52 protein-coding genes and 3 pseudogenes (1 of these 55 running past the window's edge) are annotated in these 57,671 nt (G+C 44.3%); 30 read left to right on the top strand and 25 right to left on the bottom strand.

Annotated features, from left to right (window positions below; genetic code table 11):
• The 11 genes from QUB51_RS00265 to QUB51_RS00215 form a co-directional block, all read right to left on the bottom strand.
• Nucleotides 1-625, bottom strand: the 5' portion of a protein-coding gene (locus QUB51_RS00265; protein ID WP_333209882.1) for an amino acid ABC transporter ATP-binding protein. Its footprint begins 125 nt before the window's first position; the window shows 625 of its 750 coding nt (coding positions 1-625); its start codon is at nt 623-625; its stop codon lies beyond the left edge, outside the window.
• Nucleotides 591-2,054 (bottom strand): ABC transporter substrate-binding protein/permease, encoded by a 1,464-nt coding sequence (locus QUB51_RS00260; RefSeq protein ID WP_333261229.1) that lies wholly within the window; start codon nt 2,052-2,054, stop codon nt 591-593. Before QUB51_RS00260 ends, QUB51_RS00265 begins: the two co-directional genes overlap by 35 nt.
• 579 nt (nt 2,055-2,633) lie before the next feature.
• Nucleotides 2,634-4,976: a TIGR03986 family type III CRISPR-associated RAMP protein gene (locus QUB51_RS00255; protein WP_333051699.1), complete on the bottom strand. Its 2,343-nt coding sequence runs from the start codon at nt 4,974-4,976 to the stop codon at nt 2,634-2,636.
• 39 nt (nt 4,977-5,015) lie between these two features.
• Complete coding sequence (locus QUB51_RS00250; protein ID WP_333051701.1) at nt 5,016-5,603, bottom strand: Uma2 family endonuclease; 588 nt, start codon at nt 5,601-5,603, stop codon at nt 5,016-5,018.
• 72 nt (nt 5,604-5,675) lie between these two features.
• A complete protein-coding gene (gene csx19 / locus QUB51_RS00245) occupies nt 5,676-6,293 on the bottom strand; it encodes a type III-D CRISPR-associated protein Csx19 (protein WP_333051703.1) in 618 nt (205 codons plus the stop codon).
• Nucleotides 6,286-7,848 carry an RAMP superfamily CRISPR-associated protein gene (locus QUB51_RS00240; RefSeq protein ID WP_333209872.1) on the bottom strand — a complete coding sequence of 521 codons (1,563 nt, stop codon included), beginning with the start codon at nt 7,846-7,848 and terminating at the stop codon, nt 6,286-6,288. Before QUB51_RS00240 ends, csx19 begins: the two co-directional genes overlap by 8 nt.
• Nucleotides 7,841-9,463 (bottom strand): type III-B CRISPR module-associated Cmr3 family protein, encoded by a 1,623-nt coding sequence (locus QUB51_RS00235; protein ID WP_333209870.1) that lies wholly within the window; start codon nt 9,461-9,463, stop codon nt 7,841-7,843. Before QUB51_RS00235 ends, QUB51_RS00240 begins: the two co-directional genes overlap by 8 nt.
• On the bottom strand, nt 9,460-10,125 hold the full coding sequence (locus tag QUB51_RS00230) for an RAMP superfamily CRISPR-associated protein (protein ID WP_333209869.1): 666 nt from the start codon (nt 10,123-10,125) through the stop codon (nt 9,460-9,462). Before QUB51_RS00230 ends, QUB51_RS00235 begins: the two co-directional genes overlap by 4 nt.
• Before the next feature lie 3 nt (nt 10,126-10,128).
• Nucleotides 10,129-11,733: a Cas10/Cmr2 second palm domain-containing protein gene (locus QUB51_RS00225; protein WP_333209867.1), complete on the bottom strand. Its 1,605-nt coding sequence runs from the start codon at nt 11,731-11,733 to the stop codon at nt 10,129-10,131.
• A gap of 13 nt (nt 11,734-11,746) precedes the next feature.
• Nucleotides 11,747-13,063, bottom strand: a complete 1,317-nt coding sequence (locus QUB51_RS00220; RefSeq protein ID WP_333209866.1) for a Card1-like endonuclease domain-containing protein — start codon at nt 13,061-13,063, stop codon at nt 11,747-11,749.
• A 673-nt stretch (nt 13,064-13,736) separates the two neighbouring features.
• The gene (locus QUB51_RS00215) at nt 13,737-14,657 is read right to left on the bottom strand and encodes a cation diffusion facilitator family transporter (protein WP_333261234.1); all 921 of its coding nucleotides are present in this window, start codon (nt 14,655-14,657) and stop codon (nt 13,737-13,739) included.
• 241 nt (nt 14,658-14,898) lie between these two features.
• Here QUB51_RS00215 and QUB51_RS00210 point away from each other — a divergent pair, with 241 nt between their 5' ends.
• Entirely contained in the window at nt 14,899-15,246 is a 348-nt protein-coding gene (locus QUB51_RS00210) for a hypothetical protein (RefSeq protein WP_015174783.1), read from the top strand.
• Between the two features lie 288 nt (nt 15,247-15,534).
• Here QUB51_RS00210 and QUB51_RS30315 read toward each other — a convergent pair whose 3' ends face one another.
• The 3 genes from QUB51_RS30315 to QUB51_RS30305 all read right to left on the bottom strand — a co-directional run bounded on the left by QUB51_RS30315 (nt 15,535) and on the right by QUB51_RS30305 (nt 16,762).
• Nucleotides 15,535-15,852, bottom strand: coding sequence for a hypothetical protein (locus tag QUB51_RS30315; RefSeq protein WP_445299445.1), 318 nt, complete (start codon nt 15,850-15,852; stop codon nt 15,535-15,537).
• A gap of 263 nt (nt 15,853-16,115) precedes the next feature.
• Nucleotides 16,116-16,340 carry a hypothetical protein gene (locus QUB51_RS30310; RefSeq protein WP_445243038.1) on the bottom strand — a complete coding sequence of 75 codons (225 nt, stop codon included), beginning with the start codon at nt 16,338-16,340 and terminating at the stop codon, nt 16,116-16,118.
• A gap of 104 nt (nt 16,341-16,444) precedes the next feature.
• Nucleotides 16,445-16,762, bottom strand: a complete 318-nt coding sequence (locus QUB51_RS30305) for a hypothetical protein (RefSeq protein WP_445299446.1) — start codon at nt 16,760-16,762, stop codon at nt 16,445-16,447.
• A 230-nt stretch (nt 16,763-16,992) separates the two neighbouring features.
• Between QUB51_RS30305 and QUB51_RS00200 the strand changes: the two genes are divergently transcribed.
• Complete coding sequence (locus QUB51_RS00200; protein WP_333051724.1) at nt 16,993-17,613, top strand: group II intron maturase-specific domain-containing protein; 621 nt, start codon at nt 16,993-16,995, stop codon at nt 17,611-17,613.
• Between the two features lie 426 nt (nt 17,614-18,039).
• Here QUB51_RS00200 and QUB51_RS00195 read toward each other — a convergent pair whose 3' ends face one another.
• The 3 genes from QUB51_RS00195 to QUB51_RS00185 form a co-directional block, all read right to left on the bottom strand.
• Nucleotides 18,040-18,480, bottom strand: a complete 441-nt coding sequence (locus tag QUB51_RS00195) for a translation initiation factor (RefSeq protein WP_333051727.1) — start codon at nt 18,478-18,480, stop codon at nt 18,040-18,042.
• Between the two features lie 109 nt (nt 18,481-18,589).
• Nucleotides 18,590-19,093, bottom strand: a complete 504-nt coding sequence (locus tag QUB51_RS00190; RefSeq protein ID WP_333051730.1) for a hypothetical protein — start codon at nt 19,091-19,093, stop codon at nt 18,590-18,592.
• Between the two features lie 910 nt (nt 19,094-20,003).
• Nucleotides 20,004-20,126 (bottom strand): hypothetical protein, encoded by a 123-nt coding sequence (locus QUB51_RS00185; protein ID WP_006633228.1) that lies wholly within the window; start codon nt 20,124-20,126, stop codon nt 20,004-20,006.
• Nucleotides 20,127-20,146: 20 nt separating this feature from the next.
• Between QUB51_RS00185 and QUB51_RS00180 the strand changes: the two genes are divergently transcribed.
• On the top strand, nt 20,147-20,758 hold the full coding sequence (locus QUB51_RS00180; RefSeq protein WP_333209862.1) for a DNA-3-methyladenine glycosylase: 612 nt from the start codon (nt 20,147-20,149) through the stop codon (nt 20,756-20,758).
• 49 nt (nt 20,759-20,807) lie between these two features.
• On the top strand, nt 20,808-21,107 hold the full coding sequence (locus tag QUB51_RS00175) for a hypothetical protein (protein ID WP_333051735.1): 300 nt from the start codon (nt 20,808-20,810) through the stop codon (nt 21,105-21,107).
• Nucleotides 21,108-21,234: 127 nt separating this feature from the next.
• Here QUB51_RS00175 and QUB51_RS00170 read toward each other — a convergent pair whose 3' ends face one another.
• Nucleotides 21,235-22,731 carry a glycosyl hydrolase family 57 gene (locus QUB51_RS00170; protein WP_333051738.1) on the bottom strand — a complete coding sequence of 499 codons (1,497 nt, stop codon included), beginning with the start codon at nt 22,729-22,731 and terminating at the stop codon, nt 21,235-21,237.
• A gap of 180 nt (nt 22,732-22,911) precedes the next feature.
• Here QUB51_RS00170 and QUB51_RS00165 point away from each other — a divergent pair, with 180 nt between their 5' ends.
• From QUB51_RS00165 to QUB51_RS00140, 6 genes are all read left to right on the top strand, one after another.
• A complete protein-coding gene (locus QUB51_RS00165) occupies nt 22,912-23,223 on the top strand; it encodes a hypothetical protein (RefSeq protein ID WP_333261241.1) in 312 nt (103 codons plus the stop codon).
• A gap of 59 nt (nt 23,224-23,282) precedes the next feature.
• The gene (locus tag QUB51_RS00160; protein WP_333051742.1) at nt 23,283-23,525 is read left to right on the top strand and encodes a hypothetical protein; all 243 of its coding nucleotides are present in this window, start codon (nt 23,283-23,285) and stop codon (nt 23,523-23,525) included.
• 90 nt (nt 23,526-23,615) lie between these two features.
• On the top strand, nt 23,616-23,744 hold the full coding sequence (locus tag QUB51_RS00155; protein WP_333051744.1) for a hypothetical protein: 129 nt from the start codon (nt 23,616-23,618) through the stop codon (nt 23,742-23,744).
• A gap of 56 nt (nt 23,745-23,800) precedes the next feature.
• A complete protein-coding gene (locus tag QUB51_RS00150) occupies nt 23,801-24,100 on the top strand; it encodes a hypothetical protein (RefSeq protein WP_333051746.1) in 300 nt (99 codons plus the stop codon).
• A gap of 197 nt (nt 24,101-24,297) precedes the next feature.
• A complete protein-coding gene (glgA, locus tag QUB51_RS00145) occupies nt 24,298-25,773 on the top strand; it encodes a glycogen synthase GlgA (RefSeq protein WP_333051749.1) in 1,476 nt (491 codons plus the stop codon).
• 662 nt (nt 25,774-26,435) lie between these two features.
• Nucleotides 26,436-27,485: a Fe(3+) ABC transporter substrate-binding protein gene (locus QUB51_RS00140; protein ID WP_333051751.1), complete on the top strand. Its 1,050-nt coding sequence runs from the start codon at nt 26,436-26,438 to the stop codon at nt 27,483-27,485.
• Between the two features lie 65 nt (nt 27,486-27,550).
• On the opposite strand, the gene QUB51_RS00135 is transcribed toward QUB51_RS00140, so the two are convergent.
• Complete coding sequence (locus QUB51_RS00135; protein ID WP_333209856.1) at nt 27,551-28,072, bottom strand: pentapeptide repeat-containing protein; 522 nt, start codon at nt 28,070-28,072, stop codon at nt 27,551-27,553.
• Between the two features lie 268 nt (nt 28,073-28,340).
• Complete coding sequence (locus QUB51_RS00130; RefSeq protein WP_333261244.1) at nt 28,341-30,047, bottom strand: iron ABC transporter permease; 1,707 nt, start codon at nt 30,045-30,047, stop codon at nt 28,341-28,343.
• A 126-nt stretch (nt 30,048-30,173) separates the two neighbouring features.
• Here QUB51_RS00130 and QUB51_RS00125 point away from each other — a divergent pair, with 126 nt between their 5' ends.
• Nucleotides 30,174-31,262, top strand: a complete 1,089-nt coding sequence (locus tag QUB51_RS00125; protein WP_333051761.1) for an ABC transporter ATP-binding protein — start codon at nt 30,174-30,176, stop codon at nt 31,260-31,262.
• 75 nt (nt 31,263-31,337) lie between these two features.
• Here QUB51_RS00125 and QUB51_RS00120 read toward each other — a convergent pair whose 3' ends face one another.
• Together QUB51_RS00120 and QUB51_RS00115 are read right to left on the bottom strand one after the other, a co-directional pair.
• Complete coding sequence (locus QUB51_RS00120) at nt 31,338-31,673, bottom strand: element excision factor XisI family protein (RefSeq protein ID WP_333051764.1); 336 nt, start codon at nt 31,671-31,673, stop codon at nt 31,338-31,340.
• Nucleotides 31,658-32,077 (bottom strand): XisH family protein, encoded by a 420-nt coding sequence (locus QUB51_RS00115; protein WP_333051766.1) that lies wholly within the window; start codon nt 32,075-32,077, stop codon nt 31,658-31,660. Before QUB51_RS00115 ends, QUB51_RS00120 begins: the two co-directional genes overlap by 16 nt.
• Nucleotides 32,078-32,223: 146 nt before the next feature.
• On the opposite strand from QUB51_RS00115, the gene QUB51_RS00110 reads away from it, so the two are divergent.
• Nucleotides 32,224-32,958: a DCL family protein gene (locus QUB51_RS00110; protein ID WP_333051769.1), complete on the top strand. Its 735-nt coding sequence runs from the start codon at nt 32,224-32,226 to the stop codon at nt 32,956-32,958.
• The gene (locus tag QUB51_RS00105; protein WP_333051772.1) at nt 32,951-33,115 is read left to right on the top strand and encodes a hypothetical protein; all 165 of its coding nucleotides are present in this window, start codon (nt 32,951-32,953) and stop codon (nt 33,113-33,115) included. Before QUB51_RS00110 ends, QUB51_RS00105 begins: the two co-directional genes overlap by 8 nt.
• 317 nt (nt 33,116-33,432) lie before the next feature.
• Here QUB51_RS00105 and QUB51_RS00095 read toward each other — a convergent pair whose 3' ends face one another.
• Complete coding sequence (locus QUB51_RS00095; RefSeq protein WP_333051774.1) at nt 33,433-34,203, bottom strand: DUF475 domain-containing protein; 771 nt, start codon at nt 34,201-34,203, stop codon at nt 33,433-33,435.
• A 472-nt stretch (nt 34,204-34,675) separates the two neighbouring features.
• Between QUB51_RS00095 and psaM the strand changes: the two genes are divergently transcribed.
• Both psaM and QUB51_RS00085 read left to right on the top strand, forming a co-directional pair.
• A complete protein-coding gene (psaM, locus tag QUB51_RS00090) occupies nt 34,676-34,771 on the top strand; it encodes a photosystem I reaction center subunit XII (protein WP_015174804.1) in 96 nt (31 codons plus the stop codon).
• 285 nt (nt 34,772-35,056) lie between these two features.
• Nucleotides 35,057-35,470: a slr1601 family putative cell division protein gene (locus QUB51_RS00085; protein ID WP_333051777.1), complete on the top strand. Its 414-nt coding sequence runs from the start codon at nt 35,057-35,059 to the stop codon at nt 35,468-35,470.
• 352 nt (nt 35,471-35,822) lie between these two features.
• Here QUB51_RS00085 and ctpA read toward each other — a convergent pair whose 3' ends face one another.
• Both ctpA and QUB51_RS00075 read right to left on the bottom strand, forming a co-directional pair.
• Nucleotides 35,823-37,061 (bottom strand): carboxyl-terminal processing protease CtpA, encoded by a 1,239-nt coding sequence (gene ctpA / locus QUB51_RS00080; RefSeq protein WP_333209850.1) that lies wholly within the window; start codon nt 37,059-37,061, stop codon nt 35,823-35,825.
• A gap of 105 nt (nt 37,062-37,166) precedes the next feature.
• Nucleotides 37,167-37,625, bottom strand: a pseudogene (locus QUB51_RS00075) (transposase); the annotation flags it as partial.
• Between the two features lie 150 nt (nt 37,626-37,775).
• On the opposite strand from QUB51_RS00075, the gene QUB51_RS00070 reads away from it, so the two are divergent.
• The 15 genes and pseudogenes from QUB51_RS00070 to QUB51_RS30295 all read left to right on the top strand — a co-directional run.
• Nucleotides 37,776-39,191 carry a transposase gene (locus QUB51_RS00070; RefSeq protein WP_333231243.1) on the top strand — a complete coding sequence of 472 codons (1,416 nt, stop codon included), beginning with the start codon at nt 37,776-37,778 and terminating at the stop codon, nt 39,189-39,191.
• Nucleotides 39,192-39,218: 27 nt separating this feature from the next.
• Nucleotides 39,219-39,416 (top strand): hypothetical protein, encoded by a 198-nt coding sequence (locus tag QUB51_RS00065; RefSeq protein ID WP_333261248.1) that lies wholly within the window; start codon nt 39,219-39,221, stop codon nt 39,414-39,416.
• Nucleotides 39,388-40,284 carry an AraC family transcriptional regulator gene (locus QUB51_RS00060; protein ID WP_333261251.1) on the top strand — a complete coding sequence of 299 codons (897 nt, stop codon included), beginning with the start codon at nt 39,388-39,390 and terminating at the stop codon, nt 40,282-40,284. Before QUB51_RS00065 ends, QUB51_RS00060 begins: the two co-directional genes overlap by 29 nt.
• Before the next feature lie 339 nt (nt 40,285-40,623).
• The gene (locus QUB51_RS00055) at nt 40,624-47,832 is read left to right on the top strand and encodes a DUF4347 domain-containing protein (protein ID WP_333261254.1); all 7,209 of its coding nucleotides are present in this window, start codon (nt 40,624-40,626) and stop codon (nt 47,830-47,832) included.
• Nucleotides 47,833-48,181: 349 nt separating this feature from the next.
• Nucleotides 48,182-49,243: a calcium-binding protein gene (locus QUB51_RS00050; RefSeq protein ID WP_333261257.1), complete on the top strand. Its 1,062-nt coding sequence runs from the start codon at nt 48,182-48,184 to the stop codon at nt 49,241-49,243.
• Nucleotides 49,244-49,842: 599 nt separating this feature from the next.
• Nucleotides 49,843-50,511, top strand: coding sequence for a cytochrome b6 (gene petB / locus QUB51_RS00045; protein ID WP_015174799.1), 669 nt, complete (start codon nt 49,843-49,845; stop codon nt 50,509-50,511).
• Nucleotides 50,512-50,694: 183 nt separating this feature from the next.
• Nucleotides 50,695-51,177 carry a cytochrome b6-f complex subunit IV gene (gene petD / locus QUB51_RS00040; RefSeq protein WP_333051797.1) on the top strand — a complete coding sequence of 161 codons (483 nt, stop codon included), beginning with the start codon at nt 50,695-50,697 and terminating at the stop codon, nt 51,175-51,177.
• An 831-nt stretch (nt 51,178-52,008) separates the two neighbouring features.
• The gene (locus tag QUB51_RS00035) at nt 52,009-53,370 is read left to right on the top strand and encodes a cytochrome 450 (protein WP_333051800.1); all 1,362 of its coding nucleotides are present in this window, start codon (nt 52,009-52,011) and stop codon (nt 53,368-53,370) included.
• 260 nt (nt 53,371-53,630) lie between these two features.
• Nucleotides 53,631-53,852, top strand: a complete 222-nt coding sequence (locus QUB51_RS00030) for a hypothetical protein (RefSeq protein ID WP_333051803.1) — start codon at nt 53,631-53,633, stop codon at nt 53,850-53,852.
• 147 nt (nt 53,853-53,999) lie between these two features.
• The gene (locus QUB51_RS00025) at nt 54,000-54,317 is read left to right on the top strand and encodes a hypothetical protein (RefSeq protein WP_333051805.1); all 318 of its coding nucleotides are present in this window, start codon (nt 54,000-54,002) and stop codon (nt 54,315-54,317) included.
• A 116-nt stretch (nt 54,318-54,433) separates the two neighbouring features.
• On the top strand, nt 54,434-55,495 hold the full coding sequence (gene mtnA, locus QUB51_RS00020) for an S-methyl-5-thioribose-1-phosphate isomerase (protein ID WP_333231236.1): 1,062 nt from the start codon (nt 54,434-54,436) through the stop codon (nt 55,493-55,495).
• A 37-nt stretch (nt 55,496-55,532) separates the two neighbouring features.
• Complete coding sequence (locus tag QUB51_RS00015; RefSeq protein ID WP_333051811.1) at nt 55,533-56,021, top strand: type IV pilin-like G/H family protein; 489 nt, start codon at nt 55,533-55,535, stop codon at nt 56,019-56,021.
• Between the two features lie 3 nt (nt 56,022-56,024).
• A complete protein-coding gene (locus tag QUB51_RS00010; RefSeq protein WP_333051814.1) occupies nt 56,025-56,879 on the top strand; it encodes a rhodanese-like domain-containing protein in 855 nt (284 codons plus the stop codon).
• Between the two features lie 297 nt (nt 56,880-57,176).
• Nucleotides 57,177-57,347, top strand: a pseudogene (locus QUB51_RS30300) (transposase family protein); the annotation flags it as partial.
• A gap of 79 nt (nt 57,348-57,426) precedes the next feature.
• A pseudogene (locus tag QUB51_RS30295) lies at nt 57,427-57,555 on the top strand (ISAs1 family transposase); the annotation flags it as partial.
• Nucleotides 57,556-57,671 lie beyond the last annotated feature (116 nt).

Raw genomic sequence — 57,671 nt, 5'->3', positions numbered from 1 at the left:
GCGCAAAACCCATTTCGTGAGTTACAATCGCCATTGTAATTCCAGTTTTTGTCAAAGCTTTCATCACATCTAAGACTTCTTTAACCATTTCAGGATCGAGTGCAGAAGTCGGTTCGTCCATCAACAAAATTTCCGGTTCCATAGCCAAACAGCGGGCGATCGCCACCCGCTGTTTTTGTCCCCCCGAAAGCTTAGAAGGATAAACCTCCGCCTTATCTGACAAACCCACTTTTTCCAGCAATTCTAACCCCTTCAGACGCGCCTCATCCTTAGCCACCTGCTTCACCTTTACAGGCGCATACATCACATTTTGCAGCACAGTCATGTGCGGGAACAAGTGGAAATGCTGAAAAACCATCCCCACTTTCTGGCGGATTTTCAGAATATCTACCTTCGGCAGAGTAATATCCACCCCGTCAATGTATATGTGCCCCGAAGTCGGAATTTCCAGTAAATTCAAACACCGCAAAAAAGTAGACTTGCCGCACCCCGAAGGGCCGATAATGGCAATCACTTCTCCTTGATGAATTTCAGTAGTTATCTCGCGCAAAACCTTCAGATTGCCAAAAGATTTATACAGGCGATCGACCTTAACTGCTAGTTTGGAGTCTGCGTTCGAGTACATTGGCCCCCCAAGTTAAACTAAGCACCATCAAATAATAAATTGCGCCGACAAATATCAAAGGTTCAAAGTAAATATACTTTTCGGCTCCCACAATTGTAGCGCGGCGCAGCAAGTCTTCTACGCCAATTACTGAAACTAAAGCTGAATCCTTCAGCAAAGCAATACTTTCATTCACCAATGCAGGCAAAATATTTTTCAACGCTTGGGGCAAGATAATATCGCCCATCATCAGTTTGTAGGGAACACCAAGGGATTCTGCGGCTTCTTTTTGACCTTTATCTACGGCTTGAATTCCGGCGCGGATTGTTTCGGAAATATAAGCCCCAGAATTCAGGAAAAAAGTAATCACACCAGCTTGCAGCGCCGATATATTATAGCCCGTAAGCTGCGGCGTGGCAAAATAAACTAAAGTCAACTGCAAAATTAGCGGTGTTCCTCGAAAAATAGAAGTATAAGCAGTACCGAACCAAGCCAGCGGTTTAATGCTAGAAATCTTAAACAGAGACAGCACGATTCCCCAGATAAATCCGAGAAATGCCGACAGCAAGGTAAAAGTTAGCGTTACCCAAATCCCGGACAAAATATAAGGCAAACTCGGCAATATTTTGCCAAAATCTAACCCGAACTTGGAGGCTACCGCAGGCTGATTTGCTTGAGCAGATTCTTGCGGAATCGGCCGAGAAAACCACTTAGTAGCTAGTTCCTTAATTTGACCGCTGGCTTTCATTTGCTGGAGAACTCGGTTGAATTCTGGAACTAATCTCGAATTTTTCGGAAAGGCGATCGCCGAACCGCTTTCTTCAGTATTCGGAATTGTGTTAAATTCCAAGTCCGGGTTCGCTGCGGCATAACCCGTAGCGACAGTATCCTCGATCACTCCTGCGGCGATGCGGTTCGATTTAATTTCTTGAATGATATCAGGAATTCTATTGAGAGCAGCCAGTTGCACACCGGGCATTTTTTTCACAGCTTCCTGCTGAATGCTTCCGAGTTGAACGCCTACTTTTTTCCCGGCTAAATCTTCAGCTTTGGTCAAATTGCTGCCTTTATTGGCGACAATTGTATTTTGAGCTTCGTAGTAAAGGTCAGAAAAATCCACATTTTTTTTCCTTTCTGCGGTGGGAGTCATTCCAGCCATCACAAAATCGGCTCTTCCCGCCTGCAAAGCGGGAATTAAGCCGTTAAAATCCATGCCAATTACTTTCAGTTCGTAGCCCAATTCTTTAGTAATATATTTGGCAATATCGATGTCAAAACCGATGATTTCGTTGCCGCTAACAGCCGTATCTTTAAATTCATAGGGCGGGTAGTCTGGGGAAGTCGCCAGTGTTAATGTCTTGTTGGCTTGGGCGTAGCTGGCGATCGCAATTAAACAAAAGGCGATCGCGATCGTCGCCGCCAGCATTGATTTTAATTTTAAAAGTTTCATATCGAGCATTGTCCTAAAAAATCCCCGCGCCAACAAATTATGCGAAACTTCACAATTATGTCACCACTCTAAAGATAGATAAGATGGGTAGGGTGCGTCAGGTTGGAGATTCTTAGTCAGCATAGAAAGTGTGATTCTGACGCACTATTTGTTGCAAAATGCGTTAGTTATGAAATTGTTGGTTTGTAGGAAAAATCATGCTAACTGACGCACGCTACTTAAAGTAAATCACGCTCCATACTTAATCCGTGTATCCGTGTCAATCCGTGTCGTGCCTGCCTTCTTCTCTAACATTTGAGAAAGTAAAGCTGGTTCGCACAACTCCCACCCATGTTGTACGGTTGTCCTATTTGCGATCGGTATTTGTAATCATCCAGCCTATTCCATTTGTATGTGGTACACGGTATTCAGTAGATCAGAGCCAAAAATGAAACGTTATCAGATAGAGTTTAGTGAAAAAATAGTTAAAGCATATCAACAAGGTGATACATAAATTAGGAAAGGAGCCGCCCGTTTAGATCTAAATAAAGCCTCTGTGCAAAAACTTGGAAGTGCGATCGCTATTATGGGAACCACGAATCAATCCACACATTTGACACTTTTAATACTCCCATCTTCCTTGAGAGCAGTAATCTTTACATGAACTGCTTGTCCTTCTCTCAATAAAGCTGCTTTTTTAGGCTCCTTCTCCGTAAGCTTTAAGACTTCCAACATATGATAAGTTACGTGATTGCTGTTGATGCGAGCTACAGTAGCCTCCAAAATTTGTCCAATCTCAAACTTTTTTGACTTAACAGCTTTAGCAATTTCCACTTGCCGTTCTGACTTAACTACAACACTTGGTAGCGTACTTGGTGAAAAAGTTGGAGCGACTCTGCGATTATCATCGATTCGTGCTATTTGTAACGGAGTTGGTAGCACTCTGCGCTCTTTGTACTCGTTAGGTTCAATCGTCATATACTCAGCATGGAGTGAGTTTTGTAAACCTTCACATTGCAACATTGCCAATAACATTTCGATTCGCGGAAGCTCATCTAGGCTGGTAGCTTTATGTCCCTCTGGATGGTCATTTTCGTGAATATTCTCCAGTACATAATTCTCAAATGCTTTTCTGCACTCTTCGGATTCAGAATCAGTGTTAGTCTCTCCATGCTCCCAGCTATTGCGATCGGTGAATAATGTGTTGTAGCGTTGAGTGCGATCGCCAAACCTAAGCTTATCAATTTTGACCTTGATAGCACCCATCCCCAAAGGTTTACCCATACCTAGAGAAAAGCAGTATTTCTCATTTTCTGCAATTTTTAATACCCACAGTATTGCACCAATCTCTACTTGACTTAAGTTCTCAAAGTAGATGGTAAATGAAAATTGAATACCTTCATCAATCGGTTTAATTAAACTCGTTTGGCTATCTGATGCGCCGCTAGGAACTTCAATCTGAGCAGGTTTATGCCAGTACAACTTATGTCCTCGAATAACAGTTTCTCCTGCTTCTGTATCAGTTGATGGCTTACTAGCATAGTGCTTGAGTTGACTCTTCTTTGCCCCTGTTTCTGGTGGTTGAACCAGGTAATGCTGAAAAGTTGTAGGTTTTGGGCTAGATAACAGAATAGGTTTGGGTTCTTGATTCAGGCTTTGCTGCACCTTCTCCTCCTGATGTAGCTTCAGGATACCATCACTTATAAACACTCTACCAGCACGACTTTGTTCCATTCCTTCAGGTTGCTTGTCACGTCGGACAAAGCCAAAAATAGCTTCAGCTATATCAGTGATTGCGGGTTTATCTTTAGAATCTTTCAGGAAATCGGGAATAAAATCTCGTGCCGTTGAAGCTTTTCCATTACCTTGAGGAGAGTAAGGAATCCGAAAGTTAGGACTTTGACCAAATAGCGTCACTGGTTGTCCAGCTTGGGGTTGACAGTAGAAGATACAACGACCATTTTTTAAAACACCCTTATATTGATCGAATCGCGGTTCTTGCTTCTGAAAAGGAGTTAAAGCACTACAATAGTCCCGAATAGCATCATCACTAATTTGAATGGGTTCAGCTTTTGGGTTTGGTTCTCGGATAATGCAGTGATTCTGACGTTTGAGATCGCCGGGATTATTTCCTGCTTCCAGCATATTGCCGCTAGTCACTACAACTCCTTGATATTTATAGGTTGTACAATTGTTACTGACTTTCCCCGCAAACCGACGAGTTTTTTTTGTATAGATATCTTCAAAACTAATATTCATAAAATACTGAGGTCTATAATCTGATAGGTGGCTCATTGGAATAAAATCCGAGATTGACCGTAAGTTATCCTCTTTAACCCAGACGAAGGGAGCCTCATCAACAGGCATAGCGGGACGAATAAACCAACCATCTGCTTTTTCTACCAAGTACCCAGCTTTAATATTTTTGGGTTTGACATATTTCTTGTATTCTTCCTTCAGCGGATCGTCTTGATCGGCAGCAACGGCTCGAAAGAAAAAGCGCTGTTGCTCTGAAACACGATCTATTTTTCCAAAACTAACAATTTCAACTAGAGTTCGCAGCATCCCGCGTATACTACTACCAGATATGGCAGCAAGATTACCGCCCGGGTAACTAAAGAAGGCAGCAAGAATTTCTCGTCTTTCCTTTTCCCACTTTGCTTTTTCGTCATTCTCCCATCGCTCTCTTTCTTCTTTTGTTTTATGTGTGGGAGGTTCTGAGTATTTAGCAAAATCCTCGGGACTCCAACCGCAACGGCTGTATAGTTGAGATTTAGTTGTTAAAGTGCATTCAATTTTTCCAGTATGTCGGTCTGGATGATAGCGATCGCCACTTGGTAAATCCTCTGCTTCAACAACTTTTTCAGGTAATTCAACAAAGTTGTAGGGTGCTTTAGCTATACGATCGACTTGTTCAATCTTCTTGATATGCTTGGGATTCATAGTTCAATCTCCTTAAGATTCTGTGAATTAACTTAATCTCTATTTATCTTCTGACTCTTGCTCAAAACTAACCCCTTCATACAAAAGTTCGATCGCACATTCAAACTCAATACTTTCTAAAGAAATTGCCTCCCCAGCTTCATACTCATAATAAAGCCACATTTTACCTTCTCCTCGACGATAAACCTCAACTACTATTTCTTCTGAATCAACTAAGACATATTCTTGCAAACTCGGAATCTGGCGATAATATTTGAGTTTTTTGGTGCGATCGTAATTGGCTGTACCCGGAGAAAGAACCTCAACAATAACTTTCGGTTTTTGAATAAATTCTCGTGATTTCAAGTCATCAGGATCGCAACTGACAACTAAATCGGGATAGAAATAGCGACTATTTTTACGAGCCTGAACTTTCGCATCTGACACATTAACTCGACAGCCCCTCTCACGGAAATGAGGGTACAAAGCCCTGTATAAGTTAAGAGCAATGTCATTATGAGGTAGAGAGCCTCCTGTCATAGCTACAATTTCGCCGTCAATGTATTCATGGCGAAGTTCCTGCTTGGCTTCCCATTCTAGGTATTCTGCCGCCGTCATTTTTTGATCTTGTTCACGATTGGCGATCATAATTCGCTCCTTGATGCAATGTATTCCTATTTTAACAAGTGTTTTTGAAATTACATAACTGGTTACTACAATCTACTTTTTTGGATGAGAATATAAATCTACCAGGCGACTCAGATAAATTCTGGCTACACCGCTCTCATCATAATCAATATAATGACGTACTTTCAAACGTAAGGGGCGAGAATCTTTACCTTTGAAAGTAATCCCAGTTAAAGGTACAGCGTGTTTTAATCCTTGAGAACCATCTGAAACTAAAGTAAAATCGTGTTTAGGTTGTCCTTCCTCTTGGGTGCCCCAAAGGATTTGGTCTTCGGGAATATAATCATCTTTTGAGAGATGTCCATCCTCGATCGAACGTGCTTTCCAGTTTTGACCGACTTTCCAAAGCATAACCTCAAAATTTTTACCAAAGATTCGACTTTGTTGGAGAGTAGGCGATCGCAATTTAGCCAATTGGGGAAATACATCCTCATCTCCTGATGTCACCAACTTGTAGTCATCGCCTCTAAATTTACCCCAAATTACTCCATCATCAGCATGAGCTAATAACCAAATTACTCTATCGTCACCATGAGCTAATAAGTTTTGAAATTGATACTGCTTTGCCTTAGCTTGTAACCAGTTGTACAAAGAAGGCGTATCCATAATATCCTGAGTATCTTCAAGGGTTTTGCAATCGGGTTTATTCATTAGCATTCAATACCTCAGTTGGATAATTGACTAATTTTTGAACAAATTTTTCTAATCTACCAGAATCGCTCACTACAAGGGGTTCTTTTTCACCTGTTTGATTGATCGTCCATACCTCTTTATGCTGTAACTTTTTTTCCCTATCCCAGATATACTGGGTCAAGGTTGCGTTTTTTCCCTGTAACCTTCCCCGCCCGATACTACTTTCACCTCCAACAGGTAAATCACTTGTCCATAAATCTTTCAGCAAAAGTAACAGCAATCCAATTTCATGGTTGTCTGGCTTCCGTAACTCAAGTTCAATGGTGACCCAGGTATCTTTATCACCAAATATAGGTTGTTCGTCGAATAATGCGCCGTGATAAGCACCTCCTGTAAAACGATCGATCGCAATCCGATTTTGTACTAATTCATTTGCATCTTTGATAACTTTTTCATGGACAACTAAACGGCTTGCTTTTGCCTGTTTGCTTTTATCCTTGCTAAAGTCAGTACCAAATACTTCATCAATGATGCTTGTTGGCTTCTCAAGGGTATTAATAATCCTCTCAGCGCGATGCCGTAATACTCCTGCTAAACTCGTACCAGATAAAACGGGTTCTGCATCTATTTTACCGGGTCGATGAGATTTCAAATGTACAACATCGGGAGCGCGTCCAGTTGAATCTTGACCGGAACGAATTAGGAGGGAACCAAATAATTTGAATGTTGCGTCGATGAGGAAGCGATCGCGCTTATCTTTCCAATCTTCTGCTACACCAAGACCTGCCTTTTTCATTGCTTCGACAATTGAAGCATCAACAGCAGGTGGTTTACTACAGGGTGGGTCAGTTAACCAAGAATGGTCAAGGGTTAACCAGGCCATGCGATCGTTCTCATCTTCCAAATTAAAGTTCCAAACCTGCCATTCTTTGACATGACACCGACCAAAACCGCGCCGCTTTTTCATGCCGAGGCTGATTTCATGATTTTGTAAGCCGGAGAGTGCGATCGCTAGTCCTTTTAGTAAATCAGCTTCATTAGCTTCTCTCTCGACCAAGAGTTCAAAACTTAGAGGAAATTCTGTCCCAGCTTGCAGCAACTCTAAGTCATACTTAGCTTTATCTTCTGCGGTGCCTGTAGCCCCATTGATTTTTACTCCATCTCTGAGTTCAGCTTTGATTGGTTTAGTGCCGATCGCATCATCGATAATTATAGAACTTTGAGTATCTTGTTCTATTAATTTAATTTTATTGGCTTCATTTTTATTTTTTTCATCTTTTTCATCTCTATAAGCAAATAGATCGCCAAACAATTTTGCTGCTAGATCTTGACGACTGTCACTTTCTCCATATCCCTTACTATGTTCTCGTAAATAGTTCCGCAAAGCACCTGTAATAGATGAACCTGTCAGCAAAGCATGATTCTCATGGAGACTATCCCGTAGCAATGGCAAGTCAGTAGGACTATCTGCATCGCCTTGACCTAAACAAGTTGGGGTATCAAGCACCAGCAGACCGCGTACAATGATGCGTTTAATAATATGGCGATGATCTGTTCTATAAAGTTCAGTCATTGTTTTTATCCTTCATCATTTTCTTGGCAACTGCCATAATCAGGCGCAGAGTGTATTCTAGTGAAAGCTGAGCATCGAGAGTCTTTTGTTGAGTAGCGACTTTAATTCCCGGTAAATTATCAACTTTAGGTCGGGAACCCCAACTGGAAAGAATCCAACTATCAGGATTGTTTAACCATTCTCTAATTTTCTCATCTAATTTTTTACCATTTCTCATTTTAGTTTGTTGAAACTGAGTACGAGCAGTCTTGGTCAAGTTATCTGTACCTTCATCTCTGCCAAGCAATTCATAAAGGGGATCGGGTTTACCTTCAGTCAGAGCTTTCCTAGTTATATTCATTAACCGGGATAGTTGACTATTCTTAATTTCTCTTGAACTTTCAGGCGTATTAGGTTCCACTTGTTGTAGTAGCAATTCATCTAGCTTTTGTCTTAGAAGTCTTTCTGCCATTTGTGCAGCGATTTCATTAGCTTTGGTACTGGAAAGAATTTGGCTTGTGTCAGGTTCGGTATTGACTGAATTAGCAGTTATTTCACCTTCTTCTTTTAACCAGTTCAAGATAACTCGACCAAAACCGTCTACTCGTCTTTCTCCAATTCCCTGTGCTTCTAAGTCTGTAACTTGCTGTGAATCGAGATTTTGGCGTCGCTCAAAGACAAAAACACTTCCTGCCGCTAAAGCTGGAACTTGAGGTAGTGGTAAACCCCATTTACGATTAAATCCTCCTACATTTAGGCTGCTAGCGTAGGTATCTATATGTTTAAGTTCTGTACCTAATGCTTCTGAAATTAATTGGGCAAACTGTTTTGGGTTGGTGGTTGATTGACCGCACTCATCCCGAATGATGGTATCACTGAGAAGAGTAACGGTTAGATTATTTTGATGTTGGCTTCTTTCTTCCCAATCAATTTTTACCTCCGTCCAGTCATCGTCATCAGGTAATAAGTCAACTGTGACATGACCGTAACCCGCACTTTGAGAACCACCTAGCCAAGCATTAATTATTTCTTCATGATTTGTGGGTGTTAGTAATAACTTGATGGCATCAAAATCTTCCTTATCGTCACATAAGATGACAGCTTGAAAAACCTGTCCTGCATCAATTGCATCGTAACGGAACACGGCACCACTGCTATCAGTACCTCTCCCTTTTTTACGGCTTCGCTGATTGTGAATATTAATTCTTCTGCTTTCTTTGTAGAGTGATATATCACCGTACTCGTCTATAATGCAAAATTTATCATCTAAGCGTTTAAGAGAATCAGGTCTATGCTCTGATGCTAATGGAATGAAATTGTAGATTTCTGTAGTTGGGTCTTCTCCCTTTTTCTTATACAGGCACAGCGGTACTGGTAAAGTCCGTTGTTCTTTCTCGCGATCGCACAGATACGCATTTAAGTAGCGGGTTTGACCGTCAAAGAACAGCTTTCTGATTTTTTGATCGAGTATATCTAACTCCTGGATGTGCGGTGGCCGCAGATAGCGGTTAATCAACATTCCCCGAATCATACTGCCAGGAATATAAGAATGAGATACATCACTGTTCGGGTCGCCTTGTAATGAGGTGGCGAGAATCGGTTGTTGAGTATGTAATAAAAAAGTAATGGCTTTCATTGAATTTCCCCAAAATGGTCAATGTATTTTTTGGTAATATTTTCGTCACGGTAATATAGAGTGCATTGTACGTGACCTCTACCTCGGTTGCGTCCGCTACCCATCCGCCGAAGTGCCAGTGTTCCAACTCCTAAAAGCGCCAGCCTTTCGGGTGTAGGGTCTATATCAAAAAATAGGGGTGCTTCATAACTGGGTTGAGAGTCGGGGCGATCGCGCACGACAACCCGCATCGATCGCAAGCTATGTTCGACAGGTGCGCCAGTTTCTGAAGCGATCGCAGTTTGTTTGCGAATCGCTGTCAAGGAATTGATAACATCTTCACGAGTCGGAAAATTATCTTGCTGCTGCTGTTGTGCGACAGCTTTTCGTAAGCCTGCGGGTAAGCAAGCATCGCCAACGTGCATTTTTGCTATTGTGTCGTTAATACTACCTGGCTGACCGAATAAATCATTTCTGATTTTTAGCCAATATTCTTGCTTATAATTCGGTAATAAAATCACTAAGTTATCGCACTCTTCACTTAACAGCCCTTTCAGAGTACGACCTCTTAAGTAGGGGAAACCATAGCGATCGTGTTCTACTTCTGAGTCAACTAAACCTGCAACTCCATCGCCTCGTCCAAACGTTGTATCGCTCAGTAGTTTAATTCTGATGGTATACATAGATTACTCTCCTAACGGGATGTAAAACTCCATTGCTTCAATGGCGTCGAAGTAGCGACAACGCCCTCTATCCCAACCTTGTTTTCTTAAGATAGAATTATCTTTAGCTTTAGGGAAAGCTGGTAACTCATCTATCCCATAAGTATTAAGAAACTGCTTGGTTGCAGTTTGCCCCTCCCGTAACACTTCCCGTAAAGTAATGACTTTGTTACGCTTGCCTTTCCAGGGTTCTTCTTCATTAAAGATTCTGACAACTTCAGCAAAATCAGTCCAAGTTAACCAGTCATCGCCATATTCGTGCGATCGCATCGGTCGTGTTATTAGTTTTCCTCCTTGATATTCTCGTTCTCGAATTTCACCAATTGAACCTGATAAACCACTGGCTGCAATGTGCCAATCTAAAGCCGAAAATATTAGTTTTCTCTTTGAATAGTTATCCGTCTCTTGACGAACAAACTTTTTGGTCCTGCTGCACAATGCTTCACATAATTCGTAAGTTCTCGCAAATGGATAGTGAGTCTTAACGATGGCAATTCCAGCACAGGCTGTAGCTTTACCCTTCCCATCAGGTAAATTTTGAGTTCGTGCTTCAAACTCTTTCAAAAACTTAACTGCTAGCGGCAATCCTATGCGACCATCACAGACAAAAGTAACATCGTCACCTCCATAAACAATAGGACGAAATGGTAAGTAATTTTCTTTGATGCTAATCTTGCCTGTTTCAATTGCATCAATTACCAGCTTTCCGACTTCTTCAATTGCGCTGCTTGCGGCTTTACTCACTCCCCAAGAAAGTCTACGCATCTTCACAATAAAATCTCGATTCAATCGCTGTGATTTTCCATAGTTATCAAATCGATTACCCATCTGGTTGCCATCTGCATGAACCAAGGCAATATAGCTACTTTCTTGTTCAGTTCGACCCATATCATCAACATCGCGGGCTACTTTATACTTACTAGGTTTGCCTTTAAATAGCATCTCCTTAAACTGTGTATTAGCTTCATCTGCTGCTTTCAGCTTGGCAATAATTTCTCTAGAAGCCAGATAGCCTTCACCGTCAGGAATTCCATATTTACCATTAGTATCTTCAACAGCTACCAATCCAGTCGATCGACAAGTTGCCGTTACGCTTAAACCCATCAGAGGTACGGAAGGTATTGGCTGTCTTTTTTGGGCATCTAACTTACCTTTAATCAGGTCATTTTCAATAACTTGCTGTAATAATTGTGTATCCCAGTTAAAAGGATGGTGAGCAATAACTATATTGAGTCCGGGCGCATCCTCTAATATTTTTCTGGTGATATTTTGGGTGAATTTTCTGGCAAATTCCATACTCCTAAATAACAATACGGTATTTCCACCACCTGCATAAACCAATTCAGCAACTATACTTTCATCGGTATTGATGCAGGGTTCTACTTCCTCTTTGTCTTCATCAGGAATATGAACGTTGTTATCAAGACATATCAGACAATCTTTAACCCATTGAACCGTTGCTAACTTCACCAAATGCGAAGCCCCAATATTTTCCTTCAATCGGTTGCTACCGAAAACATACTTTTGAATACCTGTCGTGTCAATTACAGTGGCGATGTAGTTACTCATCTTAACTCCTGATTTAATAGGACTTTCCTTCAATCCAATTAGTAATAGCGGCGGATATTTTTTTTAGATGCTTATTCCCAAAAACAGCAATTTTGGGATCTTCGATGAGAGAGTTAAAGGTTTTGATGATATTTCCTGGCTTATTATGAAAGCAAACAAGAGCTACTCTGGCTTCAGAACCACCTAGTTGTTTGGCTCTAATATATGCCTCAAAAAGTTTTTCTTTACACCGATCGGTCGCACGAGAAGTCGTACAAGATATAGCAAAAAGTTGGTAACTTCTCCTAAAAGCAACGTCAAACTGAAACTTCTCCCAGTTGTCATCAGGCTGGTCGATGATGTTGAATGACATTGCACTTGCATCGATCGGTGGATTGACGGATATTTTTTGAATCTGATCTAGTACATAATGTTCTAGCCATCCACAGTTTAACCACTCACAGACATGATAAAACTTGTCAAATTGTCCACTCTGTTTAGCCGTTTGTAGCGATAGCTTATCTGATGATGCGCCTAAAGAATCTTTCAAAACTTTTTTAATAACTTCGGGTGCTGCTGTTAAGTCAAGTTCAATATTTTTTTCTAAATGTTCCTCCTCTTTCCAATCTATATACTTACCATACTTATTTTGTTTTTGAGTAGTCGGAGTCAGCACATTGTTACACCAATCTAACCAAGCATTGTCAAAGCTGTTGCGTTGGTTATCATTCATATAAAGATTTACGATTTTTGTTGCAGCTTCTACAAGCTTAGGTTTATTTATAGGTTTTTTACCTTGTTTCCAATACAAACCGTGCAAGCTAAAAAGAGTTTCTCCTGTTATTTCCAATTTCTCGTGAGGGACTTCTAGAGGAATGGGAAGAGCATTTGTTCGATCGAAAATCATTTGTAAGCTACGAGAGTCAAGGTAGCTGAAAATAGGTTCAGGGGAAAGCTTTAGATCGAGCAAGGCTTGATAAGCATGAACTGCCATTGCCTTGGTTCCTCCCGTGTAGTTCAGTCCAAATCGCTTTTTATCTGGATACCGCTTTTGAAGTTCTTTGACTTTATCTTTAATAGCTTTTTGAATTTCAAAAGCATTCGATTCGTAGTTCCATAATTCAACTTTTTGGTTTTCAAACTCAATTTTTTCTTCGTCATTCGGACATAAAACTTCTTTAAGACGCTTGTAAGCCTTACAAGTATACTCAGTGTAAACAAGGTAAGGCTTACCACCCTCTCTGAGTAACGTCTTAGCAGCTACATAATTCGGCAACGGATTTTCACCAATCAGCAAAAACAGATGATCGACTTGATGGTATTCCCAATCTAATGGGTTATTACTGGTCATAAATTATTCCTAACTTGAATATACTGTTGCAATTCATTTGAGTGGGAGGGGGCGATCGCCCCCTCCCACCAAGAAAGCAACTTGATTTACTCTTTACATTTAGTTGTCCCAATTACTAAATCCTATAGGAAATTCCCCGCTCGGATACTTGGTAGTTTAGAAAACACAACATAAATTTATATAAAGACAGCGAACATAACCTTTCGTCATTCCCCGATCGCGCCGCCACATTAATCACACAATATACTCCCAACCCAGAACATCGATCGGCACTTTTACAAATCCTCCAGTCTCGCCCAACCGACGATGCTTACTACCAAGTCACTTACCGAGAAACAGACTACTACCCGCTGAGGTGGTTGCGAGCTTTAGGTTCAGAAGTCGAAATTCTGCTACCTTGGGACTTGCGACAGAAAATGGCCGTAGAAATCCAAAAAACTGGCCACTTGTACCAATAGTCTTTTGCCCGATAATTATCAAAGCTATTGTGGAAAACTGGGCCTTTTCTGTGGAAAACCCCCCTTTTCCTGTGGAAAACAGCAACTAAATTAAGTGCGATCGCTCTAACCCGATTGATAGGATTTAAAAAATTGGAGGAATTGCGGTAAGTAAAAATACTTTCCCGATTCTTCAATTAATCGGTGTATCCGTGTCAAAATCACTGGTTGTGCCTTCATTTTTCAGAATCGTAGCTAATTTGGTCGGACTCGTAAGCCGGCGGCTCAACGTGAATTAAGATGCGTACAGGGCTGAAACGTTCTTCCAAACGGGCTTCTACTTCTTCTGTAATCCGGTGAGCAGTTTCTACATCGACAGCATCCACAATCATGTGCATCTCAATAAATACTTGACGCCCTACAACACCACGGGAGGCGATCGAGTGACAGTTGACAACCCCCGGTACATCGATCGCGATCGCGTGAATAACTTCCGGTGCGATCGCCATTTCATCCACCAACCAAGGCAGATTTTCCCTTAAAACCTTCCAACCGCTGCTAAACACCAAAATAGCCACAGGAAAAGACAAAAACACATCCAGGAATTGTAATTGAGGTATATTCCAAACCTGCCCTTGCCAAACACCAATCAACCCGCCGATGACCATAATTGTCACCCAAACATCGCTCATCGTGTGCTGAGCGTCAGCCACTAAAATCGCGCTACCGAGACGTTGGCCAACCCTGCGCTCGTAAAAAGTGACAAAAATATTAATTCCCAGTACAATCAACAAAATCCACAGTTCATTTGGGGATATTTTGACAACTTTACCCCCGTTAATCAGCCTTTCAACAGCACCGCTGAGAATTTCAAAACAGGCAATTCCCAGAAACGCAGCTATTCCCAGAGCTCCGAGAGCATCAAATTTTTGGTGTCCGTAGGGATGATCGCGATCGGGCTGCGGATTGGCATAATGATTAGTTACCAATCCTAAAATATTATTAGCGCTGTCCGTGACGCTGTGCAAAGCATCTGCCAGCAAACTGAGGGAACCAGTCAGCCATCCCACCGCTGCTTTAATTGCCATCACCAGCAAATTTAGCAATAAGGTAATTATTAAAACCTTGCGGACTTCGGAACGGTTATCGGCAACCATAAAATCTCCTCGCTCGGCCGTCAAGTTTTCTGGTTTCTAGTTTAAAGCTTATCAAGTCATAACAGGTTAAAACTCTTGCTGAATCTAGCTTGCGACTAGATTTATATTCATTAATTTAGCCTAGCTTCTTGAGACAAATTTTAATTAATAGCAGTTTCGCCGCCCAATTTAGTTGGCTGGTACTTCTTTTAGGTTATTGTATATTTTATCATTAACAATAGTATGTTAAATTTCATTGCCCATGTCTCTTTCTCCGCTGACACTGAATTTAGTCGAAGGTTCTGTCTCCTTTAGCTTTTCCCCGCAAGCCGCGCGGGATTTGCAAAGCGAAATTGCAGCTTTGATGGAAAGCTTGAAAGCTGTAGCAGCCAAAACCGCTGGCGCTAAAGCTTCTCCCCAAAAACCGATGGAATATCGGTATGCAGGAGATGTCTTTTTGGAGGTTTTCTGCAACCCGAATATCTGGCCAACTCCTTTTGCTGCGAAAGTGCTGATTACGGTTCGGGACGATCGCGTGCGCGTCACCACCGAAGCCGAACTCAGCCGCCTGCGTGACGATCTCGCTCAGTATATCGAACAAGTCGGTTGAGAATCTCAACCTGAAACCCGCCCGTTTGTCAAGGTTAAATTCCCATTAGAATCATTGGGGTTTTGGCTTCAGTAGGGTGCGTCAGCTAGGGTTCTTTTATCGATAATTAAGAGACTCTCTTCTGACGCACCCTAGGACTAATTGGCTTCAGTAGGGTGCGTCAGCTAGGTTTCTTTTATCGATAATTGAGCATTACTCACAAGTTAAGCTAAAAGCACTATTGTCAATGAGTAATCTTACTCATATTTTACCTGTTGACCCAATTAAAATATGACTCCATTTGTTCCTTTATTGTTGAAAAAAAATTGTTAGGGACTTCTTTGAGTTCCATGGAAAGGAGAAATAATTAGCCTGACATGAGGTTTTCATGCCTAGCTTAACAATCCCTACATCTTGATTTTTAGCGTAGGCAAAATACTTAACTAGGTCAGAAGCTAATCCTTTTTGATATGCCACAGAAAAATGAGACCTTCCCCGATAAATCATTTCTAATGAAACACGTTCCATTGACACTCCTAATTCATCCGCAACGGCATCTCCTAAGTCTACCAAAACCGCATAAAATAGCCAAGTATCCCAAATCTCGATCTGGATTCCGTTGGACAAACCTGTCCATAAATAACTTAAATTTAGGAGTCTATTTACTGTACAAAATGCGTTTTCTATTCGCCAGCGTTTTTGATATAAATCTGCTACTACATAGGGGGCAATACTTCGGGTTTTCGGACAGTTTTTAGATAAAATCGCCAGGAAGTCTTGGAGCTAATTTGTACTAAAATTATAGTCAGATATGGTGTCTGTTTTGTGCCTGCACCTATTTTAATTATCTGGTATTTGACATCATAAGTATTGGTTAATACCCGCTCGATTTAATAAAATGCACCTTTCTTAATTCGAGTGAGCAATCCAATTTCTTGCTCGATTATTTGTGACCAAAAAGCGAAGTGATAGAAGCCTCGATCCAATAATAGTAAGGTTTTAGGCTTAACTGTTTTTAGTAAATCTTCCTCCCAATTAGTATCTGCTTGTTTGGGATTTTTCCCAAACCAAATTTCTTCGGGAATATGAGTTACTAGGTCTATGATTACTCCCATTTTCCGGCTAATTGACCAATTGGCACATCTGATAAAATTTCGAGTTTACGAAACAATGCTTCTAATGTTGAGCCGTCAGCTATCCAGATATTTTAAAAGTTTTTTCAGGCAAATTGTACGCTATCTGGTAATGGTCTTGATTTTCTTGTTAACCATTTTTGTCGAAAATGAGGTAGTAATTGTTTAAATATTTTTTCACATAAAAATGCGGTCAAAGTTAAAAATCTGAGCGATAATGCTTGTTGACTAATCTTTTGTGGCTCACACCATAAAAATCCCTCTCTATTTAATAATCTGGTTAATTCTGTTACTCCTGCTACGGGTCGCCATAATAAACTTAATATTGCTGCCATCATTAATGGTAGTGTCAGAATTCTATCTCTTAGATTTAGTTGCCGATAAAAACTTTTTTGGGCCGCCATTGCCGGAATTAATAAATCTTCCAGGTGATTCGCGATTACTTCATTTTCTACTTGGGGACGTTTTTTTTCTTTTCATGATCTCGGTTGATTCGTTTTTTGCGACTCATAACTGGTTCAATTATCGCTCAACTGCTTGCCCGGTAAAGGTTTCATCCCATTTTACCTTTGTTGGTCTACCCCCTTGACAATTTGCACTTTTTCTTAACTTGTCACAAATGTACATAGTACAGATGGTTGCGACTTCCTTGGGTGGAACTTCTCAGTTAAACCTGTCGGGTAAATTCATTTCAACACCAAGTCAAAAAGCTACAATTAGCATTAAGGCAAAAGTTAAAAAAGTGATAAAAGATAGTCGTTTCACTCTCGAACATCGAATCAACAACTGTGGTTCGGTGCTAAGAGGGTGGAGAAATTACCATAGATTCTGCGATATGAGTCAACACAACCTGTGGTCACTGCGCTATTGGTTATGGAAATTCATTCGGAAACAAGGAAGATACAACCGTTATCAAACCAATAAGGTTATAAAAAGAGCACTTCCTGCGGTTAGTTGGTCAGCCTGCAAGTTTGTCATTGTCAAGGGAGATAAATCACCCTATGATGGCGATTTTGTTTATTGGTCAAAACGAGAGAATGCTCACTACGATGGGATAACGGCACGACTTCTCAAGAAACAGAATCACAAATGTACAGAATGTAATATATCGTTCATGTCAGGTGATATTGCAGAACTACACCATATCGACGGCAACCATAACAATTGGAAACCTATAAATTTGGAAGTTCTACATCGTGAATGTCACCAGCATCAGACCGTTCATGGTCAGGTGAGAGTCCGAACAGCGGGTTAAACCCGACTTACTAGGTGTCAGACTAGGAGCCGGATGCAGTGAAAGCTGCACGTCCGCGTTCTGAACCAGAGGTGTCGTGTGGTAACACAGGCATCGACCCTAATTGAAGGAGATGTGTCCTCAAGCAATTGAGGCATCGACTCTAATCAAGTGAACAAACCTGACGGTCAACTGAGTACAGTTAGACCGCAGGCTTCTTTTTCCTTTTTTTCAAAGGCTTTTTATAGTGAGGTAGTTCCACCCCCACTCGCTAATATAGTATCAGAGTATTTCCCGAGCATCTTGGGGTATAAAAGAATAATTGTCGGTTTCGGTACCGAAACCCGACGAGCCTTTCATCCCAAGGAGTAATTCCCAACGGGGTACGGGGTTCCGCGCTCTGATTAATCCCCTCTAAATATACGCCCAAGACTTCCCGGCTGGTAGTTAACTAAACCCTTCCTCATCCGCCGGGTCGCCGTAGGGGTCTTCGCTGGCCGGAGTCAGGTTGCCGAACATTCCAGCATCCGCTACGTAGTCTGCGGGGTCGCCGTAGGGGTCTTCGCTGGCCGGAGTCAGGTTGCCGAACTGTCCGTAGTCGGTACCGGCGTAGTCTGCGGGGTCGCCGTAGGGGTCTTGGCTGGCTGGAGTCAGGTTGCCGTACTGTCCGTAGTCTGCGGGGTCGCCGTAGGGGTCTTGGCTGGCTGGAGTCAGGTTGCCGTACTGTCCGTAGTCTGCGGGGTCGCCGTAGGGGTCTTGGCTAGCTGGAGTCACGTTGCCGTACTGTCCGGGATTTGAGGCATCTTGGTAATTGCCGTCAGGATCGAATTGCTCGCTGTCTGGCCCAACGATCGCATCTTTTAACTTCCGCAAAAATCCGTCTACCATGATAAAGTTCCTCTTTTTTTAGGTGTTGAAAAACGACTGTTTTAGATTGGGAATCCCACATTTAATTGAAAGTCAGGGAACCTGCAATCTAAAATCTAAAATGCTTAGACTACTGTGCCGGAACAGGACTTGTAGCTTCAGGCAAGCTAGTAAGGTCTCGACCAGTATTTTGGTTGTTGTACCCCTGGAATTCGCGGTAACGCACTGCCTCGGACTCCGGAACTGTAATTCCTCCCGGCGGGGGCGTTACCCAGACCGCGCGATTCTGGGCATCGCGGTAGTAAACGCGACCGTTTTTGGAAAGGTAATGTTTTCCCTGCGGCCCCTTTTCTTGTTTATTTTTGTACTGATTGTAGATGTAGTAAAGGGCGGCGGCTCCTGCTAAAGTAATCCCTACTTTTTGAGCATTGCTCAGTCCTTTTTTCGCTTGTGGGGAAGGAGTGGGGGCGCGATTAGTTTGCACTCCTCCAGCGCGAGTGTTGTCAACAGGAGGCGGGGGAGCGTAAGTTCGCTCGTCAGAACCGCAAGCACTCACAAAGGGAAAGGTCAGCAGCGTTGTCAGCAGCAGAGCCATGAAGCGCGATCTTTTGGGTTCGGGTTTGATTGTGTTCATTGCCGCTCCGAATTGTCGGGATTATAGGTAGGGTGTGTTCTGGCGAGGTTAAGGAACCTGAGCTGCTGCCAACTGTTTTTAGAGTAAATTAATTTCTCAAAGCAATTTTGACCAAAAAAGTAGTTGCTGAGAATTTATCAACAGCGCAGGTACGGTATTGCGTTTCTAGATTAATCATCCTCAAATCTCTTGATGATTTACTCATTCCAGGGATATAAATAAAGTTTCTTTTATTTCAGTCTGGAGGTATATGCAAATGCGCGCCTTCGGGTAAAAATAAATTCCGTTTATGGACTGCTCAAAGCAAAGTGAAGCAGACGGAGGGGGGCGAGTGCCAAGCTCAAAGCAGCACTAGCGAGGGAAAGGAGGCGGGATTTATAAGTTAGGCGGTGTTTAATTTCGCCAGACTGCTTGTGGGAGATGCCTGTATTTTTTTGTGGGAATTGTGGAGAGGTCGATCGCACTATTGTAGAAATCTCTTAACAGCGAGACAAAGCCCGCGAAGCTTTTCGGATATTTAGGAAAATAAATAATTTATTTACTGCTGGATTGTCGATCGCAGTTGTATTTATTGTGGCAAAAAATCTAATTTTTTATAACCAACAAAAGCAACTCAAGGAATTGCTGCAAACCAAACAGTGCGGCGAGCGACAGTTCGCTTAAATTTGCCGGGATGGGCCGAATTCGAGAATCCTAGCTTGCAAGAAAATCAAATGCCAGATGGCAAAATTCACCCTTAATGGCAGCCCATAAAACAATCTGGTGTGTCATTACTTGTCAACTTCTTTTCATTCTTTCCGCTCTCTGTTTCTCTTTCTCTGTGTCCTCTGTGGCCTCTGTGGTTCATAAAAAAAACCGCCGACTGACTGACAGGCGGCGGTTTTTTTAAGCAACTAACAATCGCCTAAAATTAGTGAGCAGAACCGTTACCGTGATACTTGTCAGTATCGTAGAATCCGTTTTTTGTGCCAAAGAACAGACAACAAACGGTGAAAACTGCTGTCAAGACTGCTAAAACTAACTTAACGTCCATAATTTACCTGCTGTTGTTGAGTGAGTGCAAATACTCAGATTGTAGAATCTTTTTGGCTGGCGCGGCCATCTACCAGCGTAGCGCCAGATTTACTGGGATGCTCGCTGGTGCGGCAGTTTCCTGACGGCGAGACGATTCGGGGAATGATTGTCGAAACCGAAGCTTACGGGCCCGGAGATCCCGCTTGTCACGCTTACCGACAACGCACTCCTCGCAATGAGGTGATGTTCGGGCCTCCGGGTATGAGCTACATTTACCTAATTTACGGGATGTATCACTGTTTTAACGTGGTGACGGATGCAGAGGGAGTTGCTAGTGGTGTGCTGATTCGAGCTTTGCAGGTAGATGTGGTTCCCCAAGAATTCGCTGCAATTCCTGAGAAGAAGCGATCGCGCCTCGCCGCCGGGCCTGGGAAACTGTGTAAGGTACTGCTGATCGATCGAACTTTAAGCGGTTTTCCCTTGGGTGCAGGCCAACCCCTGCGATTGGAACACCGGAGCGAGCAATTTCAGCAAGCTGTGGAGGAGGGTACAATAAATTTTGTCCAAACTACGCGGATCGGGATTTCTCAAGGCATGGATTTGCCTTGGCGCTGGTATGTAGGGAACTGTACGGCTGTGTCACAACTCTAGTAATGTCAAAGGTATCAGCGTAAATTTTGTAGCTTATCTTCGTGAAATTATGGCTTACTCTTCTGAAAACCCGATCGTCCAACTCAAAAAATGCCTGACGCTGGCTCAGGATGTTGGTAGTCACAGTGAAGCCAACCGGGCATTCCAGCAATTGTGTGGGATTATCGATGCTGAAAACCCAATGGCGGCGCAACTTTTGGAGATGCTATGGGAAGAAGCAATTATGGCGAGGCGATCGGCCTTATTTTGGCAGCAAATGAGCGATGTTGAGAAAGATATGGCTAATAGAATGATGGAAAATATGACGCAGATGCGGCAGAATTACTTGCGGCTGATGCAGGAAATGTAGGAGTTGGTAATTGGTAATTACTAATTGGTAATTTTTCGGACTTTGCCAACAGGCGTAGGGTGCGTCAGCGCCGATATTTGATACCGATCGAACAATTTGTTTCTGACGCACCTTACAATAAATTCTCCTACTTCATTAAAGCAGCGCCGCGGTTGTAAAGTTCGCGGGCGTAATCAGTCCAAGTTCCCTGTCCCCAATAGCGGAAACAGCTTGTTTGCACCAACAAATTGTAAAGCAAAGCTTGCTGGTATTCAAACTGCTTAGTAACGGTGGCATCTTGCTGCACCAGCGGATCGTATTTTTTGTGAAATGCAGCGCTGAGTAGATTCATCGGTTCCAAGACATTTTCGTAGCCTTTCACCCAACTCAAATCGTTTGTCCAAGAAGCACCATCCATGTGAAAATTATGGTCGGTTTGCTTGAGTTGGGCGATCGCACTTTCCACTTTTTCCGGCGTTGCACTATCAGCATCGACTAGGTGCCAGATTTTGTGCTGGTTAACCCCTTGACAAATCGGATAATCATCAGGATTAACACCCGCCGCTTCAATTATCTCCAAATATTCAGTGCCGTTTAAACCAACAACACCGGATTTTCCCCCCCCTTGTTCGCGGTTTTCGTGCCAAGCTTTGACAAAAGCGCTGGGAAATTCATTCATCATCACGCCGCCATTTTCTCCGTCAGCAATCTGAGTGACTAAAGAAGGAACTGTGACATTGCCAATTTGCTGTTTATTGCGTCCTTTTGCTTCGTAATAAGGCTGCATTTGACCGACCAATTTCGTATCCGAACCTTGAGTTTTAATCAAAGCCGTGATGCTGATTTTTTCGCCGTGAGAATTGCGTGCAACCAAACGGTTGGGAATATATTTTTGGTCTTGCGACAATCCCGAACCGTCTGGATTTTCTACAGAATGTTCTTGCACCATCAGCCAGCGATAGCCGCATTCTTTCAAAGCTTTGATGTATTCGTAAAGTGTATCAGGGTGATTTGGAAAGTGCATTTCTGGGGGCGAAAAACCTTTGACGCGCTTCAGAGCATCAATGCCAAAAATTGCCGCAAAATGATGTTGCCATGCTTGAATTTGGAGCTTGATATCGGGGATTGGAGTTGAGGGAATGACGGCGTGACTCCACATTGTCCCCAGCCATTCTACGTGAGGTTGATATTGAGGATCGCAGGTAATCCGCTTGAGATTATCAAAGATATCGTCGCGTCCCATTTGGCGCAATCCCCACAATAAGTTGCCCGAATAGTCGAGCATAATTCGCGGGTTGCAACCTTCAGCAATTAGTTGGGGAATGAATTCTCCCATGCGAGAATAGCACCAAGCAAAGACTCCGGCGTTGTGATTGTCTCCTTGGTTGGGATGTTCAAACATATGCTGGAGATTGCAGATTAGTTCGCCGTTTGCACCGGCAGGAATTGTCGGTTGGTGCATATGCAGGGCGCAGGCGAATCCGGCTTGAATATTTTCCAGGCGCAGATTTGTGGTAGGTAGAAAGATTGGTTCGTTGCTATTGGCTGCGGCACTGATTTCTGCTTCGGAGCCGCAAATGTTGGGTAATCCTGAGTTGATTTCTTGTAAAATGGGTACATTGGGAGATTGTGCGATCGCAGGCATAAATTTTTCTCAACAATTGTGGAGGGGCGCTGTCTGCTATTGCTAAGATAGCTAGATACTTTAACAGTAGCAGAGGATGTCTGCCAAAGATAAATTTCACAAGATAAGTCCGGGAGCGTGGCAGCTCCTTATCTTGGGTAAAATGTTTAACACATTTCAGGTAAATAGGCGAGGTAAATTATGAAATACGAAATCAAGGTTTTGGAACCGACGGATTTGTGGTACATCCAAAATAATATCAATCCAGAAACGAAGAAGTTTTATCATCCCACTAAGAATATTCCGTTGGTTCAGCAAGCGGAAATTAATTTGAATAATTCGGGAGTAATAATTCAAAAAGGTGCGCTGCATTGGTGTATTGGAAAATTGACCGAAAGCATCCAGGATACCCGCCACGTGATTCATCCGTCCAGAAATAAAAAACCTGTATCCGATGAAACTTGCCCGCCGAATTTATCTCGCGCAAGTCAATGCTTCAATTCTTTAATCTAAAATCTAAAATCTAAAATCTAAAATCGATTGACGGTAGGTGGAGAATTGCTGTTACAGCTTTGCGCGAGCAAAAAGCTATAGTTGTAGCTGCTACAAATTCACCGGCTAAGGTTGTCGAACTCAAACAAGGTGAAACTTTGATAGCTGATTGCGATTTGGTGAAAGGATTTACTCAGGGGATTGAAGAAGATTATCGAAAATTAGGTCATTTTGGCAAAGGCGGTGGAGAGGGTTATGTTTGGTATTATCAGGGGAAAGGTAAATTATTAATATGTGAAAATGATGCTATGGGTTTGGGTTGAGTTGTTGCATTTTTTTCGATCGGTATGAGAATGATGAGTGGGATTTATGTAAGATAAGGAGGAAGAAAGATCGCACACAAATTTGCAGGCATGAAAGTGTCTGAGATTCTCAAAGGTAAAAAAGGTAGTATAAAACAAGCACAGCTTCCGGCAAATTCGCCAAGTTGGGAAGAATTTAGCGAAATGATATGGGAGCAAATAGAAAGAGGTGCTGAATAAAATATACCCGGCTTTAAGATGGTTCGCAAATTGTTGAGCGATGGGAGATTTGATAGATGAAAAATAATGGATTTGACCAAGTAATATTATTTTTGCAAAAATTGCAAAAACAGGCTATCGATTACAGTTTAGCGCATCATCGCGATGAAGCTCTGATGGTAATTGTAGCTGTACCTGGGGAACGGTGGGAAATAGAATTTTTGAGTGATGGTTCGGTGGAGGTAGAGAAGTTTGTCAGTAATGGAGAAATTGTTGGAGAAGAAGCTTTGAGTGAGTTATTCGATCGCTATTCGGAACTAGACGAGACAAATGGCGATTTGACTCAAAAGATTGAGTTGACAAATGCGAGAAGATGAGTTATGTTTTGCGGAATTTGCGATCGAGTTGCAGCCATGCCGAAACGATATCGCCGATCGCAACCGCCGCAAATTCGGCTTCTGGGAGCCCGATCGCCCTGTATTCCCAATGGCCTACTTGCTTATTTGGCGAGAAACCATATACTTTGTCATGTTAAGAAAATATTTTTTTGATTCATCCAGGAGCGAGAAAAAAAATGTACATTGTACAAATTGCCTCGGAGTGCGCCCCCGTCATCAAAGCAGGGGGTTTGGGCGACGTAGTTTACGGCTTGAGTCGGGAGTTGCAGAATTCCGGCCACTGCGTCGAGATTATTCTACCGAAGTACGACTGCATGAGGTACGACCACATTTGGGGACTTCACGAGGCCTACCGGGATTTGGCTGTGCCCTGGTACGGCGGCGAAATCCTCTGTGATGTCTTGTGCGGCTGGGTGCACGGGCAGTTGTGTTTTTTCATCGAACCTCGCTCTCAAGATAACTTTTTTAATCGCGGCTGTTATTACGGGTGCAATGACGACAATATGCGGTTTGCATTTTTCAGCAAAGCCGCGTTGGAATTTTTGCTCAGAAGCAACAAGCGTCCCGATGTGATTCACTGTCACGATTGGCAAACTGGTTTGGTTCCAGTCTTGCTGTTTGAAATTTACAAATACAATTGGATGGAATATCAGCGAGTCTGCTATACCATTCACAATTTCAAACATCAAGGCATGGGAGGTGGCGATATTTTGGAAGCAACGGGTTTGCACAGACCGGATTATTATTTTGATTACGATCGCCTCCGAGATAACTTTAACCCTTTTGCTATCAACTTTATGAAAGGCGGCATTGTTTACTCGAACTTTGTCACCACGGTTTCGCCCCACCATGCTTGGGAAGCTCATATGGGCGAGTGTGGCTACGGTTTGGGGCACACATTGCATTTATATCAAGAGAAGTTTCGCGGGGTGCTCAACGGCATTGATTACGATGTGTGGAATCCTGAGACCGATCGCTATATTCCGCACCACTACAATCAGGAGGATTTGGCAGGAAAAGCCAAAACTAAAAAAGCTTTGCGCGATCGGCTGTTATTGCGCGATGCTGACAAGCCTATTATTACCTTTATCGGTCGTTTGGACGACCAAAAAGGTGTCCATCTCGTCCACCATGCAATTTATTACTCTCTGAGTAAGGGGGCGCAATTCGTGCTTTTGGGTTCCGCGACGGAAGCGGGAATTAACGATCATTTCCAGCACGAAAGACAGTTTTTAAATGATAATCCAGACTGCCATTTAGAACTAGGTTTTAATGAGGAACTGTCGCACTTAATTTACGCGGGTGGGGATATGATTGTGGTTCCCAGTAATTACGAACCCTGCGGGCTGACTCAGATGATTGGGTTGAGGTACGGCACTGTTCCTGTGGTGCGGGGAGTTGGCGGTTTGGTGAATACTGTGTTCGATCGAGATTACGACACCCGCCACCTACCGGAAGAACGCAACGGTTACGTATTTTACCAAACTGACTACTACGCTTTGGAGTCGGCGCTCGATCGGGCGATCGGATTGTGGTATGACTATCATGATGAATTTGAAAAACTCATGCTTCAAGGCATGAATTGTGACAATTCGTGGAAATATCCAGCTAAAGACTATGTGGAAATTTACGAGCTAATTAGACACAAATAATCCGTAAGCTGTTCAGCATTTAAATAGAATGTCAACAAACAATCTAAGTCTTGTGGGGTGGGCCGTCTAGCCCGCCCTGAATATGCAATTTAAATGCCTGACAGCTTAGGATCTCAGATGCTGCACCATTGTCAAGAACGGGCTCTGGGGCCCGTTCCACAAAGAATGAGTTTTCTCGCTTCACAGGCCGTCCAGCCTGTTCATAAAAGGCTTATTGAGAATGGTGCAACATCTCAGATGAAATTGTTGTGGGGAGTAGGGGCCCTAGCGTCCCGCCCGCCCGAAAAATACAACGCAAGATGCCCGACAGCTTATAACCAAGTCTTTTCGGAAAAAAACTGCCGGTTGAGCGAAGTCGAGACCGGATTTCTGACCACGAATTTCTTCATGTGGTACCCGCCACGTGATTTATCCGTGGAATCAATCCCCAATCTCAAATCGAAAATCCTCAAGAAAGAGCATTTATCCGTGGGGTCGCCTCTAAAATCTAAAATCTAAAATCTAAAATCGATTGACCAGCAGTGCGTCAGCCATAAAATAGTTACGCTCTCGATCATCAAATAAGAATTACTTGCATTAATATAGTAAAGCAATGACTATAGATGGCTGTAGATAGACCATCGTGTCAATTACCAGATGAAAAAATCTATCATTATAGAACAATGAGCATTTCTCGGCGTATTTTTCTTGCCAGCGGTACAGCAATGGCTGTCGTGGCCGTGGGGGAACTAACCAAAAAAGCCCCTGTCGCAGCCCAAACCGGCACTCTCAACCTTTATTCAGCACGTCACTACGATACTGATAATGAGTTGTACCAAAGCTTCACCAAAAAAACTGGGATCAAGGTTAACCTCGTTGAGGCGGATGCTGACCAACTAATTGAACGGATCAGAAGTGAAGGCGCAAATAGCCCCGCTGATGTTTTCATCACGGTGGATGGTGGGCGTTTGTGGCGGGCAAAACAAGCAGGTATTCTGCAACCTGTTTCTTCAACAGTCCTGACATCGGCAATTCCAGCAAGTTTGCGAGATCCTCAAGGTTTCTGGTTTGGTCTATCGCGCCGGGCACGGGTGATTGTTTACAACAAAAGCAAGGTGAACCCTGCCCAATTGTCAACCTATGAGGCGCTGACAGAACCTCGGTGGAAAGGCAAAGTTTTAGTGCGATCGTCCACTAATATCTATAATCAGTCTCTGGTTGGCGCTATGTTAGCAGCTCATGGAGCTCAAAAAACAGAAGCTTGGGCGCGAGGATTGGTGGCTAATTTTGCGCGTCCTCCAGAGGGAAATGATACGGCACAAATCAAGGCTGTTGCTGATGGGGTAGGCGATCTTGCCATTGTTAATACCTATTATGTAGCTCGCTTAATGAAATCGAAAGATCCAGCAGAAAAAGCGATCGCGGCGAAAGTAGGTGTATTTTTCCCCAACCAACGCGATCGCGGTACCCACGTCAACATTAGTGGTGGCGGTGTAGTCAAAACCTCCCGTAACAAAGCAGGCGCGATCAAATTCTTGGAACACCTAGCCAGCCGCGAAGCACAACAGCTTTTTGCTAGGAGTAATAACGAATACCCTGTGATTTCAGGTGTGGCGATCGATCCTGTAGTGGCAAGTTTTGGTACATTCAAATCTGACCCTCTCAACCCTGATGTGTTTGGGAAAAATAACCCCGAAGCTTTAAAGGTTGCCGATCGCGCCGGATGGAAATAGAGGCTTTTTGAACAAGAAGCTACTCTTTGTGATTCGGCGGTTTCAACCGCCGAATCCCATCAACTTTAATTTTTAATTTTACCATCCGGCATGATAGCGCCTTTCAGGTTTGCCCCTTTGAGGTTAGCCCCAGTCAAATCAGCACTATTTAAGTCAGTTTCACTTAAATCGGCATTACTAAGATTGGCATTATTTAGTTTTGCACCTCGCAAAAAAGCCCCCTTGAGATTTGCATTACTCAAATCAGCATTTGTGAGATCGGCAGAAAATAAACCTGCTTTTTCCAGAGAAGCACCTTTTAAATTTGCACCTTTGAGATTGACGCTATCGAGTAAGGCTTCATTAAGTTTGACATTTTCTAGCATAGCACCTTCCAACTTAGCACCATTGAGATTAGCGCTTGTTAAATCAATGTCACTTAATTTGGTATCAGTCAGGTCACATCCTGGACATTGCTTAGTTTTTTGTAATGTTTCGAGGGGACCCGCCGCCTGTTTTTGACATCCAAAGGTGACAAAAACAGTAAGTAGTAAGAAGGAGATTGTGCCAGTAGTGCGGTGAAACATTGCTAAGTTTTTATTAATCATCTTGATTTGTAAAGGTAAAAAGAAGATGGAAGAAGGGTTGATACATTCTCCTGAAACCGGCCAGGGAATAAATTCCCCCTCTTATAGCTAAAGTCGGTTGAAACCGACTGAAATCCTAGCTGTCTAGTCGTCTTCAGACGACTTTAGCTATGAGACAGGGGTTTCAACCCCTGTCGGACTTTAGCTATGAGACAGGGGTTGAAACCCCTGTCGGACTATAGCTTTAAAAGAATCAATCACCTGTGCAAGCAGGGAAGAGATTTGGCGGTTATTGTGTTGAAGACTTGCGCGATCGCGCAATTTTCCAACTTAATAAAATAACCGGTAACATCCCCACTAAAACAATTGCCAATGCTGGGCCAGAAGCTTCAGCCAATCGCTCATCTGAGGCGAGTTGATAAGTTCGCACAGCCAAGGTATCAAAGTTAAACGGTCTAATAATTATAGTAGCAGGTAACTCTTTCATTACATCAACGAATACTAACATCATGGCAGTTAGTAAACCTCCCGTCATCATTGGTGTATGAACTGTAACTAAAGTTTGCATCGGGCTATAACCCAAACTTCTCGCCGCATCATCTAAATTAGGCTTGATTTTGCCCAAACTTGACTCCACCGCATTTAAAGAAACAGCAAGGAAGCGAACTATATAAGCAAATACCAAAGCTGCGATCGTACCACTTAACAACAAGCCTGTAGAAATTCCAAAGTTTTCACGCATCCAACTATCAAATAGATTGTCCATTTTTCCAATGGGAACCATAATCCCAACTGCAATCACAGATCCAGGTACAGCATAGCCCATTGCCGCAACTCTAGTGCCTAACTGCACTCCTAAATTAGGATATAACCGTAACCCATAAGCCATAATCAAGGCAATAACTACGGCTAAAATTGCTGTCAGTGTTGCCAAAATTAAACTATGACGGGCAAATATCCAAAAGCGTTCATCTAAGGTGAGTTGCCAATTAGCTAAGGTCAACTTTACTAAAAGACATCCTGGCAATAAAAAACCCAAAAACAGCGGCATCAAACAAGCAGTTACCGCTAAGATTTCCCTAATTCCTTTAAGTTGATAAGTTTGTAGTTGGCGATAGCGGCTGCTAGCTTGATAATATTTAGTCCGACTCCGCGACCAGCGTTCTAGTAATATTAAACCCAGAACAAATAATAATAGCATCGCCGCTAATTGATTGGCTGCAATTCGTTCTCCCATGCCAAACCAAGTCCGATAAATACCTGTGGTGAATGTATCCACTCCAAAATACTGAACAGTACCATAATCGTTGAGAGTTTCCATCAAAGCCAGTGCTAAACCTGCTACAATTGCGGGTCTTGCCATTGGTAAGGCAACTGTCATAAAACTCCGCCAAGGGCTACAGCCCAGTATTCTACTAGCTTCTAGGGTACAAGTTGATTGCTCCAAAAATGCAACTCGTGTTAATAGGTAGACGTAGGGATATAAAACTAAGATTAGCATTAAGATGGCTCCAGGGAGCGATCGCACGTTAGGAAACCAATAGTCTCCATAACTCCAGCCAAAAATAGAACGCAAAGCAGTTTGAACTGGGCCGGAAAATTCTAAAAAGTCTGTATAAATATAAGCTAGGACATAAGCTGGGGCAGCTAAGGGTAACAGTAATGCCCATTCAAATACGCGACTGGCCCGAAAGCGACACATTGTTACTAGCCACGCACATCCTACGCCAATCACGACAACACCCAAGCCTACACCGATCATTAACCAAAAAGAGTTGATGATATAACGGGTTAAAACTGTATCGGTTAAATGTTGCCATGTATCTTTAGCTTCAAAAAAGATACTGGATAAGACACTGATCACTGGTATGGCGATCGGCAATGCTAAAGCGATAATTGCAACTGTCCACCCACTCGCCGATAAACCGCGTAAGGTCGATCGCCATTGGATTGTCCTGATTCCTGTTTGCTGTAGTGATTTTTGGGAATTTTTCATCGCTAGTAAAAAGTCTAGCCTGCTAGTTTATCAGTAGTTGTAAACATTTGTCAAGCCTTTATGATAATTAATCTCACTAAACTGGTATATTGTAGAATAGTAAGTTGTTGATTATTTATAGCAATAATGGCTCGACCGATAATTCTGCATTTGGATGGTGTAACAAAACAGTATGCCCAAGCTGCATCACCTGCGGTGGCATCTGTCACCCTGACCTTACATCAGGGAGATATACTGGGGTTGTTGGGGCCATCGGGTTGTGGGAAAACAACGTTGCTGCGGTTAATTGCGGGTTTTGAACAGCTACAAGCAGGGACGATCGCCCTAGCAGGGAAAACTGTAGCCAGTGTTAATATGTCAGTCGCGCCGGAACAGCGAGACATTGGTATGGTGTTTCAAGACTATGCACTCTTCCCCCATTTGACAGTCGCGAAAAATGTAGCTTTTGGCTTGACACATCAAGGAAAAGAGTCAAAGCATAATATTCAGAAAGGTGTCACCGAAGCATTAGCGCTGGTGGGATTAGAAGGATTGGAAAATCGTTATCCCCATGAATTATCGGGGGGTCAGCAACAGCGAGTGGCCCTGGCCCGTGCTTTAGCCCCTAGACCTGCGATTATTTTACTAGATGAACCGTTGAGTAATTTAGATGTACAAGTACGGTTAAGATTGCGTCAGGAAGTCCGCGAGATTCTCAAAGCAACGGGAACCTCTGGTGTATTTGTCACCCACGATCGCGAAGAAGCACTTTCGATTTCAGATTGGGTAGCGGTGATGCGTCAAGGCCAATTAGAACAGTTTGGCACTCCAGAGGAAGTTTATCAAGAACCAGCATCTAGATTTGTGGCTGAGTTTGTGACGCAAGCTAATTTTGTGTCTGCATCGCTGAAGCAGGATTTTTGGGAAACAGAAGTAGGTTGTTTTGCTGTTAAACGAGATTCATGTTCACAAGTTCCCTGTGATGTTTCTACTCAAGGAGAATTGATGATCCGGCAGGAAGACTGGAGTTTATACTTAGATGAAGATTCGCCTGTTGTGGTTTGCGATCGTCAGTTTTTAGGCAGAGAAAATCGTTATTGTTTAAAAACACCTTCTGGCGAAAAGTTATATGCACTCACAACCACAGGGAATGTTTTTCCCATTGGTTCTAAAGTTCGGTTATCTTGTGGTGATAATTCTCCCTTAGCTTTCTTTGTCGGTAAGCCTAAGCCATAGCTAATGGCTAATTGCTAGTAGGGGAAAAATCCTCTCCCTCTTCCCATCTCGGAGTTTCCCCCTCTTCCTTCTTCCTTATACTGCCTGATAGGTTTTCTGTCTATCGCTGTTGTCAGGGAAGGGGCTAGTCACGATATCCTCTGCTTTTATACCCGCTGCAATCAGCGCTTGGCTTAGACCTTCCTCGAAGTTATCCTCTTCAATTACAACTTGATTATCGACTAAACGAGCATGAAACAGAATCGTGTCAATCCAGCGCTGTTTATCCCAGCCTGTAGCCAGAATCAGAAACTGACCCGAATCGACATCACAGACGGGGTAAAGCTGGATCGCTTGTAAACGGGGTTGGGTGCGAGTTGCTTCTTGCAGGGTTTTTTTGAGGATGTCTGCATAGCTTAGTGAGTTATCCATTGGAGAATCACCTCTTGACTTGGTTCGTAAACTAATAAGTTGATTTTATTTCGCTGGACGGCTAACTGAAAAATCGGTTTTTGAAAGTGTTTAATGTAGATGGCTTGGCTCACAGCTAAAAACAACTGACGCTCCGGTTCTTGGCCTTCCAATGCCCATTGGTAAAGCTGAAGCTGTCCCATCGTTTTTTCCAGTTCGCTGATGACTGAGGCTGAATCGAAGTCTTTGATTTCAACAGCGATTTTCTGCCCTTCTTTTTCCGCAGTAAAAAACTTTTCTGCTCCTAAGTCGGCTTTCAAAAGTGTCTGTTCTAACACTAAGACTAAAGGATCGTCCGTAATTGTCCACCCGTCTTTTTCGAGGGTGCGACGTAGAGAGAAGTGTAAATTATCGCGTCTAGACATTCGACATTCGAGAATTGAGGTTAGGAAAGATAAGCAGGGACTTTTTGAACTCCTATGTCTTGCAGATATCGCTTATTATGATATAGGGTAACACATCTGCGATACAATTTAAGTTATACGTCATATAAAACTGGTAGGGAGTTTAAATGGCAAGGCAACCAATTGTTCTCAATGGAATAGAGTTCAAATTCCAGAAAGATGCTATTGAACACTTCAGAAATATGTTGGAGCGCTATCGAAATGGTCAAAGCATAGCAGGTGATGATCGCGATATGTTACTAGCTCTTCTGGAGCGCCATCCTGAAGCAGATAAAAAGATTGGATGTGGTATAAAACGTTTGTACAAATATAGAACCGATATGCCGACAAGTTGCTTTTGGATAGAAAGAACAGATGGATCTAAAACAGATTTTTCTTATCGCACAGCGATTTCTGCTAAAGGAAAGTCTCTTTATCAAGATTTTTTAGAAGCCTGCCGTGCCGCTGTTCAAGATGATCTTCGGCTAACTAAAAAAATATTCTTTGAAAAGTTTGCCGATCAGGATGGAAGAGTTGAATGCGATATTACTGGTGATAAAGTAGCTATTTATGAGAGCCATCTTGACCATAAAAAGCCCTTGACATTTCAGGTTCTTGTGAACACTTTTATTGGCGCTAATGATATTGAAATAAAACCTGAAATGTTGTTAATGTCCCAGGATGCCCAGTTTCAAACAACTATGATTGATCAAGAGTTAAAGGATAAGTTTCGACGATATCATCATAAAATGGCGCAGCTTAGGGTTATTAAAGCGGAACAAAATCTTAGTCTTGGCGGCTCGGAGAGAATTCGGAAGAGCCGTAATCCTGTATTGATTCCTAATGAACTTGTAGGTGACTGACGTATCACATCCCTGTGGGAGTGGATTGACTCAGATTTCTGGTGCATCGCGAATTTTTCTGGCAGCCACTCAACAGGAAGGTTACATTTTTTCCCGACAGGTGAAATGCGATCGCCCGCAACTCCTTCCCACCGATCGCCCTCTTTTCCTATCCTAAAAAAATACAGCCACCACCAAGGATCAAATCAGATCCGGATCGATCGCCAATATGCCACCAACCCCGTCAGCAACGAATTCCCCTAGCTATCCCACCACTCTAACCATTGCTGAGTCTGATTTTGATAACTGCCTTCCCATAGGCCCCATTTTACTCCCATAAGTTCGATCGGCTACTGAAGGAAACAATATTACAAAATAAAAGCCTTTCATCCCCGGACTAAAGTCACCGGGATGAAAAGCTTTTGCACGTTTTGACCAGCCTTCAATCTGGTTGGTTTGACAGATTTAAGCTAATTTTATTCAAATGAAAGTATCTTAAATTTCGGACTTTTTTCCTTGCGATTCTGGCACAGCAACTTCTGAATCCGGCTGATTCAGAGCCATTTCTAGAGATTTTGCAATCTCGACTGGCTCAGGAGTACGCTTAGAAAATCCCCAGACAAACATCAAGACGATACTGGAAACTAGCAGCCATTGCGGCGGAACTAAATCGGGATTAATTACTTTCACCAACAATCGCATTCCCACGAACCCAACTGTAATGTAACCAGCACTTTCTAGGTGAACGAACTCATCCAGCCAGCGGATGAACAACCCTGCCATGAATCGCAGGGCAATAATTCCAATAGTAGCGCCTGTTACGACGATAAAAGTGTCGTCAGAAACAGCGATCGCAGTAGTCACGCTATCCAAAGAAAACGCTAAATCCGTAAAAGCAATCATGGGAATTGCTTGCCACACAGTCGCAAATCTGGGCCCGTGATGTTCTCCTTCGGAGTCTGTCTCTGAAGTAAAATGTTGGAAAACAAGCCACAGCAGGTAGAGAGCACCAAGCAGTTCAAACTGCCAGTATTGGATCACCCAAGTAGCAGTTAAAATTAGGGCGATCCGCAGTACAAAAGCAATTATCAAACCCAAGTTGAGAGCTTTTTGCTGATCCTTGGCATCTTCTAAACCTTTAGAAATAGAGGCCAGGGCGATCGCGTTGTCAGCCGAAAGTACAGCCTCCAAAGCCACCAAAACCAACAATAAGAAAAAGCCGTCAACTCCAAAATTGGGTGTAGCGTCGAGAAATTGATCTATCATTAACTATTTTGTGCACCTAAGATTGGCAAGGGTCGAGCGCAGCGCAAATTACCCGCTCTGTCTAACATTAGTTTCACCTTCACTTAAATCTTAACCTAACGCGGTAATTCTGTGGGAGGCGATCGTCCCAACAACCTCCGAAGGAAGCAGTCCCAGGAAACAAGGAAAAATTCTGGCGTTGCACAACTTGAGGAGGCTTCTTGTGGGTTAGGCGTTCCGCCTGCTGCGAAAATACACGCCTTCGGGCTCATGGGCCCATCCCACAAAACAATCAAAATCATCCCGCAATTATCCAACACCAAAATTCTCCCCCTCCGACACTCAAAAACTCCGCCACTGCGCCACTGCGCTACTGCCCCACTCCTCCCCGGACGCACCATTTGTGTTGCAAGTTGTAACAAATGATTCCCAAAAGCGCCAATTTGTCTCAAATTGGTGAAAGCTCGTCCCCGCGAAAAGGAGTTTTGCGAATATGTCTTTAACAGATACCCAAGTCTACGTAGCGCTCGTAATTGCTTTGATTCCCGGAATCTTGGCTTTCCGGCTGTCAACTGAACTGTACAAATAGTTTCCAGACAACAGTTGCGAACCGCAAAACGCCTGCCTGAGCAGTTAAATCTCTCGCATTACAGATACAGACAATTGCTGCCCCAGTGCAGTAGATTGTTTGTGTTCAGCAAGACGAGACTGCAAGGGCAGGCATTTTTATGGGGAAATTCCGTCTTCAGGCGTCACCTTTGTCTCAACAATTTTGGCTGTCAGCACCCTGACAAACAGCGGCGAGTGTGCGTTAAGCTCAGAATTTGCTCTGTTGAACTCTAAAACGTCAGTCTCAGGTATTTGAAAAAAAATTATGCAAGCGATTCAACCCCCCGTTACCCCACTGCGTCCCGTAAAAAAATCCCCTCGGGTTACTCCTCGTCGCAGCAGCCGCCAGCGTTCCTACCCTCACCAAACCCTCGCGGCCGAAACAGGGGTCAAGTTGGCAGTCAACATGGTACTTTCAGTCTGTGCCACTTCTGCTTTGCTTCAGCTTTGGCCTCACTACCGGGCGGTGCAAGAAAAATTGCACGAAATCCAAGCAGAAGTCAATCTTACCCAAGGGCGAGTCGATCGCTCGCGATCGGATTTTAACCGCTACTTTGACCCTAGTCTTGCTAAAACTGTGATGCAAGAGCAAAGCAACCAAGCTGACCCGCAGCAGCGTCCGGTGATTTTGCAAGAACCCAATGTACCCGAAGCCGAGGAATCAACCCCCCAACCTTAAGGGAACGGCTGTTTTGGGTTTTGATATCACGTCCGATGTGCATCATTCTTGTATGTCATTGGTTCGCACAGCGAACAATTACAGATGAATATGTCGGACGTGATATCACTTTTAAGGATCGCGAATTAAATAACTTACAATTTTAATTGTTATTGTGGGATGGGCGTCCCGCCCGTCCACTCATGACGGGCTATAAGAGCCCATCCCACTTTCAAGAGTGGAAGTTATTTAATTCTCATTCCTAAGTAAAAAATTTTTTAGATCATTCTTGTCTGTCGTGGCGAAGCAAACGCAGAGACAGACAGACCTGCGTATTGTCACCTGCTGCAAGCTCAAAACTGCAAACTCCGGCTTATACTGACTTGGCCAGCACGGTTTTTTCTTTCAGTAGTTGCAGTGCAGCTTGATATTGCAAGTCTGCTGCGGTGCCAATCTGATCGCGCGCGATGGGTTCCAAAGGTACTACGCGATCGGGCGAAATCCCCAGCTTGTTAATATCTTTATGGTTAGGCGTCTCGTACTTAGCAACAGTCACAGCCAACCCGGAACCGTCAGACAAATCAAACAGCGACTGAATCAGCCCTTTGCCAAAAGTCTTTTCTCCTACCAGTTGAGCTCTGCCGTTATCTTGCAGCGCACCCGCCAAAATTTCGCTAGCACTGGCAGTTCCCTTGTTCACCAAAACAATCAGCGGATCGTTAGTTAGGGCTTCTCCAGACGCTTCAAAACTGCCGAGAATGCCTTGTCGGTTCACCGTGTAGACGATCGTCCCGGAATCGAGCCACAGGCGGGCAATTTCAATCCCTGCTTGCAACAGTCCGCCCGGGTTGTTCCGCAGATCGAGAATGTAGGCGGCGGCTCCTTGTTTTTCCAAGCGGTCGATGGCGTGAGCGACTTCCTCAGTAGCGTTAGCGCTGAATTGACTCAAGCGAATGTAGCCCACCGGCAAATTCTCTGACCCCGACTGCAACTCCGCGTAAACCGGATTCAGAGCAATGCGATCGCGCACTAGCTCAATGTCCTCAGCAGCGTCCCTTCCCTCGCGCCCCAAGGTCAAGGTAACGGGAGTGCCGATGCGGCCGCGCATTCGAGTTGCAGCCTCGTCTAGGCTCAATTCTGAGGTGGGAGTGCCATCAATTTTCAGAATGCGATCGAGGGGTTGGATACCAGCTTTATCCGCCGGTGAGCCGGCCAAAGGAGCCACCACTGTCAGGGTATTTGTCTGGGGGTCGATCGCAATTTGCAGCCCCACACCGGTCAATTCTCCCGAAGTGTTGACCTGCAAGCTGCGGTACTGTTCGGGTTTCAGCAGTCGAGTGAACGGGTCATCGAGATTCGCCAGCATCCCCTGAATCGCCGTGTAAGTCTGCTGTCTGTCGTTAAGCGGTTGCTTGACAGCTTTTTGGCGAATCGACCACCAGTTTTGAGAGTTAAAGCTGTCGTCCACATAAGAGCGATTGACAATTCGCCAAGCTTCGCTCAATAGCTGCTGTTCTGGAGTCAGCGCCGCCGCAGGCTGCGCCCACCCACCTAGAACTAGGACGACTTGGAGGCAAAGTACAATAGCAATCTGGGAAACTCGTCTGTGCATGATTTTTCTGTAAAATACCAGTAAGTATTACATTTTATAAAACATACCCTGAAAACCCTGTGACTTTAGTCCAGGGATGAAAGGGTTTTGCAGGATTTATCCTGCCTAATCTCTTTGTGCCTCAATGTAGGGTTTAACGGTTTCCGTGCCAATATTCCCAGCAGTCGAAACAAAATAGGTAGGTGTCCACAAAGTAGGCAATTTAAGGAGTTCAGGAAACTCCTTTCTCAAATGATGTGACAATTCCCGCATCCAGGATACCCGCCACGTGATTCATCCGTCCAGAAATAAAAAACCTGTATCAGATGAAACTTGCCGAACGTATTTATCCGTGGGGTCGCCTCTAAAATCTAAAATCTAAAATCTAAAATCGATTGACGCTCTTCCCTTAATCTTCCTGATAATTGTAGCCCGGTCATCTATTGGCTTAGCATTGATAAACAGATGAACGTGATCCGGCCTAATCTTCATCGTGATGATGCACCATCGGTTTTCATTGCAGACATCGCAAATAATCTGTTGCAGTCGCTCAGCAATTGAACCAGTCAACACTTTTTTCGTTTTTTGGGAATGAAAACCAAGTGATAGTTTAGTAGAGAGACGGCGTTGCTCTCATGTCTGTACTCATCAGGAGAAAATTTAGCCATATTCATTGACTTTTGTTTACGCCTACTGTAGATTAAACGCAAGACAAAGACAAGAGGTGAACTGCAATTGTTGACCAACTTTGCTTACAAGCTGCGTCCCAATCAAAGCCAAGCCTCAAAAATGTCAGCTTGGGTAGATATGCTTAGAAGCCACTACAACTGGTGTCTGAATGACAGAATTGTCCAATATAATCAACAATTCATCCAAGGTAGTTACTGCAACATTACAACTCGTGGCGAAGCTTCACCGCTAACTTGTTTTGTCAGCAAGAACGGTGCAACTGGGAATCCTTGGAAAGATTCTAGATTTGATAAGGATGGCCACACTAAAAATCCCCGTCGAAGTGCGACGGACATTCAGATTACAGCGCTACCACAACTGAAAAATGCTAGACCTTGGTACAGTGGAGTAGACTCAACAGTTCTACAGCAGAATGTTAAACGCCTAGACACTGCTTACAAGAATTTCTTTGAAGGTAGGGGCTTTCCTAAATTCAAAAACCGAAGTAATTTTACATCTTTTACCTGCGTAATGGGTGTAAAAATACAAGAAAATAAAATCTATCTTCCTAAATTAGGTTGGATGCGATTTTATAACTCGCGTCCAATTCCCAAGGGGTTTAGCATTAAGGCTTGCACCGTTAGAAAGCGTCAAGATGGTTGGCATATTTCTCTCAGGATAGAAGATAAATCCGTTCCTGAATACAGGGCTAGACCTCTCGAACAAGTGACCAAGATAATAGGATGCGATTTAGGAATTACTAAATTGGTTCATTTGTCTGACGGGTATCAGATTGAAAACCCTAAATTTTCCACAGCTAAAAAAACTAAGCGGACTCTGAAAATCAGACAGAGACGGGTTAGCCGCAAAGCTAAGGGAAGTAAAAACCGCCACAAGGCAATTAAAAAAGTAGGGCGTTTTCATAAAATAATTAGTAACAAACGTCAAGCACACCAATGGAAAGTTGCGAATAAAATTGTGTCTCGCAATATTGACGCAATCGCTTTAGAAGATTTGAATATTACTGGAATGATGCGTCGATGTAAAGTAAAAACTGATGAAAAAACAGGGAGGTTTCTTAAAAATGGACAATCAAGAAAGAAAGGATTGAACCGTGCTATATCTGATGCGGGTTGGGGTAATTTGATTCTGAAGATCGAGTATTTAGCTGCAAAGCAAGGCAAGGTCGTAATTAAAGTTAGCCCCAAATACTCCAGCACTGAATGCAGAAGTTGTGGACACATTGACAAATCCAATAGAGAGGGTGAAAAATTCATCTGTGTTGAATGTGGGTATCACGAACACGCTGATATTGGTGCAGCAAAAACCATCAGAGATCGAGCCTTGGAAATAGTACGTGGGGACTCCGCGAAACTTGGTGTTTGTCACCTAAACGCCCAAAAAATATCATCACGCTCAAAGAGCAAACGTGGTGAGTTTGGGAACCTTGGCAACAAGGATATTAGGGCCGAAATGCCTTAAGAATCACCGTGGATGCAAGCGCGGGGAGTGTCAAGTATTTTAGGTTTGTACGCTGGGAACGCTGTTGCAGATTTAACTCAGATTTGTTTCCCGACGGTCAGTCCCGAAGGCACTCGGATGTTTAGAAGAATCCTCGCCGTTCTACGGCGAGGAGTTGTCAACTACAAAATAGCAACTCGTCCAGTCGGTGCCAGCTATGTCCCCACAGAAACCATTAATTCTTGATTTTGCCAAGACAGACGCGATGAAAGTGATTCTCCCGCGCCCCGCAATCCTGTCGAGTCACGGCGCAAAGTGGCAAGGAATTCATGTCGAATATCACTGTCAGCCACCAAACGAATGTCCCGAACACTGTCTCGAACAGCACACGGTTGGCTTGATGCTCAATTCAGCAACACTAAAAGGAACAGTGAACGGGAAAAACTGCGGTAGCGAATCGTGGCAAAGTGGGCAGATGTTCATCGCGGCTGCTGGTACTTATTTCCAGTCAGTTGCAACCGGAGACTATGAATTTATGGCGATCGCTCTTGAACCTACCGACTTCGACAATACAGTTGGCGAATCGATCAATTTAAATCCCATTGAAATTATACCGCAATGGCAAACCCGCGATCCGTTGATTAGCGGAATTGCCTGGGCTCTCAAAACCGAACTGGAATCAGGCGGATTAAACGGTACTCTTTATGTCGATGCACTGAAAAACGCGCTTTCACTGCACATACTGCACCGCTATGGCGCGAAAAAACCTAACCGGCGAGATGTGGGAGGCGGTCTTGACCCCGGCCAATTGCAGCTAGTTATTCACTACATTAATGAATTCATAAACCGAGATTTGCACTTAAGTGAACTTGCTAATTTAGTGAACATTAGTTCTTATCATTTCAGCCGTATGTTTAAACAATCGACTGGATTCACCCCCCATCAGTACGTGACCCACTGCCGAATTGAAAAAGCAAAACAGTTGTTGAAAAAGCCGAAGTTATCAATAAAATATATCTCCCAGCAAGTGGGATTTCACGACCAAAGTCACTTTAGCAAGACATTCTGCAAAATTGTCGGTGTGACTCCTAAGAAATATCGCGATCGGCTTTAACAAAACTCAAGCCTCAGTCACATTAAAAGCAGTTTGTAGTTGCCAAGTATTTTTGCCTAGGGCTTGCGGGGATTCAGAAACCGGGTTGTTTTCCCGATCGGGAAACCTGTGTATTTTGGTACAAAACCCGGTTTCTTTGGTATTTAGGCGTAAGTTTTGTCGTATAAAAATCCTAGCCCGTCGGCGCTGTTACAATTCTTCATCAAATAGGGATAAATTCCGCAAGAAAATTATATTTTTCGCAAGTTTTCCGCAAGTATTTACAATACAGCAGAGGTGGTGCTTTTGTAGACTTGCTGGCATCAGATAAACCAGAAGTATCAGCTAGGTAAATTAATCATGTCTACTTTCAGTACCGGTACCAACTTTCCGGCCGGCACAAGTCCCCAATCCTTCACTGCCGAAAACTGTAATAACGATAACATTCCAGACTTAAACATCCCAGACTTAGGGATCGCCCCAACGACTGTTTCCCTAAAGTCAATGACTCAACCTTCCTCAAAAGCGATCGCATTTATCGATTCTGCCGTCCCCGACTGTCAAACATTAATCGACGGCATTATCCCTGAAACCGAAGTAATTAAATTAGAAACTAACCGCAACGGCCTAGAACAAATTGCCGAAGCTTTGCAGGGAAGAAAATTTTCAGTAATTCACATTATTGCCCACGGAAATCCCGGTTGTTTGCAACTGGGGAACGTGGAATTGAGTTGGCAAAATTTGAGAGATAGCGCCGACATTTTTTTTAAAATAGTTAAGAAATGGGCGGGCGGGCTGACACAAAATGCCGAAATTTTGCTCTACGGGTGCAATGTTGCCAAAGGAAATATAGGTAAAGAATTTGTCAAAAATCTGAGTCAACTAACAGGAGCAAATGTTGCCGCTTCTAATAATTTAACAGGTTGTGCGGCAAAAGGTGGCGATTGGAAATTAACAGTAACAGCGGGGACAATTAAAGCTGCCATTGCATTTGTGCCAGAAGCGATCGCAGCTTACGGCCACGTTCTCAATACGTTTAGTTCTGGTGGTAACTTTAATGCGGGAACCAGTCCATCCTTTGTTGCGACTGGCAATTTCAATAACGATGGCATCTTAGATTTAGCTGTTGCTAACCCCACCACGAATAGGGTTTCTATTTTACTGGGAAACGGTCAAGGAGGATTTAACGCTGGAACTGATTTGACTTCGGTATTGCGGCCTACCGCGATCGCAGTTGGCAATTTTAACGGCGATAACTTTTCCGACTTAGCGATAACTTCCGCCCAAGGTGCGGAATTTAACAGCATTTATATCTTTTTAGGATCGGGTAATGGCAACTTTAACAGTCCGGGCTTTTTGGATGCCCTCGAAAATCCTAGCGCGATCGCTGTCGGCAATTTTAATGCTGATGATTTACTCGATATTGCCATTACTCAATCCAGTGGCAATGGTTTTGTACCTGAAGGCAATGTTGGCATTTATTTGGGAACGGGACAAGGCGGTTTTTCCACTCCTGTTACTGTGAATGTTGGGCAAAGTCCCAGCGCGATCGCTGCGGGAGATTTGAACGGCGACAATTTTCTCGATCTCGCCGTCGCCAACCAAAATTCTAATAATATTACCATATTATCGGCAAATGGTCAAGGTAGTTTTGGCAATCCGACTAATATTAATGTCGGTCAAAGTCCGAGTGCGATCGCAGTTGGAGATTTGAACGGCGACAATTTTCTCGATATCGCAGTCGCCAACAGCGGTTCTAACAGCATCTCAATTTTATTTGGAACAGGAAATGGCAGTTTTGCAATTCCGACCAATATTAATGTTGGTTTAAACCCAAGTGCGATTAAGATTGGCGATTTTAATGGCGACAACAGACGAGATTTAGCGGTTAGCAACAGCGGTTCTAATAACGTTTCAATTTTGGCGGGAAATGGAACTGGCGGTTTTAGCAGTGCGACCAACTTTAGCGTTGGAACAAATCCGAGTTCTATTGCGATCGCAAATTTTAATGCGGACGACAGACTCGATCTCGCAGTTGCTAACAGAGGTTCTAATAATGTTTCAGTTCTCTTAAATTCACAGAACACAATCAATTTTGGTGCAGCTACTTTCAGCGGGACTGAAGGGGATGCAGATACAGTCGTTAATATCCCCGTTACTATCAGCGGCGGCACTCCTTTTGCTGATGTCATTGTACCAATTATCATCGACCCCAACAGCACCGCTACCCAAAATTCAGACTACACCATTTCCCCTACCTCAATTACATTCCCCGCAGGCGGAACAAGTACAGAACAAAATATTGCAGTCACTATTAAACCTGACAATATCGCTGAGAATGCAGAAACAGTCATTCTCAACTTGGGTACGATCGCAGGTGGCATTGCAGGTACGACAAATCAAGCGACCCTAACTATTCCCAGTAACGGCACTATTTCTTATGCTATTGCCGCCGCTGTGGCTGCGGTAGCTGAAGGCAATACGGGAACTGTATCCGTTACTTTTACCGTTACTCGCAGTGGCGGTATCGGTGCAGCCAGCAGCGTCAATTATGCGATCGCCGGAACTGCTACAAACGTCAGCGATTACAACAATATCGGCGGCACTTCCGGGGCAACTAACGTTAATGGTACGGTTAATTTTGCTGCGGGCGAGACATCGAAAACGATTACTTTGGACGTTTTGGGCGACAGTGCGATCGAACCGGATGAAACTATTACTGTCACCTTATCAAATCCGATCGCACCAGGCCCGACTCCAACAATTACAACTGCTACTGCTACAACTACTATTACTAATGACGACACTGCTGGAATTTTAGTTAATCCCAATAGCGGATTAACGACAACAGAAGCAGGAGGAACAGCAACATTTACTGTCCAACTCAACTCTCAACCAACTGCTAACGTGACTGTTGGCTTAAGCAGTTCCAATGTTACCGAGGGAATAGTTTCTACACCCTCGCTGACATTCACTCCCGCCAATTGGAGTGCGCCGCAAACTGTAACTATTACTGGCGTTGACGACAATATTGCTGACGGCAATCAAACTTACAATATTGTCACTGCTTTGGCTGTTAGTACAGACAGCAGTTACAGCAATTTCAATCCTGTAGATGTCAGCGTTACGAATAGCGACAACGAAACTCCCGGCATTACCGTTAATCCCACAGCCGGATTAACTACAACAGAAGCGGGAGGTACGGCTAATTTCAGTGTTGTCCTCAACAGTCAACCTACGGCACCTGTTACCATAGCTTTAAGTAGTTCCAATCCTGCAGAAGGAACAGTTTCTACTAATAGCTTAAGTTTCACTCCTAATAACTGGAATCAGGCGCAGACGGTAACGGTGACAGGTGTTGGCGACAATATCGCTGACGGCGATATTGCTTACAATATTGTCACTGCTTTGGCTGTTAGTACAGACAGCAATTACAACAATTTCAATCTCTCCGATGTCAGCGTTACTAACATCGACAGCGATACAGTCGGTGTTACCGTTAATCCCGCCAGTACCACAGCAGCAGAAGGCGGTGCAACGGGAAGTTATACACTTCAGCTAAATTCGCAGCCAACCGCGCCCGTAACAGTCAGCTTTGACGGGGGGAATCAAATAAGTGCGATCGCCCCTATTAGCTTCGACGCTACTAATTGGAATATTGCCCAAACTATAACTGTGATTGCGACGGATGACACAGTTGTAGAAGGTACTCACACTGGCACAATCAATCACGCCGCAACAAGTACCGACGTTAAATATAGCGGAATTGCGATCGGGCCTGTCACTGTCGCCATTACCGATAATGACACGCCAACACCAACGCCCACACCAACATCGCCAACACCAACACCAACACCAACGCCCACACCAACATCGCCAACACCAACGCCCACACCAACACCAACACCTTCAATTACACCGACACCAACACCGTCAATTACACCGACGCCAACACCAACACCGACGCCAACCTCGCCAACACCAACACCGACGCCAACACCGACGCCAACACCAACACCGACGCCAACCTCGCCAACACCAACACCGACACCGACGCCAACACCAACATCGCCAATTACACCGACACCAACACCAACGCCTACAGTTTTGCCGCCGACACCAACACCAACGCCTACAGTTTTGCCGCCGACACCAACACCAGTGCAAATCATCATGCCGCCGGCGATACCTGCTGATAATTTAGTCAGAAAAATCACTGTAGGTTCCAGTACCGGAAGCTATAAGGATGCTATCAGTAGCAGCAAGATTGATGATTACTACAAATTCAGTTTAGGTGCTAGGAATGACTTCAACTTGTCGCTGGGCGGACTGAATGCAGATGCTAAAGTTGAGTTGCTCGACAGTGGCGGAAATACGATCGCCACTTCCAACAATTTGGGCACCGCATCCGAGTCAATTAACCGCACTTTAGAACACGGTACTTATTACGTCCGAGTCTCCTTAGCCAACGGTGGAGAAACTCCTTACAATCTCGATCTCTCTGCTAAACCCCGTCTTCCAGGCATCACCACTACAGGTTCAGATGACCGAGTTTACAAAGCTGGAGAGTTGATATCAGTTATAGACGGAACATTCGCCCCCGCCACTGACATATCTGCCCCGCTGATTAACATCGATGATTTCCGCGCAGCACCGCGTTTTGCCGGAATAGACGGCAATGGTTTTGCAACAGTAATTTTGGATACTGGCATCGATCTAGACGACCCATTCTTTGGTTCTGATAGTGATTCAGACGGCATTGCCGATCGCATTGTCTACAATTACGATTACGCCTATGGCGATGACGAAGCTGACGACGTTGACGGACACGGTTCAAACGTCTCTAGTATTGCTACTTCCCAAAATGGAGTCCACACAGGGATGGCACCCCGTGCTAACATCATTCATCTCAAAGTTTTGGATGATACGGGCAGCGGCACTTTCGCGAATATAGAACAAGCTTTGCAGTGGGTGGTAGAAAATGCAGCGGCGTACAATATCGCCAGTGTGAATATGTCACTCGGTGATAACGGCAATTACAACACCCCCCAAACGAGGGGCATTAGCGATGAACTAGCAGAGTTAGCAGCACGGAATGTAATTGTTGTTTCCGCATCAGGTAATGCTTTCGGGCCATTGGGCTATAACAGCGTTCAGGGCGTTGCCTACCCCGCAGCCGATGCTAACTCACTCTCAATTGGTGCGGTGTACGATGCGAACCGGGGTTATCGGACACACGGCGGTGGCGCGATCGCCTATACCACCGATGCCGATCGCATTACACCATATTCTCAGCGCCACTCCACTTTAACAACCGTTTTTGCTCCCGGTACTTTGATTACGGGTGCTGGCCCTAACACCCCTTTGACTAGCTATTCCGGTACCAGTCAAGCTGCACCTCATGTTGCTGGAATAGCAGTGCTAGCGCAACAGTTAGCGCAGCGAGATTTGGGCCGCCGACTAACCCCAACTGAGTTTGTGAATTTCTTGCTGTCAAGCGGCGTCACGATTAATGACGGCGACGACGAAGACGATAACGTGATCAATACTGGCTTAAACTTCAAGCGCGTTGATATGCTGGCTTTGGCTCAAGGTATTGTCGGCAACAACCCGCCAGTTGTCAATCGTTCTCTGTTTTCGCAAAGTGCAGCGCTAGGTTTTTCTCAAAGCGGTAATGCTTTTAATTTAGCGGCCAATACCTATACTGACCCCGATCCGGGCGACAGCATTAATTATTCGATCGCCCTGGCAAATTCTAGCGCTTTAAGTTCATCTGCATTTACCTGGAGAACCGATCGCAATGGCGGTTCCTACCGCCAACCAATTGCCGGTTCAACTTTCCCGGAAATTCCTTTGCCTTCCTGGCTAACTTTTAATTCGGCAACTCGCACGATTAATTTAGGCCCGACTCGCCCAAGAACGTTCAATTATTGGCTGAAATTAACTGGAACTGATGAATCTGGCGCGAGTGTTAGCGAGGTAATTCGGTTCAAGAGTGGTGGCCTCGGCGGTTTTGTGATTGACGGTTATATTGCTGGTGCTACGGTCTTTTTCGATGCCAACAAAAACGGTGTCCTCGATGCTAGCGAACCTTCTGCTACTACTGGCGATAACGGCGAATTCGATCTCGATCTCGACTCCACCATTTTCGACAAAAATCAAAATGGCGAACTCGATCCAGAGGAAGGCAATATTGTTGCTTTCGGTGGCATTGATACGGCAACTGGTTTGCCTTTGGAAACCCCTGTCACGGCCCCGCCTTACGCTACTGTTGTCACCTTGTTAACCAGTTTAGTAGCGGATTTAATTGACAAAGGAATTGACAGCGATCGCGCCGAATCTCTCGTCAAATCTTCTCTTTCGATTCCCGCTAATGTTGACATAACGGGTTTAGATCCGATCGCAGCTACCGAAAACGCGATCGCGGGTGGGGTAGAAACTTTGACTGCAATGGTCAAGGTACAAAACGTCATTACCCAAACTGCTGCTTTAATAGACGGTGGGTCGATTCTGGACAATACCGACAGCGTAAAAGCAGTTGTAAGTGCGATCGTTCAACAAATTCAATCGGGGACAACTTTCAATCTCAGCGATCCCAACCAGTTAGCAACAATTGTCGATCGCGCCGCCACAGCAGCCCAACAATTTGACTCGGATTTAAACACTCAGCAATTGTTGCAAATTGCCCCGGATGCAGCTAAGGTAATGGCCGCAGCAAATCAGCGCGTTGACCAAGTTGTATCCAACACTGCAACAGCTTCAGTTAACCGAGAAGTTGCCCGCGTGCAAAAAGTAGCCCTAGGTGAAACCTCTAAAGACTTAAAAGCAGTCGGTACAGGTACGAAATCGATCGCCCAAGTTATTGCCGAAAATACTGGTACTGCCTTAGATACCAAAATTCAACAAACCACATTGCCCGATACACCTGCCGTTGCGGTGATTGAAGGAGAAATAGATGCGATCGCAGCTAACTCCAATCTCACCGGAACTGACGGCGACGATAACCTCTCCGGCGACAGCGGCAGCGATACAATCGCCGGCAAACGCGGCAATGATACTCTCAGCGGTGTTGGCGGCAACGACTGGATACACGGCAATCAAGGCAACGATTCCCTCGACGGTGGCGACGGCAATGACACTGTTTACGGCGGCAAAGAAAGCGATAATTTGTTCGGCAATAATGGGGAAGATATCCTATTTGGAAATCGCGGTCAAGATAGCTTGAGTGGAGGGGAAGGCAATGACAGTCTTTACGGCGGTCAAGCTAGCGATATTCTGCTGGGCGGTAACGGATCTGATTTTCTCAGCGGTGAAAACGGCGATGACAGTTTGATAGGAGGAAATGGGAGCGATCGCTTCTTAATTTCAGCCAATTCTGGCAGCGATATCATTTTCGATTTTGAAGCCGGTATCGACTTCCTCGCACTTGCCGACAATTTAACCTTCTCGCAACTTTCTATTGTCCCTAGCAACAGTGCAACTTTAATCACCTTGACAGCAACTGGCGAAATTTTAGCTGCTATCAATGGCGTGACACCTAACCAAATTAGCATCGCTGATTTCACTTAAAACATTAGGTACACAGGCAAATCATGTGTACCTAAAATTCCTTTTCTAGTAAGCTTTTCTCCATTTAAATTGTGTGTCAAAAACCACTCAAATTATTGTGGGATGGGCTTCTAGCCCGTCCAGAATATGCAATTTAAACGCGCAACAGCTTAAGACTTCAGTTTTTTCTTACAGATTTGGGTCAATCAAGATTTGCATTCCTTACTACAAAAGGTCAATCAGAACTAAAGTCTTGACAAAATCCAAAATTCAAAATTTGAAATTGTGGGGAGGGTAAAAATCTAAAATCTAAAATCTAAAATCTAAAATTGATTGACTGTTGTGAAATAGTTTTCAGGAGGACAAAATTATGGTAGTTATATGCGGTGACAATTTCGATAATTTGCTATCCGGTGGAATTGGCGATGATTCCCTGTGCGGGCTGGGAGGCAATGATACTCTATTTGGTTTGAATGGTAATGACACTTTAGATGGCGGAGAAGGAAATGATTGTCTCGCAGGTGGAGGCGGTAGCGATCGCCTTTTGGCCTACTCTGGTAACGACAGTCTCAGCGGTGGCGAAGGCAATGACAAACTTGAAGGAGGTGCCGGGAACGATCTTCTTGAGGGTGGCGAAGGCGCGGATTTAATCAGAGGGGAAGACAATAACGACAGTATCTTGGGAGGGGCTGGCAATGACTGTCTTAACGGCGGTCAAGGCAATGATACGGCGATCGGAGGAGATGGAGACGATCGCTTGTTTGGTGGCAGCAACAACGACTTTTTAACGGGCGGCAAAGGTAACGATCGCCTGTTTGGAGAAAGTGGGAACGACACTGTAATAGGTGACTTAGATAATGACTACATTAACGCCAATACAGGAGACGATTTGCTTGAGGGAAATCAAGGCAGCGATACCCTGATTGGCGGGCCGGGTAATGACATCATATCGGGTTACGGCTTTTCCTCAACAGTAGCACAAATCGATTATTTGATCGGGCAAAGTGATGCTGACATCTTTGTTCTCGGTTCGTCAAATGCCCGTCCTTACCTTTTCTATAGCGGTGATAATGCCTATGCCGTTATTGAGGATTTTAACCGGGTCGAAGGTGACAAAATTCAAGTTGTTGGCTTCGTACAAGATCGTGACGGCCCTCGCTTCTTCTCTTACCGATTTGAATCTTATGATGACGGTATCACACGGGGAACTCGGATATTGGTCGGATCGGATTTAATCGCCGACGTTAAAAATGTTACAGATGTGAGTCTATCCGATTGCGCGATCGTTTCGACAGGTTTTACACCGCCATCGCGAGACTTTCCATCCTTCCCGTCTCTGCCGGAAATTCCCTTTCCGATACCGCCACTTCCCACTCCTTTCTCGCCAATACTGCCAGTTTTTCTGGAAAGTTTGCTTTCTTTTCAATTGTGATCAAACTTTGCGGATGGGGCCAATCACCGACTTTTTTTACGGAAATACGCAGGTTGCAGCCAGCAGATTTTGTTAGAAAGGACTGCAGTCCTGACTGCAAAACAAGATTCGATTGTACGATCGAACCGGATCGGGCTACTCGATCGACCGTGAGGGCGTTTGGGGCCAAAAGGTAAAGTTTTGCGATCGAGATGAAATTTGGGCTCTCCCGGCAAACCGATTTCCGGCTCGGACTGCTTTCTGTAGCTCAGCCTTCCCCCCATAGCAGCTTGGGCGGATGTTGAGATTCCGAAAAAAGCCTTTTAAGTGTCCAAAAAGCGATCGGGCGCGTGAAAATTGCACGGCAATTATGTTACATTTTTTATCACAGTCTGGAATTCGATCGGGTAACGCCAGCGAGTAGGGACAAGCCACCGCTTAGTTTCCCAGGGCTTGCAGGCGATCGCACAAGAGATTTCCTTTCGTCAGCTCCAAATTTAAAAAATAGCCTCAGGCATTTGCTAGTAAAAGCAAGCTGCTCGGCGCGGGGCGACAAAAAACCTTGTGGCTGCTGCCCTGAACCTCAACCACAGCAATATTCTTTTAGGAATTCTGGCTCCATGTTTTCTAAACAAATCACCGACTCTAAAACCTACCAGTGGTTTGAGGAACGCCTGGAAATTCAGGCGCTCGCCGATGACATCACTACAAAGTATGTACCCCCGCACGTCAATATTTTCTACTGCTTGGGCGGAATTACTTTAGTTTGCTTTCTGATCCAGTTTGCCACCGGCTTCGCCATGACTTTCTATTACCGTCCCACGGTAGCAGAAGCTTTTTCTTCAGTGCAATACCTGATGACTGAAGTCAACTTCGGCTGGCTGATCCGCTCCATCCACCGCTGGTCTGCCAGCATGATGGTGCTGATGATGATTTTGCACATCTTCCGGGTTTATCTGACAGGCGGCTTCAAAAAGCCCCGCGAATTAACCTGGGTGACAGGAGTAATCTTGGCAGTCATCACTGTTTCTTTCGGCGTAACCGGCTATTCACTGCCTTGGGATCAAATCGGTTACTGGGCAGTTAAAATCGTTTCCGGCGTCCCCGAAGCTATCCCGTTTGTCGGTTCTTTGATGGTTGAACTGCTGCGCGGCGGTGTCAGCGTCGGTCAAGGCACTTTGACTCGCTACTACAGCTTGCACACTTTTGTGTTGCCTTGGCTGATTGTAGTGTTCATGCTGGCTCACTTCTTGATGATTCGCAAGCAAGGTATCTCTGGCCCGTTGTAAGTTTTGAGTTGTGGGGGCGGTACTTTTTTTGCCCCCCGCTGCATTTTGAGTTGAAAATTCAGAATTCATCACTCATCATATTTATTTACGGTCAATACTTCCTGCGATCGCGCCGCTGATTCAGACTAACGAATACAGCGGAATCCCAGGCCCGGGTAAAACTAAAAGGAGAACACTCTCACTATGTCTATTATCAAAAAACCAGATTTGAGCGATCCCGCCCTCCGCGCTAAGCTCGCTAAGGGCATGGGTCACAACTATTACGGCGAACCAGCTTGGCCTAATGACTTGCTCTACGTTTTCCCTATAGTCATCATGGGAACGATTTCTCTGTGCGTGGGTTTGGCTGTACTAGACCCGGCTTTGGTTGGGGAAGCTGCTAATCCTTTTGCTACTCCGCTGGAAATTCTGCCGGAATGGTATTTGTGGCCTGTGTTCCAACTCCTGCGCGTTTTGCCTAACAAATTGTTGGGTATTGCTTGCATGGCCGGTGTTCCCGTGGGCTTGATTTTGATTCCGTTCATCGAGAATGTTAACAAGTTCCAAAATCCGTTCCGCCGCCCTGTTGCTACTACTGTTTTCCTGTTGGGAACTGCGGTAACTCTGTGGTTGGGTATTGGTGCTATTTTCCCGATCGACAAATCTTTCACACTGGGTCTTTTCTAAGATTTAAGTTTGCTTGATTTTGACGCCTGCGGGTTTCCTGTACAGTGCTTTTGTACTGCTGGGAAACTTTAGCGGGCGTCAATTGATTTTAGATTTTAGATTTTAGATTTTAGATTTTAGATTTTAGATTTGGGATTTTAGATTAAAGAATTGAAGAATTGGGGATTGGGGATTGGGAACTTCAATTGATTGAAAAATTGAATAATTCAAGGATTGGGGATTGGGGATTGGGGATTTTTAGCTCTAGTATTTAATAATACTCAGTAATTAATTCTCTGATTTTATTCAATTAAATTCAGAAGCATACAGCAGTCTAAAATATTAGATAGCAATCCTCGCATCAGTTGTACAAATATGTAGGGGTAGTGCTACCCCTACTCCCCGTGCCTACCCCCCACGGATCGGGGCAACCACGGGGGGTTTGCCCCTACAAAAATTACACAATTCATTTAGAATCGCTATATCTAAATATATCAGCACAAACAAAACCATAGTATTTTGTAGGGGCGAGTTCTTGTAAATATCTACGGTTAGGTGCGACTCTCAGAGATTGGGGCTAATACTTGAGAAGCTTGAGAGGCAGAAAGTAGATATACTTACCAGAAATTGTTAAAAATTCCACTCAATCTCCGGGACAAGGCTAGACTTGGGCGCAGATATATTCAGTACAACTATATCTATATTGCCACTGCGTTCGCAAATAAACATGGCTAGAGCTATACGTACTGATTTTGGTAATTTTGGGGGTATTGAATCCCGCTCAATTGTCGCTCAATACCCTCTTGCTGCTAACTGCAAAGCGCGTTAGGGCGAAGGATTCTCGGAGGAATTATGATGAACCTAAATTTAGATACTATTTTCTCATCGCTGATGAACCCGGCCCTGAACGAGTTTCAGGTTTGGGCTTTGCAAAACCCGGAAGAAAGTCTCAGCAAAACGATGCTACCGCCGATCGCCCTGATTGAGGGTTTGATTGCCAACGAACCCACCTATTTGCCACTAAAACGGCTGGCTTTCGGAGCCAACTTTTGCTGCGCGGGGCAAGTCGTGATGGGAGAGTTTGCAACGCTGGAAAAAGCACTCACATCGCCCCAGGCGCGCGGATGGCGGCTGGGTACTTCTGTACTCGATCCCGATAGCGCCCCCAACCAAGATGTCGGCGGCAGAAACCTTTTCCTGCTGTCTTTGTCCGATCGTGAAACTGATGCTAGCAGCAACCACGCAGCATTCCGAAGCTGTATGCAGAAATATCTCTTCAACAGTGCTACAACGGATCGCCAAGGAGACGAAATCGCCCGACGGTTACTCGATCGGCTAGCCGCAGATTATGCCGAGATGTCGCACGGTGCGGGGGGAGCGTTTTTTACCCATGTCAAGCGCGGTTGGATGGGATTTTTAGTCCGATACCTGCACTACGTCATCTTTGGGATTAATCCAGACGATTCAGAGTCGATCGAACTTCTCACCGAATTGCATTACACCCGCCAAAGCCCGCTGCACTACTTCGCCGTCATCGGGAACCTGCTGCAAAGCCTGAACCTGTTTGGACACGGGGATTTGTCCACTCTAATCGAGCGTGCAGCGACTATCTATGAAAATTCGCCAGCTTTAGCCAACTTCGAGGAGAGCTCGGAAAACAACGGCATGACTAAGCGGGAATTAGCAAAGCTGATGACATCAATTATGGGCATAGCGGGACTGCAAGGCCCCCTGCACCTAGGCTACACGGCAATGGGATACCGCCCTCTCCCCGCCTATAAAGGACAGCAGACGGCCAAAATTAACCCGACTGATTTTTGGGATCAGCTCGATTTGGACGATCGCCAGTCGATCGAGCTTTTCCTCCTCGAATGCGCCCGCCTCTGGGCTCCCGTCAGCGCCACGCACCGAGTCGCGACAGAGCCCTTCACCGCAACGGTAGCGGGCAAAGAGCGCACCTTCCCCGCCGGAACCAAGGTACTGATACCGCTCAGTTTGGGGCTGCTAGACGAGGGTTTCTGGGGCTCTACGGTATACGAATTCAACGCTAAGCGGGAGAATCTGTGCCCTTTTCATATGGGTTTTCATTCCGTGGGCGATCGGAGTGCGGGACGGATTTGCCCCGGTAAAGACATCGCACTCAAGATGCTGGTGGATGTCGTGAGTACGGTAGGCAAAGTGCGACGAGCCTCAGAGCCGAATTTGCGGCGGTAATTAATCCAAAAGCTCGCATCAGACAGCGGTTGAGACTGAGATATTGCACCATTGTCAAGAACAGGCTTTCCGGCCTGTTCCACAAAGAATTAATTGCTTGTGGGGTGGGCATCCTGCCCGCACATAAAAGCCTTATTGAGAATGGTGCAAGATGTGAGTTGAAACCGCACGCCACATAAACTATCGAGCGATAAACTCAGAAATCAAGGGGGTATCCAATAGGAAACCAAAACACAACTAATTTGAGGATAAATAATACCATGTTAATCAAACACAAGCAACTAAAAGACATCGCGAATTGGATGAAAGTAGAACATCCAGCGGAGTTACCTGAAGTGCTGCAAGGTATCTTTTTTATGGACGGGAATGTTTTACCAGACGATTGTTTGACGATGTACAGTTCAGACTGGAATGCTGACGAACGGACGTTATTGCTGCGCGTTTTTGACCAGGAATTTCTTCATGTGGTACCCGCCACGTGATTTATCCGTGGAATCAATCCAAAATCGAAAATCAAAAATCCTCAAGCCCTCGCATTTATCCGTGGGCTCAATCTAAAATCTAAAATCTAAAATCTAAAATCGATTGACCCTGTTATCTGGACATTTCATTCATCAATGGCGGGACGGATGTTAATTTATTTAGTCAAATTTTCTCGCTTCAGCTACTTGTTCCGATTCTCGGATGCAACTTTGCAGCACGGGCACATTACGCCGATAGTGTTTGGATTCTCTGTGCCGCAGTGGCTTGTAGATTTTTTGATCGATCGAGATCCAAACACTCCGAATGGAGATATCTGGCATCGCACAAACTCGTTTTTCGGCAGACCTGCTGACAATGGATATATACTTCGCAGGGTTGTAGACAAAGATGGCAATTACACCTCAGCGTTTCCAGATATGCTGTCTAAAGTGGAGAGTGATTGTTTGATCGTTGCCCAAGAGTGAAACTATTTAGGAAAACTACAAAACCCGCTTAATTAGGCGGGTTTTGTCGATCGAAGTGGCGGGAATAGTCGCCTTCATGGCATCATAGAAACTTGTCCCTCACATAATTGAAATAGATGACCCCTCAAAACTCCCCTGTTTCCCCCGTCACTTGGATGGAAGACCGAGTTCTGCTAATTGACCAAAACCGACTCCCGAAAGAATACGGTGTAGTCGAAATTAGCCGCTACGAAGATATGGCTGAGGCGATTAAAACTATGATAGTCCGAGGTGCTCCGGCGATCGGGGTTGCAGCAGCCTACGGGATGTATTTGGGGGCGCGAGAAATCGAAACGGGCGATCGTACCGAGTTTTTAACTAAACTAGAACAAGTTGGGGAGTTATTGGGTTCCACTCGTCCCACAGCAGTTAATTTGTTTTGGGCAATATCGCGAATGCTCAAAACAGCAAATCAAACTAGCGGTTCCGTCGAACAAATCCAAAAAAGTTTGTTAGAAATGGCCAAAACCATTCAAGCAGAAGACTTGCAAACTTGTAAAGATATCGGCGACAAAGGTTTAGAAGTTCTGCCAGCTACACCCGAAAAATTGAACTTACTAACTCACTGCAATGCAGGTGCATTAGCAACAGCCGGCTACGGAACTGCTTTAGGTGTATTTCGTTCTGCTTGGCGAGAAGGAAGACTTGGAAGAGTTTTTGCAGACGAAACTCGGCCCCGTCTCCAAGGTGCAAAACTGACCACTTGGGAATGCGTGCAAGAAGGAATTCCTGTCACATTAATAGCTGACAATATGGCCGCCCACTGCATGAAAGTCGGAATGATTCACGCAGTAGTTGTCGGTGCAGACAGAATTGCTGCTAACGGCGACGCCGCCAATAAAATTGGCACTTACAGTTTAGCAATTGTTGCCAAAGCTCACAACGTTCCTTTCTTTGTTGCCGCGCCTCTGTCCACAATTGATTTTGAACTTTCCGACGGCAGCCAAATCCCCATTGAAGAACGCGATCCAGTTGAAATGTATCAAGTTGGAACTACGCGAATTTGTCCTGTGGGAGTTGAATTTTACAATCCCGCTTTTGACGTAACTCCGGCGGAGTTAATATCGGGAATAATCACAGAACACGGTACGGTTGCTCCTGGGGCGTTGAAACAGTTTCAGGCAAAACAATTAGTTTAATTATATGTTTCTCAACTGCTCATTCCACCGGGTATCTGTGAAATTAAGCAGGATTTATAGCAGCCGCAACTGGCAGCTCAAAGTTGCGATCGCAGCTCTAACTCTGCCAGTTGTTTTCAGTCCAGTCTCCGAAGCTCAAGTTTCACAAACGCTTAAAGCTAAGGAATTACAAGCGAAAAACTTTGTGGGTTCGATGAATAAAGCCCAGCAAGTTTACTATGCAGAAAAAGCAGGCTTTACCAGTTCAGTTTCCAATCTATTGGTTTATCTCGGTCTCCAATTTAAACCTAACTCAGCCAATTACACCTACTCGATCGGCATGGTGAAAAAAGGTGCTGTATTTAACTACGGAGTATCGAAGCAAGCTAATCTCAAAAGTGTTGTGGGGGGAGTGTTTTTGGTGGCAAACAAGACCCAAACAATCTTGTGTATAAATGCTGCTCCTGGCAAGACTAAACCAGCTAATCCAACTAATACCAAAGGGGTTTTAGCCTGCGGTGCTAATACAGCCAAAGTTACTCAATAAATTATGTCTAATTTACTGGGTAATTTACCAAATAACTGGATAGTAAATGCAGCTTTAGCTAAGCAATTACTGGAACAAGAAGCTACTTTACTAGATGCTCGCGCACCTATTTTAAAGTGGTTTTGCCGTCTCCCACCAGCTATTCCCGTAACTTGGCAGGAATTTTCGCGATCGGACTTTCCCCACAAGGGAAAAATTATCGAAAATAACACAGTTTTAACTCAAAAACTGCAAGCAATTGGTATTTGTCAAGACAAACCTGTCATAGTCGTTGCCGATGCGGTGAAAGGGTGGGGCGAAGACGGGCGAATTGTTTGGATGTTGCGGAGTTTGGGACACGAAAAAGCAGTTTTTGTCGATGGAGGATATCGAGCTTTAATCAAAGCTGGAATTAATCGATTAAAAGCAGCAAACAATCCACCAAAAACAGGAGATTTGGTAATATCTCGCCTCTCGAATTGGGAAATTCAGCGGGATGAATTGAAAGCTATTTTAGGAGATGAGAATTTAGTCATTATTGACGCCAGAGAGCCGCGAGAATATGCAGGTAAAACGCCTTACGGAGAAAAGCGGGGCGGCCACATTCCCGGTGCGGTTCACCTCTATTACAAACAGTTAATGGATCGACAAGGAAAACTGCTGGATCGTGGGGAAATTGTCGCTATTTTGCAGCAAAAAGGAGTTTCGCAATCAACTCAAATTGTGAGTTATTGCTCCGGGGGAATTCGCTCCGCATGGTTGACTTGTGTCTTGACAAATGTGGGGTTTAATGCTAAGAATTATGCAGGTTCAATGTGGGAATGGTCGGCTTCGCCTGCAGATAGCTATCCCCTGAAAAAAATTAAAACTAGCAATTAGAAATTAGTCGTAGGGTATGTCAGTCGTAGGGCCCTAGCGTGCGTCAGAAGAGAGTCTCTCAATTATCGATAAAAGCAGGGTAAGCTCATCTAATTTGGTATAAATTGTACTTGACAAAAAGCCGCCAATAGGAGCTATATCTGTGCACCGAACTCAAACCTATAATCAAGTTTGAATCTTAACAAAGTCAATCAAGTTGAAACGGAGTCAAAGACAATGACAAAGGGTTTTGCACCTATATTGAAACTCGCTGTAAAATCTCAAGCCAAAAGAGCAGAAAAACGACATTTAACACATCTGGGCGACATCCAAGCCAATTTATTGAATTATGTAGCAGAAATCCCGGACCCCAGAGTTCAAAGAACCCAAAAACACTCATTAAAAGATATTTTAGTAATCTCTATTTTAGCAGTCATTGGCGGTGCCGAAGGTTGGGAAGACATGGAAAATTATGGCATCGCTAAACAGTAATGGTTAGAGGAATTTCTCGAATTACCCAATGGTAAGCTGTGGAGTATTTAAACCACTAACGAGGCCAGTAGGGTGCGTCAACCGTAATCAAGGCGTAAAAGCTTTGCATTTGGTCACGGCTTGGGCAAGTGAACAGCGTTTAGTTTTAGGGCAAGTTAAAGTTGAGGATCATTCCAACGAGATTACGGCAATTCCGGCACTCTTAGGAATGAGAATTAAATAACTTCCACAAGTTTGTGGGATGCAGGGTAAGAGCATCTCAATCATGCTTGACAAAAGCACTTGAGAATTTGCATCATATAGTCATTGTTCATCGCAGCC

It is taken from the genome of Microcoleus sp. AT8-A3, assembly GCF_036705675.1.
Taxonomy (GTDB): Bacteria; Cyanobacteriota; Cyanobacteriia; order Cyanobacteriales; family Microcoleaceae; genus Microcoleus.
The sequence above is the reverse complement of the archived record's forward strand: the minus strand, read 5'-3'. Positions and strand labels throughout refer to the sequence as shown.

Coding starts and splice junctions, on each gene's coding strand:
- QUB51_RS00085 (WP_333051777.1), top strand. CDS start 35,057: ATGCAAGCGATTCAACCCCCCGTTACCCCACTGCGTCCCGTAAAAAAA.
- QUB51_RS00230 (WP_333209869.1), bottom strand. CDS start 10,125: ATGTATACCATCAGAATTAAACTACTGAGCGATACAACGTTTGGACGA.
- ctpA (WP_333209850.1), bottom strand. CDS start 37,061: ATGCACAGACGAGTTTCCCAGATTGCTATTGTACTTTGCCTCCAAGTC.
- QUB51_RS00195 (WP_333051727.1), bottom strand. CDS start 18,480: ATGGTAGACGGATTTTTGCGGAAGTTAAAAGATGCGATCGTTGGGCCA.
- QUB51_RS00140 (WP_333051751.1), top strand. CDS start 26,436: ATGAGCATTTCTCGGCGTATTTTTCTTGCCAGCGGTACAGCAATGGCT.
- petB (WP_015174799.1), top strand. CDS start 49,843: ATGTTTTCTAAACAAATCACCGACTCTAAAACCTACCAGTGGTTTGAG.
- QUB51_RS00250 (WP_333051701.1), bottom strand. CDS start 5,603: ATGATCGCCAATCGTGAACAAGATCAAAAAATGACGGCGGCAGAATAC.
- QUB51_RS00135 (WP_333209856.1), bottom strand. CDS start 28,072: ATGATTAATAAAAACTTAGCAATGTTTCACCGCACTACTGGCACAATC.
- QUB51_RS00255 (WP_333051699.1), bottom strand. CDS start 4,976: ATGAATCCCAAGCATATCAAGAAGATTGAACAAGTCGATCGTATAGCT.
- QUB51_RS00210 (WP_015174783.1), top strand. CDS start 14,899: ATGTCTCTTTCTCCGCTGACACTGAATTTAGTCGAAGGTTCTGTCTCC.
- QUB51_RS00200 (WP_333051724.1), top strand. CDS start 16,993: ATGGTTGCGACTTCCTTGGGTGGAACTTCTCAGTTAAACCTGTCGGGT.
- QUB51_RS00095 (WP_333051774.1), bottom strand. CDS start 34,203: ATGATAGATCAATTTCTCGACGCTACACCCAATTTTGGAGTTGACGGC.
- QUB51_RS00055 (WP_333261254.1), top strand. CDS start 40,624: ATGTCTACTTTCAGTACCGGTACCAACTTTCCGGCCGGCACAAGTCCC.
- QUB51_RS00225 (WP_333209867.1), bottom strand. CDS start 11,733: ATGAGTAACTACATCGCCACTGTAATTGACACGACAGGTATTCAAAAG.
- QUB51_RS00240 (WP_333209872.1), bottom strand. CDS start 7,848: ATGACTGAACTTTATAGAACAGATCATCGCCATATTATTAAACGCATC.
- QUB51_RS00185 (WP_006633228.1), bottom strand. CDS start 20,126: ATGGACGTTAAGTTAGTTTTAGCAGTCTTGACAGCAGTTTTCACCGTT.
- QUB51_RS00050 (WP_333261257.1), top strand. CDS start 48,182: ATGGTAGTTATATGCGGTGACAATTTCGATAATTTGCTATCCGGTGGA.
- QUB51_RS00220 (WP_333209866.1), bottom strand. CDS start 13,063: ATGACCAGTAATAACCCATTAGATTGGGAATACCATCAAGTCGATCAT.
- QUB51_RS30310 (WP_445243038.1), bottom strand. CDS start 16,340: ATGGGAGTAATCATAGACCTAGTAACTCATATTCCCGAAGAAATTTGG.
- QUB51_RS00060 (WP_333261251.1), top strand. CDS start 39,388: ATGTCCCCACAGAAACCATTAATTCTTGATTTTGCCAAGACAGACGCG.
- QUB51_RS30305 (WP_445299446.1), bottom strand. CDS start 16,762: ATGGCGGCCCAAAAAAGTTTTTATCGGCAACTAAATCTAAGAGATAGA.
- QUB51_RS00115 (WP_333051766.1), bottom strand. CDS start 32,077: ATGTCTAGACGCGATAATTTACACTTCTCTCTACGTCGCACCCTCGAA.
- QUB51_RS00170 (WP_333051738.1), bottom strand. CDS start 22,731: ATGCCTGCGATCGCACAATCTCCCAATGTACCCATTTTACAAGAAATC.
- QUB51_RS00155 (WP_333051744.1), top strand. CDS start 23,616: ATGAAAGTGTCTGAGATTCTCAAAGGTAAAAAAGGTAGTATAAAACAA.
- QUB51_RS00150 (WP_333051746.1), top strand. CDS start 23,801: ATGAAAAATAATGGATTTGACCAAGTAATATTATTTTTGCAAAAATTG.
- QUB51_RS00215 (WP_333261234.1), bottom strand. CDS start 14,657: ATGGTTGCCGATAACCGTTCCGAAGTCCGCAAGGTTTTAATAATTACC.
- QUB51_RS00125 (WP_333051761.1), top strand. CDS start 30,174: ATGGCTCGACCGATAATTCTGCATTTGGATGGTGTAACAAAACAGTAT.
- psaM (WP_015174804.1), top strand. CDS start 34,676: ATGTCTTTAACAGATACCCAAGTCTACGTAGCGCTCGTAATTGCTTTG.
- QUB51_RS00235 (WP_333209870.1), bottom strand. CDS start 9,463: ATGAAAGCCATTACTTTTTTATTACATACTCAACAACCGATTCTCGCC.
- QUB51_RS00130 (WP_333261244.1), bottom strand. CDS start 30,047: ATGAAAAATTCCCAAAAATCACTACAGCAAACAGGAATCAGGACAATC.
- glgA (WP_333051749.1), top strand. CDS start 24,298: ATGTACATTGTACAAATTGCCTCGGAGTGCGCCCCCGTCATCAAAGCA.
- QUB51_RS00175 (WP_333051735.1), top strand. CDS start 20,808: ATGGCTTACTCTTCTGAAAACCCGATCGTCCAACTCAAAAAATGCCTG.
- csx19 (WP_333051703.1), bottom strand. CDS start 6,293: ATGAATAAACCCGATTGCAAAACCCTTGAAGATACTCAGGATATTATG.
- QUB51_RS00165 (WP_333261241.1), top strand. CDS start 22,912: ATGAAATACGAAATCAAGGTTTTGGAACCGACGGATTTGTGGTACATC.
- QUB51_RS00120 (WP_333051764.1), bottom strand. CDS start 31,673: ATGGATAACTCACTAAGCTATGCAGACATCCTCAAAAAAACCCTGCAA.
- QUB51_RS00025 (WP_333051805.1), top strand. CDS start 54,000: ATGTTAATTTATTTAGTCAAATTTTCTCGCTTCAGCTACTTGTTCCGA.
- QUB51_RS00030 (WP_333051803.1), top strand. CDS start 53,631: ATGTTAATCAAACACAAGCAACTAAAAGACATCGCGAATTGGATGAAA.
- QUB51_RS00010 (WP_333051814.1), top strand. CDS start 56,025: ATGTCTAATTTACTGGGTAATTTACCAAATAACTGGATAGTAAATGCA.
- mtnA (WP_333231236.1), top strand. CDS start 54,434: ATGACCCCTCAAAACTCCCCTGTTTCCCCCGTCACTTGGATGGAAGAC.
- petD (WP_333051797.1), top strand. CDS start 50,695: ATGTCTATTATCAAAAAACCAGATTTGAGCGATCCCGCCCTCCGCGCT.
- QUB51_RS00035 (WP_333051800.1), top strand. CDS start 52,009: ATGATGAACCTAAATTTAGATACTATTTTCTCATCGCTGATGAACCCG.
- QUB51_RS00190 (WP_333051730.1), bottom strand. CDS start 19,093: ATGAACACAATCAAACCCGAACCCAAAAGATCGCGCTTCATGGCTCTG.
- QUB51_RS00260 (WP_333261229.1), bottom strand. CDS start 2,054: ATGAAACTTTTAAAATTAAAATCAATGCTGGCGGCGACGATCGCGATC.
- QUB51_RS00110 (WP_333051769.1), top strand. CDS start 32,224: ATGGCAAGGCAACCAATTGTTCTCAATGGAATAGAGTTCAAATTCCAG.